The following is a 56,585-nucleotide window of genomic DNA, read 5'->3' on the forward strand; positions in this document are numbered from 1 at the left end:
CCACGTGCGCCTGGTGGACGTGGGGGCCGCGCTGCAGGCGCGGACCTACCAGGCGCCGGTGGACGTGGTGTTCGAGGTGGAGGACGCCTTCTGCCCCTGGAACGCGGGGCGCTGGCGGCTGTCGGGGGACGCCAAGGGGGCGTCCTGCGCGCGGACGTCGGACGCGGCGGACCTGGCCCTGTCGGCGCGTGAGCTGGCGGAGGCGTACCTCGGCGGCGTGAGCCTGGCGGCGCTGGGCGCGGCCGGGCGGGTGCGGGAGCTGCGGCAGGGGGCGCTGGCGGAGGCGTCGGTGGGGTTCGCGTCCACGGTGGCGCCCTGGCTGCCGCACGGGTTCTGACGCCGGGTCAGAAACCGGCCCGGGTCAGTCCTTCTGGCAGTCCGGGCACCAGAAGAGGTTGCGGGCGGCGAGACCGGCGGTGCGGATCTCGCCGCCGCAGACGTGGCAGGGCAGGTTCGCCCTGCGGTAGACGTACACCTCGCCGCCGTGGTCGTCGACGCGCGGCGGGCGGCCCATCGCCTCCGGGGTGTGTTCGGGGCGGACGGTGTCGATGCGGTTGTTCCGCACGCCCTCGCGCATCAGCTCGACGAGGTCGGCCCACAGGGCGTCCCACTCGGCGGGGGTGACGTCCCGGCCCGGGCGGTAGGGGTCGATGCGGTGCCGGAAGAGGACCTCCGCGCGGTAGACGTTGCCGACGCCGGCGATCACCTTCTGGTCCATCAGGAGCGCGGCGACGGGCGTGCGGCTGCGGCGGACGCGGGCGTAGGCGGCGTCCGGGTCGGCGTCCGGGCGGAGGGGGTCGGGGCCGAGGCGGGCGTGTATCGCCCGCTTCTCGGCGGGGGTGATCAGCGCGCAGGTGGTGGGGCCGCGCAGGTCGACGTAGGCCGTGTCGCCCGCGAGGCGGAGGCGGACGGTGTCCGCGGGCGGGGGCGCCGGGGGCGCGCCGAAGGCGACCTTGCCGAAGAGGCCGAGGTGGATGTGGACCCAGTCGGTGTGGTCGGGGGCGGGGTCGCGGAAGCCGAGGAAGAGGTGCTTGCCGTGGGCGTCGGCGGTGTGGAGGAGGGTGCGGTCCAGGAGGGCCGCGGCGTCGCCGAACTTGCCCTGGGGGCTGGTGACCCGGGGGGCCGTGCCGGCGAAGGCGGCGGCGTAGTCCTGGGCCAGCCGGTGGATCGTGTGCCCCTCAGGCACGGCGTCTCCTCTTCCCTTCCTCTTCCCGCGTGCTTCCGTGCGCTCCCGGGGACTACTGCTGCGGGTGGTGGGGCGGGATCGGGGGGAGGTCGCCGGTGGTCTCGTAGGCCGCCAGCATGTCGATGCGGCGGATGTGGCGCTCGTCGCCCGAGAACGGGGTGTTCAGGAACGTCTCCACGAACTTCGTCGCCTCGTCCTGCGTGTGCATGCGCGCGCCCACCGCGACCACGTTGGCGTTGTTGTGCTGCCGGCCGAGCGCCGCCGTCTCCTCGCTCCAGGCCAGGGCCGCGCGGACGCCCTTCACCTTGTTCGCGGCGATCTGCTCGCCGTTGCCGGAGCCGCCGATCACGATGCCGAGGGCGTCGGGGTCCGCGGCCGTCCGTTCGGCCGCGCGGAGGCAGAAGGGCGGGTAGTCGTCCTGGGCGTCGTAGATGTGGGGGCCGCAGTCGACGGGGTCGTGACCGGCCTCCTTCAGCCATTCGACGAGGTGGTTCTTCAGTTCGTAGCCGGCATGGTCCGAGCCGAGGTACACGCGCATGGTCCGAGTGTGACACGCCTGTATCCGGGCAGTCGCGCCGGGTGTCGGCCGCGGGAACGTGAGGCACGTTACAGAAGCTCAGGAAAACCTCAAGTAACAATCTGGATTCAAAGGTTCAAGAATCCCTTCACCTCGGATTCACTGGTCCGGCTCGTACGCCGCTCGTACGGGAAACAGCTCCCCCGGCGCAAAGGAAATCCGTTCCATGACTTCGCAGCCGACAACGAAGGTGGCCGGAAACGGTCCTGGAGGCCCCGCACAGACGGGGGCGCCCGGCGGGTCCGGGCTTCAGGCCGGGCTCAAGAACCGCCATCTGTCGATGATCGCCATCGGTGGTGTCATCGGGGCCGGTCTGTTCGTGGGTTCCAGCTCCGGCATCGCCACCGCGGGCCCCGGCATCCTCCTGTCGTACGCCCTCGTCGGCACCCTCGTGGTGCTGGTGATGCGGATGCTCGGCGAGATGTCCGCCGCCCATCCCTCGTCCGGGTCGTTCTCGGCCCACGCCGACCGGGCGCTCGGTCCCTGGGCCGGGTTCACCATCGGCTGGCTGTACTGGTTCTTCTGGGTGGTCGTGCTGGCGGTCGAGGCCACCGCGGGCGCCGTGATCCTCGAAGGGTGGATCCCCGCCGTACCGCAGTGGGGCTGGGCGCTGATCGTGATGGTCGTGCTCACCGCCACCAACCTGGTCTCCGTCGGCTCCTACGGCGAGTTCGAGTTCTGGTTCGCGGGGATCAAGGTCGTGGCGATCGCCGCGTTCATCGTCGTCGGCGGGCTGGCCGTGTTCGGGGTGCTGCCGGGGGTCGACAGCGAGCAGGCCGGGCTCTCCAACCTCACGGAGCACGGCGGCTTCCTGCCCAACGGGCCCGGCGCCATCCTCACCGGCGTGCTGCTGGTCGTCTTCTCCTTCATGGGCAGCGAGATCGCCACGCTGGCGGCCGGCGAGTCCGAGGACCCGCAGCGGGCCGTGACCAAGTCGACCAACAGCATCATCTGGCGGATCGCCGTCTTCTACCTCGGGTCGATCTTCGTCGTGGTGTCCCTGCTGCCGTGGGACAGCGAGTCGATCACCGAGAAGGGCTCCTACGTCGCCGCCCTGGACTCCCTCGGCATCGCGCACGCCGGCCAGATCATGAACTTCATCGTGCTGACCTCGGTGCTGTCCTGCCTCAACTCCGGGCTGTACACCGCCTCCCGGATGGCCTTCTCGCTCGGTGAGCGCGGGGACGCGCCGAAGGCGTTCGCCCGGACCACCTCGCGCGGTGTGCCGCGGACCGCGATCATCGCCTCGGTGGTGTTCGGTTTCGTCGCCGTCTTCTTCAACTACAAGTTCCCGGACTCCGTCTTCCTCTTCCTGGTCAACTCCAGCGGCGCGGTCGCGCTGTTCGTGTGGCTGGTGATCTGCTTCTCGCAGCTGCGGATGCGGAAGATCATCCAGGCGGAGGCGCCGGAGAAGCTGGTCGTGAAGATGTGGCTGTACCCGTACCTGACCTGGGCCACCGCCGCGCTGATCGTGTTCGTGCTGGGCTACATGCTGACCGACACCGAGCACGACGGGCGGCGGACCATGCTGCTGTCGCTGCTGGTCGCGGCGATCGTGCTCGGCATCGCCTTCGTCAGGGAGAGGGTCCGGGGCGGCCGGGCGGCCGCCGTGGCGGCGCCCGCCGCCGACGACGCCTCCGCCTCCGACGAGGTTCCGACCCGCTGACGCCGGCCGTCCCGGACGGCTCCGAGGGGCCCGCGGTGCACACCGCGGGCCCCCTCGCCGTGTTCACCGGGGCCCGGCCCGCCGGGGCCGTCGTGCCGGGAGCGGGCGAGGAGACCGGAGGGCGGTACGACGCGAAAACGCGGAAGAGGCTCGCGCAGGTCGAGTCCCGCTCGACCCGGCGAACCTCTTCCGCGGTGCCTCCGGCGTCAGCGCTTGTCGACGAACTTCCAGGCGGTGGGCAGCAGGCCCATCGCCAGGGCGGCCTTCAGGGCGTCGCCGACCAGGAACGGGGTCAGGCCGGCCGCGATCGCCGCGGACGCCGACATGCCGGTGGCCAGGGCCAGGTACGGCACGCCGAGGGCGTAGACGACCGCCTCGCCCAGCACCATCGTGCCCGCCGTGCGCCACACCGAGCGGTCGGCGCCGCGGCGGGCCAGGGCGCCCACGACGGTGGCCGCGAGGACCAGGCCGAGGACATATCCGAAGGAGGGCAGGCCGGCTCCGGAGCCCCCGTCCGCGAACCACGGCACGCCGGCGACGCCCGCCAGCGCGTACAGCGCGAGGGAGAGGAAGCCGCGGCCCGCGCCGAGGGCCGTGCCGACGAGCAGCGCGGCGAAGGTCTGACCGGTCACCGGCACCGGGGAGCCCGGCACGGGCACCGCGATCTGGGCCGCGAGGCCGGTGAGCGCGGCGCCGCCGAGCACGAGGGCGGCGTCCCGGACTCGGGAGGCGGGGAGGAGGTCGGCGAGGACCTGGCCGGTGCGGGCGGGGACAACGGCGGTGCTCATGAAGACTCCGCGAGTGGTCTGGGCAGAAGGGGACACGGTGACGCTATACCGGCGCCCGCGCGGCCAACACCGTCAGCGCTCGACAAAGGCGGGATCGCGACCGTGGTGGGCTCCGCACAAAGACCGCGCGTTACACCCGGCGCGACGTGATGCCGGTCACTGAGGCAGGGACGTTCCGGTCACACCGCCGTCCCCGGCCCGGACTGTAGAGTTCCACCAAACAAACCGCACAGCACCCGCGTCACCGGCCGCCCACCCCGACGGTGCGCGCGTCCGCATGGTGGGCCGTGCCTGGCCCGGCCCCGGCGCACCGCCCAGACTGTGTGGCGTTTTTGCCCCCTCTACGTACGGGACGAGCCGCTCCATGCCCAGTACCAACGTCGGAACGCCGCCTCCGGCGGACGACACCTCCCTCTCCCACGGCCTCAAGCAGCGCCACCTGTCGATGATCGCCCTCGGCGGCGTGATCGGCGCGGGCCTGTTCGTCGGGTCCGGCGCGGGCATCGCCGCCGCCGGGCCGTCGATCGTCCTCGCCTACGCCCTCTCCGGCCTCCTCGTGATGCTGGTGATGCGGATGCTGGGCGAGATGTCGGCCGCGTATCCCTCGTCGGGCTCGTTCTCCGCGCACGCGGAGCGGGCGATCGGGCCGTGGGCCGGTTTCACCGCGGGCTGGTCGTTCTGGGTGCTGCTGTGCACGGCCGTCGGGCTGGAGGGCATAGGCGCCGCCAAGATCGTCAGCGGCTGGCTGCCGGGGACGCCCGAGTGGGCGTGGGTGGCCCTGTTCATGGTGGTGTTCTGCGGCACCAACCTGACCGCCGTGAAGAACTTCGGCGAGTTCGAGTTCTGGTTCGCCGCGCTCAAGGTCGGCGCGATCACGCTGTTCCTGGTGCTCGGGGTGCTGGCGATCGCCGGCCTGCTGCCCGGCACGGACTCCCCGGGCGCCGCGCACCTCACCGACTTCCTGCCGAACGGCGGCGAGGGCCTGGTCGTCGGCCTGCTCGCGTCGGTCTTCGCCTACGGCGGCCTGGAGACGGTCACCATCGCCGCCGCCGAGTCCGAGGACCCGGTCAAGGGCGTGGCCGGCGCCGTCCGCACGGCGATGTGGCGGATCGCGCTGTTCTACATCGGCTCGATGGCGGTGATCGTCACCCTCGTCCCCTGGGACTCCGCGGCGGTGGTCGAGAAGGGCCCGTACGTCGCCGCCCTCGACGAGCTCGGCATCCCGGGCGCCGGGCAGCTGATGAACGTCGTCGTGCTGGTCGCCCTGCTGTCCGCCATGAACGCCAACGTCTACGGCGCCTCCCGCATCGCCTACTCGCTGGTGGAGCGCGGGCAGGGGCCGAGGGCGCTGGGCCGGGTGTCGGGCGGGGTGCCGCGGATCGCGGTGCTGGCCTCCTCGGTCTTCGGCTTCCTGTGCGTGCTGCTGAGCTACTGGCGGCCGGACGACGTCTTCTCCTGGCTGCTGAACATGATCGGCGCGGTGATCCTGGTCGTCTGGATCCTCATCGCCGTCTCGCAGCTGCGGCTGCGCCGCCGCCTGGAGCGGGAGGCGCCGGAGAGGCTGGCCGTGCGGATGTGGGCGTTCCCGTGGCTGACGTGGGTCGCGCTGGCCGGCATGGCGGCGGTCTTCGTCCTGATGGCCCGGGAGCCGGGCACCCGGGTGCAGCTGTACTCGACGGGCGGCATGGCCCTGTTCCTGGCGGCCGTCGGCTACGCCCGGCAGCGGGCGCGCGCCCGCGCCTAGCCGCACCGGCCCGCGGCAGCCGACGGGGGCCCTCGCACGGAGGACGGTTCCGTGCGGGGGCCCTCTCGCGTTCCCGGGCGCCTGCCCCTACCCTCTTGCTGCTAGCGTGCACTTGCAACCTTTTTGCAATAAGAGGCCGGAGGGGATCCGCCATGCCCGTCTACACGCTTCCCGAACTGTCGTACGACTACTCCGCGCTCGCTCCCGTGATCAGCCCCGAGATCATCGAGCTGCACCACGACAAGCACCACGCGGCCTATGTGAAGGGCGCCAACGACACGCTGGAGCAGCTCGCCGAGGCGCGGGACAAGGAGCAGTGGGGTGCGGTCAACGGTCTGGAGAAGAACCTGGCCTTCCACCTCTCCGGCCACATCCTGCACTCGATCTACTGGCAGAACATGACCGGCCCGAAGGACGGCGGCGGCGAGCCGCTGGCCGCCGACGGCGTGGGCGGGCTCGCGGACGCCCTCACCGAGTCCTTCGGTTCCTTCGCGCACTTCAAGGCCCAGTTGTCCAAGGCCGCCGCGACCACCCAGGGCTCGGGCTGGGGCGTGCTGGCGTACGAGCCGCTGAGCGGGCGGCTGATCGTCGAACAGGTCTACGACCACCAGGGCAACGTCGGCCAGGGATCGACGCCGATCCTGGTCTTCGACGCCTGGGAGCACGCCTTCTACCTGCAGTACCGCAACCAGAAGGCGGACTTCGTCGAGGCCATGTGGCAGGTGGTCGACTGGCAGGACGTGGCGCGGCGCTACGCGGCCGCGAGGTCCCGCGCCGACGTGCTGCTGCTCGCGCCCTGACGGCGCGCCGCGGAGCGTCCCGCCTCGTGATCGTCTTCTCACCCTTCACGCGGGCGGGCGGAAGGAAGGAAGCCCCTGCGGGGACAGGACTCGCGGGGGCTTCCCCGCGCCCCGGGGCCCGGCGGCCGGTGCCGCGGCGCGGCCTCTTCGCACGGCACGTTGAGCGAGAGCAGGGCGGCGGAGGTGCGCCCGTCCCACCGCACCTCGCTCACCGCCGCGTTGCGCAGCCGCGGGAAGACCCGGCGGTACTCGCTCAGCGGAATGGCCAGCAGCCGGCACAGGACCAGGCGGAACAGGGTGTTGTGGGCGACCACCAGGACCCGCCCGCCGGGGTGGGCGGCGGTGATGCGGCGCAGCGCGGCGGCGCCCCGGTCGGCCGCGGCGCGCGGATCCTCCGCTCCGGGGAAGGGCCGGGCCGCCGGGTCGGCGCGGAAGGCGGCGGCGCGCTCGGGGTCCTCGGCGGCGAACTCGGCGAGCGTACGGCCCTCCACCACGCCGAAGTCGCACTCCCTGAGGTCCGGCTCGCGGTGCGGGGTCAGGCCGAGGGCGCGGCAGGCGGGCTCGGCGGTGGCCACGGCCCGGGACAGCGGGGAGGTCCACACGGCGTCGACGGGGTGGGCGGCGGCCCACCGGCCGAGCGCCTCGGCCTGCGCGCGCCCGGTGTCGGTGAGGGCGACGTCGCTGGACCCGGCGTACCGGTTCTCGGCGTGCCAGACGGTCTGCCCGTGCCGGGCGAGCAACAGGGTGGTGGTCATCGGTCCGCGGTGTCCCGGTCCAGGCGGTGGAGTGCGTGGGCCGCGACCGGATCGGGCAGCCAGCCGCGGGCCCGCAGGGCGTCGACGAGGCGAGCGTACGGCCCGGCGTAACGGGCCGTGCGGGCGGGGCGGGGGCGGACGACGGTGCGGACGCGGACCATGCCGTCGGCCGCGTCGGGGAGCGTGGGCGCGGCGCCGGTGCCGTAGGCGGCCAGCGCCGCCATGCCCAGGGCCGGTTCGGGCTGTTCGGGGATGAGGGCCGGGCGGCCCAGGATGTCGGCGCGGAGCTGGTTCCAGTACGCGCTGCGCACGGCGCCCCCGGTGAAGGCGAGCGGCCCGTCCAGCGGGGCGCCCAGGTGGTGCAGGTAGTCCAGGCAGAGCCGTTCCGCGAGGCCGACGCCCTGGAGCAGCGCCGCCCACAGGTCGGCGTCCCCGGCGGGCTCGCCCAGCAGCAGGGCGGTGGCGTCCGGCGCCCGGAACGGGAACCGCTCCCCCGGCGACACCAGCGGGTAGGCGACCGCGCCGGACGGCTCGTGGGCGGCGGCCCGCGCGTCCATGGCGGCGGGGTCGGCCCCGGGGAAGCGCGCGGTGAGCGCCCCGGCGCCCACGCTGGACGCCCCGCCGGGCAGCCAGCTCCCGTCCGGGGCGCGGTGGTTGTAGACGACGCCGGCGGGGTCGCGGACGGGCTCCGGGGCGGCGCCCTTGAGGACCAGGGTCGTGCCGAGCACCGAGTTCCAGGCCCCGGGCCGCAGGGCTCCGGAGGCGATCTGGGCCGCGCAGCCGTCGGTCATGCCGGCGATCACCGGGGTTCCGGCGGGGATGCCGGTGGCGTCGGCGGCGGCCCGGCAGACCTCGCCGAGGCGGGTGCCGGGGCGGACCACGTCGGGCAGCGCGCCCTCGGGCAGCGGCAGCGCCTCGGGCCAGGCGTCCCGCTCCACGTCGTAGGCGGTCTTGAGGGCGTGGCTGGAGTCGGCCGGCACCGGGCGGCCGACCAGCCGGGCGGTGATCACGTCGGGCTGGTGGGCGACCCGCCCGGGGCCGTACGCCTCGACGAGCCACACCGCCTTCGGCAGCGCCCAGGTGTCCTGCACCGCCGGCCCCGCCGCCCGCACCCGCGCCGCCGCGCCGGCCGCCCGCCCGTCGTCGTACATCAGGGCCGGGCTCACCGGCCGCCCCGCCCCGTCCGTCAGCAGCACCGTCCCGGACGTCCCGCACACCGCGAGCCCGGCGATCCGCACCCCGGTCAGCCCGGCCAGCGCGGCCCGGGACGCCGTGCACACCCCTTCCCACCACCGCCGCGGGTCCTGCTCGTGCCGTCGGCCCGCCCGCCGCCCGTCCAGCGGGGCGGCGCCGCGGCCGAGGACCGCGCCGCCGGCGGTGACGGCCAGCACGCGGACGCCCTGCGTGCCCAGGTCGACGCCCAGCCACGCCTCGCCGTCCTCCGCCATCCGGGCCTCCCGCACGTCACGTCCCGGCCCGCGCACCGCGCGCCGCCCTTCGATAGTGGCCCGGATTTCCCACGCGTGCGAGGGATTGACGCCAAACGTCCGCTGTTCCACGCTCGGTTGGCGAGCCGGCCCGCCGGGCCGCCCCGGCCCGGCCCGCGGCGGGCGCGGTCCGCGGTCCGGGCCCGCCCCCGTCCTCGGCGCCGAGACGAAGGGCTCCCCGCATGACCGATGCCGTACGCGTGGTGGCCGCCGGCGACCACTTCGTCCTGCCGTCGCTGATCACCCGCGCGGTCGGCGACGAGCTGCGCGGGCAGCCGCACGAGGTGCGGGAGCTGACCCTCGGCTGGCCCCTCGAACCCTTCGGCCCGGTGGCCGAGGTGGAGGAGGCCTGCGACGCCGAGGACGAGCTGATCGAGGCGCTGGCCGGCGCCCGGGTGCTGGTCACCCAGATGGGCCCGGTCACCGGGCGGGTCCTGGCGGCCCGCCCCGGCCTGCGTCTGGTCGCGGTCTGCCGGGGCGGGCCGGTCAACGTCAACCTGGACGCGGCCCGGGCCCGTGGCGTGCGGGTGTGCTTCGCGCCCGGCCGCAACGCCGCCGCCACCGCCGAGTTCGCCGTGGGCCTGCTGCTGGCCGCCCTGCGCCGCATCCCCCAGGCCCACGACCTCCTCGCGCGGCGGGGCAGCTGGGAGGGCGCGGCGTACTACACGTACGAGCACGGCGGCCTGGAGCTGGAGGACCTGCCGGTCGGGCTGATCGGCTACGGGGCGGTCGGCAGCCGGGTGGCGCGGGCGCTGTGCGCGTTCGGGGCGCGGGTGATGGTGTACGACCCGTACATCCGCGGCGAGATCCACGGACTGCGGGTCGCCTCCCTGGACGACCTGCTGCGCCGCTCCCGGGTGGTCACCCTGCACGCCCGCCTCACCGCCGCGACCCGCGGCCTGATCGGCGCGCGCGAGCTGGCGCTGCTGCCGCACGGCGCGGTGGTGGTGAACGCGGCGCGCGGCCCGCTGCTCGACGAGGACGCGCTGTGCGACGCGCTGGAGAGCGGGCGGCTGTCGGCGGCGGCGCTGGACACGTACGCGCGGGAGCCGCTGCCGCCGGAGTCGCGGCTGCGGGCGCTCGCCGACCGGGTGGTGCTCACCCCCCACCTGGGGGGTGCTTCGCGCGCGGTGGCGGAGAAGGCGGCGCGGATCGCCGCGGCGGAGGTCGGGCGCTGGGTGCGCGGGGAGCCGCCGGCGCACTGCCTGACCTGACGGGACCCGAGGAGGTCGGCATGTACGTCGGTATCGATGTGGGCACGTCCCTGGTGAAGGCCGCCGCGTTCGACGCCGCGGGCCGGCAGCGGGCCGTGGCGGCCCGCCGGGTGGGTCTGGCGCTGCACGGCGGGGTCGTCGAGCAGGACATGGAGGAGGTGTACGCGGCGGTCGTCGCCGTCCTGGCGGAGCTGACCGCGCGGGTGCCGGAGCCGGTGGAGCTGGCCGGGCTGACCGGGCAGGGCGACGGGGTGTGGCTGGTGGACGCCGAGGGCCGCCCGGTGCGGCCGGCGGCGTCCTGGATGGACGGGCGGGCGCACGCGCTGCTCGGCCGGTGGCTGGCGGACGGCACCTTCGAGACGGTGTTCCGGCGCACCGGCGGTGCCATGTTCCCGGGCTGCCCGGGCCCGCTGCTGGCCTGGCTCGACCGGCACGAGCCGGCCTCCCTGGACGCGGCGGCCGCCGCCGTGTACTGCAAGGACATGGTGTTCCGGCGGCTGACCGGGGCGCCGGCGGCGACGGACGTGTCGGACGCGTCGATGCCGTTCCTCGACCCGCGCACCCGGGCCTACGACGACCGGGTGGTGGAGCTGCTGGGCCTGGCCCACCGCCGCCGGCTGCTCGCCCCGGTCAGCGACCCGATCGCGACGGCCGGGGCGCGCGGCGAGGGCCTGCCGCCCGGCACCCGGATCGCGAACGGCCCGTACGACCTGCCGGCCTGCGCGCTCGGCGCCGGGGTGACGGAGCCGGGCGACGGCCTGCTGATCGTCGGCACCTGTCTGGCCGCCCTGGTCGCCACGGCCGGGCTGGACCTGGACGGTGAACCGGCCGGCCTGCACATCTCCACCGACCGGCCCGGCCACTGGCTGCGCGCCATGCCGGCGATGGTGGGCACGGCGGCCCTGGACTGGGTGCTGGGGACGACGGGCGTGGCCCACGAGGAGGTCGACGGGCTGCTGGCGGGCACCCCGCCGGGCGCGCACGGGGTGCGGGTGCTGCCGTACTTCGCGCCGTCGGGCGAGCGGGCCCCGTTCGTCGAGCCGCGGCTGCGCGCCGAGCTGACCGGTGTCTCGCTGGAGTCGACCAGGGGCGACCTGGTCCGCGCGACCTGCGAGGGCATCGGCTACGCGGCCCGGCACTGCCTGGCCGCGGCGGGCCTGACGGGCGCGCTCGCGGTGTGCGGGGGCGGCACCCGCAGCCCCGCCTGGACGCGGCTGCTCGCCGACGTGCTGGGGCGGCCCCTGAGGGTCGTCGAGGGCGAGGTGGGCGCGCGGGGCGCGGTGCTCGCGGCGGCCGAGCGGTACGGGGTGGCGCTGGACGTGGCCGCGTGGACGGAGCCGACGGCGGTGGTCGAGCCGGACCCGGACCGGGCCGCGTACTACGCCGAGGGCTACGCGGAGCACCTGGCCCGCCTCGGCGCGGCGCGGGAGCGGGCCGCGCGGGCGGGCTCGCCGGCGGCGCCGCGCCCGGTGCCGGGCGCGGGCGCGGCGCCGGCGGCGGTCCTCCGGCCGGGGCGGTCTACAGGTTGCTGAAGTCCGGGCCCTTGGTGCGGGTGCGCTTGATCTCGTAGAAGCCGGGGACCGAGGCCACGGCGAGGGTGCCGTCCCACAGGCGGGCCGCCTCCTCGCCCTTGGGGGCCGGGGTGACGACCGGGCCGAAGAAGGCGATCTCCTCGCCGCCGGGGCCGGGGACGGCGATGACCGGGGTGCCGACCTCCTGGCCGACCTTGTCGATGCCCGCCTTGTGGGAGGCGCGCAGCTGGGCGTCGAACTCGAAGTCCTCCTGGTCGGCGTAGTCGATGAGGTCGGCGGGCAGCCCGGCCTCGTCCAGGGCGGCGGCGATGGCCTCGCGGGTCGCGCCCTCGCCCCGGTTGTGGAAGCGGGTGCCGAGCGCGGTGTAGAGCGGGCCGAGGACCTCGGCGCCGTGCTTCTGCCAGGCCGCGGTCACCACGCGCACCGGCTGCCAGGCCGTGGTGGCGAGCATCTCCCGGTACTCCTCGGGCAGCTCGTCCAGCTTGTCCTCGTTGAGCACGGCCAGGCTCATGATGTGCCAGCGCACCTCGATGTCGCGGACCTTCTCCACCTCCAGGACCCATCGGGACGTCATCCAGGCCCAGGGGCACAGCGGGTCGAACCAGAAGTCGACGGGGGTCCTGCCGGGCGCGGGGGTGGTCTCGGACATGCTTCTCCTAGGGACGCACGGGTCTTCGAACGGGCAACACCGATCGTCGCCCGGCGCATTCCCGCTGCTGCCGCTGGGGGGCGCATGGCAGGATCGGTGCTGTTCAGCCCTTCTACGGCAGCTGTTCAGCCCTGTCCACGACCTACGAGGGAGTGCCGCCCGTGCCCGGTGAGAACCTGACCCGCGACGAAGCCCGGGAGCGGGCCGCCCTGCTGTCCGTCGACGGGTACGAGGTGTCCCTCGACGTGCGCTCCGCGGTCGGCGGCGAGGGGGACGGGCCGCTCACCTTCCGCTCGGTGACCACGATCCGCTTCCGCTGCGCCGAGCCCGGCGCGTCGAGCTTCGCCGACCTGATCGCGCCGAGCGTGACCTCCCTCACCCTCAACGGGCGGGACCTGGACCCCGGCCAGGTCTTCGACGGCTCCCGGATCCTGCTGGAGGACCTCGCCGCCGACAACGAGCTGACCGTCGACGCCCAGTGCGCCTACTCCCGCACCGGCGAGGGCCTGCACCGCTTCGTCGATCCCGAGGACGGCGAGGTGTACCTGTACACCCAGTACGAGCCGGCCGACGCCCGGCGCGTCTTCGCGAACTTCGAGCAGCCCGACCTGAAGGCCCCGTTCCGCTTCGAGGTGCGGGCGCCGGAGGGGTGGACGGTGTGGAGCAACGGGGCGGGGGAACGCGCCGACGGGGTGTGGCGGTTCGCGGAGACCAAGCCGATCTCGACGTACATCACCTGCGTGGTGGCCGGCCCGTACCACTACGTCACGGACACCTACACGCGCGCCCTCGACGACGGGACGACGCTGCGGATCCCCCTCGGCGCGATGTGCCGCAAGGGGCTGGCCCCGCACTTCGACGCCGACGACGTGTTCCGGGTGACCAAGCAGGGCCTGGACTTCTTCCACGACCACTTCGACTACCCGTACCCGTTCGGGAAGTACGACCAGGCGTTCGTGCCCGAGTACAACCTGGGCGCGATGGAGAACCCGGGACTGGTGACCTTCCGGGAGGAGTACATCTTCCGCGGGAAGGTGACCCGGGCGTCGTACGAGGGCCGCGCCACCGTGATCCTGCACGAGATGGCCCACATGTGGTTCGGCGACCTGGTCACCATGGAGTGGTGGGACGACCTGTGGCTGAAGGAGTCCTTCGCCGACTTCATGGGCACCTTCTCGCTGGTCGGCGCGACCCGCTTCACCGACGGCTGGATCACCTTCGCCAACCGCCGCAAGGCGTGGGCCTACCGGGCCGACCAGCTGCCGTCCACCCACCCGATCACCGCGGACATCCGCGACCTGCAGGACGCCAAGCTGAACTTCGACGGCATCACCTACGCCAAGGGCGCCTCCGTCCTGAAGCAGCTGGTGGCCTACGTCGGCCGGGACGCGTTCCTGGAGGGCGCCCGGCGCTACTTCAAGCGGCACGCCTACGGCAACACCCGCCTCGGCGACCTGCTGTCGGTGCTGGAGGAGACCAGCGGGCGGGACGTGCGGGCCTGGGCGCGTTCCTGGCTCCAGACGGCCGGAGTCAACTCGCTCACCCCGCAGGTGCTGCTGGACGCCGAGGGCCGGGTCGAGGAGCTGGCGGTGGTGCAGGAGGCCCCCGAGTCGCACCCCGAGCTGCGTCCGCACCGGGTGGCGGTGGGCCTGTACCGGCGGGGTGACACGGGCGCGCTGGAGCGGTACGCGCGGGCCGAGGCGGACGTCGAGGGGCCGCGCACGGTGGTGGCGGAGCTGGCCGGCGCCGAGGCGCCGGAGCTGGTGCTGGTCAACGACGACGACCTGACGTACTGCAAGACCCGCCTCGACGCGACCTCGCTGGAGACGCTGCGGGCGGCGCTGGGCGACCTCACCGACCCCCTCGCCCGCGCCCTGTGCTGGTCCGCGCTGTGGAACATGACCCGGGACGCGCTGCTGCCGGCCCGGGACTTCGTGGACCTGGTGCTGCGGTTCGCGGGGCGCGAGTCCGACATCGGCGTCCTGCAGATGCTGCACGCCTGGGCGGACTCGGCGCTCGTGCACTACGCGGCGCCCGAGTGGCGCGAGACCGGCGGGCGGTTGCTGGCCGAGGGCGCGCTGCGCGAGCTGCGGGCCGCCGCCCCGGGCAGCGAGCAGCAGCTCGCCTGGGCCCGCTTCGTCGCGGCGACGGCCTCCGGCGAGGCGGAGCTGCGGCTGCTGCGGGGGCTGCTGGACGGCACGGAGAAGATCGACGGGCTGGAGGTGGACCAGGAGCTGCGCTGGGCGTTCCTGGAGCCGCTCGCCGCGCACGGCGCCGCCGACGAGGCCGTGCTCGCCGCCGAGCTCGCCCGCGACGACACCGCGTCCGGCAAGCGCCACCAGGTCCGCTGCCTGGCCGCCCGCCCGTCGGCGGCGGTGAAGGCGCAGGCCTGGGCGCAGGTGGTGGAGTCGGACGCGCTGTCCAACGCCCTGGTCGGCGCGACGATCGCGGGCTTCGCCCAGCCCTCGCAGCGGGAGCTGCTGGCGCCGTACGCGCGGAAGTACTTCGCGGCGATCGAGCGGGTGTGGAACGAGCGGTCGATCCAGATCGGGATGGACGTGGTCCAGGGCCTGTTCCCCTCGCTCCAGGCCTCCCGGGAGACGCTCGACGCGACGGACGCCTGGCTGTCCGCGCACGAGCAGGCCGCCCCCGCGCTGCGCCGCCTGGTGCTGGAGGCGCGGGACGACCTGGCCCGGGCGCTGCGCGCACAGGCGTGCGACGCGGCGGCGCGGTCCCGCTGACCCGCGGACGCTCCGGCCCGCGCCCCAGCGGTCCGCGATCGTTACGGAATCCGGGCAGAACGAGCCGTAACCCCTGGTCCACCCCGCGACGGACCAGGGGTTTCCGGCATTCGGACACCCGTTCCTCCGGGTGGCCCTGTCCGTATTCGTCGACGGGCTCGTAACAGCGGTTACCGGACGGATCGGGCGCGGGAAACCCCGAGGCATGAACCACGACACCCCGCTCTCTCCCCGCCCCCTGCGCCCGCTGTCCGACGACCCGCGTCGCGTCATGACGCTCGCCCGGCTGCGGGCGCACGGTGTGCCGGCCGCCGAGGCGAACGCGCGGTGCCGCCCCGGCGGCCCCTGGCAGCTGCTCCTGCCGGGCGTCGTCCTGCTCCACCCCGGCCCGCCGACCGGCGAGGAGCGGCTGCACGCGGTGCTGCTGTACGCGGCACGGGACCGGACCGCCGCGGTGCCCGCCCAGCCCGGCGCGGACGAGGCGGCGTCCGCCCGGCCGGAGGCGGTGATCACCGGCCTGGCCGCGCTGGCCCTGCACGGCTTCGCCGCCGCTCCCCCGCTGCCGTCGCTGGACGCCGTCGACGTCCTGGTGCCCCCCGTGCGCCGGCTGCGCTCGACGGGCTGCGCGCGGATCGCGCGCACGGCCGACCTGCCCGTCCCCGAGCAGATCTCGGGCCTGCCGGTGGCACCGGTCCCGCGGGCCCTGGCCGACGCGGTGGCGGGGCTCCAGGACGCGGACACGGCGCGCCGGCTGCTGGCGGAGGCGGTGCGCGGCGGGCACTGCGAACCGGCGGCCGTGGTCCGGGAGCTGAACCGGGCGCGGCTGCTGAGCCGGCCGCACGTGGTGGACGCGGTGGACTCCCTGCTGGCCGAGGGCCGGGCGCTCGCGGAGGACCGCCTGTACCGGATGGTGCGCGAGTACGGCCTGCCGGACCCGGTGTGGAACGTCGACCTGCGCCTGCCCGACGGCCCGCACCTCGGCGGTCTGGACGCCTACTGGCCGCGGCAGGCGGTGGCGGTGGACCTCGACACGCGCCCGCACCGGCAGGAGGGCGACGCGCTGTGGTCGGAGCACACGCGCAAGCGCGAGCGTCTGGAGCGGCTGGGGATCACGGTCGTCCACGTCACGCCGCGCAAGCTCCGGGACTCCCTGGAGCAGCAGGCCGTGGTGGTCCGTACGGCGCTGATGGCGTCGGGCGACCGGGAGCCGGCCGCGTACGTCGTGGTGCTGCCCCGGTAGCGCCGGGCCGGCCTCGGGAGGGGGGAGGCGGGGCCGCCGGGTCGTCCGGCGGCCCCGCCTGGGCACGACCGGGTGGTCAGCCCTTCCTCAGGACCAGCTCGGTGTTGCGGTCGCCCGGGTCGCCGGCCAGGTCGGTGCGTGCCCCGGGGGCGTTCAGGGACAGCTCGCGGTAGAGGGCCGCGAGGCCGGTCTGGGAGAGGTCGGAGAAGTCCGTGCGGTGCGGGGCCGAGGACTCCACGAGCGTGGTGAACACCGACAGGGTGCCGTCCTTGTTGTCGGTCAGCTCGATGACGCGGGCGAGCTGCGGGTGGTCGACGTGGGAGGCGGTGGAGATCTCCCAGAAGGAGCGGCCGTCGGGGCGGGCGTGCGGGGTGATGGCGTTGCGGTGGATGTGGCCGTTCACCCAGGCGAGCACGTTGCGGTGGCTGCCGAGGACGTTCAGCACGTCCCGCCCGGTGCGGCGGGCCTCGTCCGGGCGGGCCGGGTCGGGGCGGGTGTTGGTCATCGTCTTGCTGGTGTGGTGGCTGAAGACGACGGCGTGGGCGTCCTCGTTCTGCCGCAGGGTGCGGTCCAGCCAGCGCAGCTGGGCGTCGCCGACGGAGCCGTTGTAGTGGCCGCCGGGGTCGGTGGTGTCCAGGCTGATGCCGATCACGTCGTCGGCGATGCGGAAGGCGTAGTACTGGGTGCCCGCGTCGACGTTGGCGGTGGAGTAGCCGTGGCCGACCGGGCCGGGGCCGGTGTACGCGGGGTCGAGGTGGGCCTCCAGGTACTCGGCGGGGGTGAAGGGGGCGCGCCGCTCGTCCGGGGTGACGCCGCGCATGGCGCGGGCGTGGGCCTCGAGGAAGTCGCGGTAGAGGGCGCCCTTGGGGTCCCGGTCGTTCTTGAGGGCGTCCTGGAGCCTCTTCGCCTCGGCGGCGGACAGGCTCATCAGCTTCCGGCCGCCGACGGCGAGCTCGGCGAGGCGGGAGTCGCCGTGCGAGGCGTAGCAGCCCAGCGGCATGGCGTCGTGGTTGCCGACGGTGGAGTACCAGGGCAGGTTGAGGCCGGGGCTGCGCACCTCGCGGATCGCGGCGTCGAGGAAGCCGTCGAGCCGCGGGAAGCCGAGCTGCTTGTCGGCGTCGCGGACGGCCGCGCCGGGCTGCCAGTACAGCTTCAGGCCGCTGTTCTGCACGCCCTCGTAGTGCCGCGGGTCGCCGGTGTTGGGGGTGATCCGGCCGCCGCTCATGACCGTCAGGAACCACTCCAGCTCGGAGCGCGCGTTGTTGTCCGTGTTGTCGCCGGTGGTCATGGCGAAGTGCAGCGGGGCGCCGGTGACGGGGGCGCCCCGCAGCGCGTTGATCCGCTCCACCAGCGCGATCGCGCCGTGCACGGTCAGCGCCTCCTGCGGCCGCCAGGCGTGCACGTCGGTGGAGCGCAGGTACTCCAGCCGCAGCGGGTGCTGGACGTCGATCAGGTGCAGGTCGGTGAGCTGGACGAACGCGGCGAGCGCGGTACGGCGGTCGGCGCGGCCGGCGCGGGGCGCCGCCAGGTCGTCGCGCACCACGCGCGGCCAGCCGGCGCCGGTGCCGAGCCGGCGGTAGCCGGTGCGCCCGCGCGGGGTGGCGACGGCGGCGAGGGTGGTGCCCTTGGTGTACGGGGCGAGCGGCGCGGCCGGCGCCAGGCGGGAGGAGGCGATCGCGGCCTCGCCGGAGCCGGCCCCGGCCGCCGCGGCGGCGCCGGTGGCGGCCCGGCTGTCGCTGGGGCGCAGCGCGTAGCCGGCTCCCGCGGAGAGGGCGACCGCACCGGTGGCGGCGAGGACGGATCGGCGGTGGACCCCGAGAGCGGAGCCGGCGGCGGAACGTGTGCGCGACATGCGCTTCTCTCCCCGAGTGCGGACGCGTCGGCAGTGGTCGCGGGGGCTCGCTGCCGCGAGCGACCCGCTCGCACTGGATCGTTGGCACCAGGGGTGACCCGTGCGTGAACGCGGCGGCAACGCGCAGCGCCGATCACCGTACGTGGATCTTGGGCCGCCCCGCGCGTTCCGGGACGCTCGCCGGTCCGCCCGGGAGCGGTCACGCCGTGTTCATCTTTCCGGGTAGGGGGGCCGGTCCCCGCCGGGTTCCGTCCGGGGGCGCCCGGCCCCGCCGCCGGCCCGCCCGGGCGCCGGGCGCTCGCGCCACAGCCGCAGGCCGGTGTCGACGAGCGGGACCCGGGCGAGGGCGGGCACCTCGTCCAGGGGGTGCCAGGCGGCCATGTCGGTGGATCCGCCGATCTCGTGGCGGAGTTCCCCGCCGGTGACCCGGACCTCGTACAGGAGGCGCACGCCGTGGTGGTCGACGGCCCGGCCGAAGCGGCGGGGCAGGAGGCGGCGGGAGGAGTCCACGCCGAGCAGGGCGGTGACCTCGACGCGGTACCCGGTCTCCTCCGCCACCTCGCGCACCACGGTGTCGTACGGATCCTCGCCGTGCTCCGTCCCGCCGCCCGGCAGGACCCACTCCGGTGTGCCGTCGTCGGCCGGGGAGCGGGCGAGCAGCAGCTGTCCTCCGCGGACGCACAGGGCGTAGGCCGCCACCCTCAACTTCCTTCGCACGCGGGGACGTTACCCCGCGGGATCGGGATTGGCAGGCGAGTATTCGGGCGCGGACCAGCGCAGCGGCACCGCCGACGGGGTCTCGACGGCCTCCGTCACCGTGAAGCGGACCCGGCGCTCCCCGCCGGGGGCGAACTCCGTGCGGGCCTCGCCGGTGAGCTGGAGGACGGCGCCCGTCGTCCAGTCCAGGAAGAGCAGGCCGGCGCGCGGGTCGGCCGCGAGGTTGCCGAGGGTGAGGAACATGGCGTTGCCCGGGTAGTCCCGCCAGCTCAGCTCGCGGGGCGAGGCGGCGCGGACGAAACCGGGGTTGCCGCCGCGATGGCTGACGTCGGCGCCGCGGCCGTGGACCGTGGCCACGAAGAAGGTGTCGGCCGCTTCGACGAACTCCCGCTGGGCGGGGGTCAGTTCCCCGGTCCGGCGCCGCGGTCCGGGGGTGCGGGCGACCGTCTCGTACGACCGCCGCCGCTGGAGGTGCTTGGGGCAGTTGGAGAACACCTGGCCGGCCTCGACGGTGAAGCCGCGGGCGGTGGGCCGCAGCCGGCCGTTGAGGCGCATCCGGCGCCGGGTGCGCGGGTCGAGGGCGAGGGTGCCGACGTGGGTCCCCTCGGTGGCCAGGGCCGCCGCGAGGGGATCGGCGGGCTCCACGCCCGCGGCGACCGACAGCCGCCGCGGGCCCGTGGCGCGGGCGAAGCCGGGGGCGCCGGTGAGCGGGGAGGCCCACACCCGGCCCGTGGCCGGGTCGGCGGCGCCGAGCACCAGCAGCGGCTGGAGCTCCAGGAAGGCGGCGGCGACGGGCCTGATGGCCTGTCCGATCGAGCGGCCCACGTGATCGGCGAGATCGCGGACGCCGACGCGGTCCTGCACCGCGCGCGAGCCGGCGTGGTAGACGCCCATCTCTAGAAGAACCCGCAGGCCGGGGCGGTCCGGCTCGGCGCCGGGGCGCCCTCGGCGCCGCTCGGCACGGAGATCTCCAACCGGGTGCCGTCCGGGTCGTGGAAGAAGATCCCGCCGGAGGCCGCGCCCTCGTGGTGGGCGACCACGCCCTCGTACGCGAAGTCCGCGCCCCACGCGCGCAGCGCCCGCTCGTACTCCTCGACCCGCTCGACGGAGTCCGCCTCGAGGGCGAGGTGGTGCAGTCCGGCCCGCCCGCCGTCGTACGGCCGTTCCGCCTGCTGCCAGAGCGTGAGGACCAGGCTCTCGCCGTCACCGAGGAAGGCGTACCGCCTGCCCTCCTCCTCGCCCTCGCCGATCAGGGCGAAGCCGAGGACGTCCCGGTAGAAGGCGAGCGAGCGGTCGAGGTCGGTGACGTTCAGGCCGATGTGGCCGGTGCGCAAGGTCATGGCTGCCCCTTCGGTCGGTACACCCTGGTCGGTCTAACCGTTGTTCATGACGTTAGAGGTTAGAAACGGACGGCGTCAACCGGTCACGTACGCTTGAGTGGTTAGCACGGAAGGAGCCGTCCATGTCCGCCGCCCGCGACCCGCGTCCGCTCACCGGCGAGCCGCTCGCGCTCGACCTGCTCAACACGCGGTGGGTACAGGAGGGCGCCGTGCAGGACCTGCTCACCGACACCGACGGGCTGGCGGTGTGGCTCGGCGCCAACGGGCTCGACGGCCGGTTCGCCGCCGACGCGGCGACGCTGCGGCATCTGCTCCGGGCGCGGGACGCCCTGCGGGCGGCCGTCGACGGCTCCCCGGCCGAAGGGGCCGCGCGCGTCGACGCCGTGCTCGCGCACGGGCGGATCCGGGCCACCCTCACCGCCGACGGGCCCGGCGAGGTGCCCGAGTTCCGCGATCCCTCATGGGGGCCCGCCTGGCTCGCCGCCCGCGACTACCTCCGGCTGCTGGCCACCGCGCCCGACCGGATCCGCGCCTGCGCCCACGAGTCGTGCGTCCTGCACTTCTTCGACACCTCGCGCAACGGCACCCGGCGCTGGTGCTCCATGGCGGTGTGCGGCAACCGGGCGAAGGCGTCCCGGCACTACGCCCGCACGAAGGACGCCTGAGGGACGGACGGGCGCCGGACGCCACGGACGGGCGCCGGCGGACGGGCGCGCCCGACGGGCGAGCGGGCGGACGCCCGCCGACGCCACGGACGCGCCGCCCCGAGGACGTCACCCGTGGGCGACTTGTCCGCTTCGGGCCTCATCTCCCCCGGCCCCATAGCGGGTTTTCCCCATACATCTATTTCGATTCGGCCAACTATCCCCAAACATTCATCCCTTGCGTAAGGCTGAGCGATCGTCCGGGATCACTTTCTGAACCTTCGCGGCCAGGATTGATCGGACCGGTCGTTCACCGCTCGTTCCTTCCTTTCAAGGGATGCCGATGACCCTCACCTCCCAGCGCGACCCGATACCGGGCGCGAGACGCGTGGCCCGCACCGCCGTGGCCGCGGGCATCGTCGCCGCGCTCTGCGCGGCCGGGCCGATACCCGTGGCCCTCGCCGCCGACGCCCCGGCCGCCGCACCGGCCGACACCGACGTCAAGTCCGCGCACGCCAAGCTCGGCGCCGACGACGCGGACCTGCTCGCCGAGGCCAAGGCCGACGGCGACAAGAACGTCACGCTGATGATCGCCACCGCGCCCGGACAGACCGAACAGGTCGCCGAGCAGCTGGACGCGGTCCGGGGCGGCGCGGTGGGCCGCACCTACGACCGGCTCGGCTACGTCCGCGCCACCGTCCCCACCGCGAAGGCGGACGCGGCCATCGCCTCCGCCGTGAAGCTCTCCTCGGTGCACGGCATCGACCTGCGCGAGGAGATCCCGCTGGACGACCCGAGCGCCGACACCCCGAAGTCGGCCACGGGCTCCGCCGCCTACCCCGCCCCGGGCCGCAGGACCCCGGCCGAGAACCCGTACAACCCGTCCTTCGAGACGGGCGCCGTCGACTTCGTGAAGAAGAACCCGAAGGCGGACGGCCGCGGCGTCACCATCGGCATCCTCGACTCGGGCGTGGACCTCGGCCACCCGGCGCTGCAGAAGACCACCACCGGCGAGCGCAAGATCGTCGACTGGGTGACGGCGACCGACCCGATCGTCGACGGCGACCGCACCTGGCGGCCGATGGTCACCTCCGTCTCCGGGCCCGCCTTCACCTACGGCGGGAAGACCTGGACGGCGCCGGCGGGCTCGTACCAGATCAGCACCTTCCTGGAGTCGTACACCACCGGCGGCGACGCCGCCGGCGACGCCAACCGCGACGGCGACACCACCGACTCCTGGGGCGTCCTCTACGACGCGGCGGCCGGCACGGTCCGCGTCGACCTGAACAACAACTTCGACTTCGGTGACGACACCCCGATGAAGCCGTACAAGGACGGCTTCCAGATCGGGTACTTCGGCACCGACGACCCGGCCACCGACGTCGCCGAGCGCCAGCCGTTCGTCGTGCAGATCCGCGAGGACGTGCCGATGGACCCCTACGGCGGCGACTGGGTCGGCCGGACGGCCGACTTCGTCAACATCGGCGTCATCGAGTCCGAGCACGGCACGCACGTCGCCGGCATCACCGCCGCCAACGGCCTGTTCGGCGGGAAGATGAACGGCGCCGCCCCGGGCGCGAAGCTGGTCTCCTCCCGCGCCTGCACCTGGACCGGCGGCTGCACCAACGTCGCGCTCACCGAGGGCATGATCGACCTCGTCGTCAACCGCGGCGTCGACATCGTCAACATGTCGATCGGCGGCCTGCCGACGCTGAACGACGGCAACAACGCGCGCGCCGAGCTGTACACGCGGCTCATCGACACCTACGGCGTCCAGCTGGTGATCTCCGCGGGCAACTCCGGACCCGGCGCCAACACCATCGGCGACCCGGCCCTCGCCGACAAGGTGATCTCGGTCGGCGCGTCCATCTCCAAGGAGACCTGGGCCGCCAACTACGGCTCGGTCGTGGAGAAGAAGTACGCGATGATGCCGTTCTCCTCGCGCGGTCCGCGCGAGGACGGCGGGTTCGCCCCGACGCTCACCGCGCCCGGCGCCGCCGTCAACACCACCCAGACCTGGCTGCCGGGCGGCCCGGTCGCCGAGGCGGGCTACTCGCTGCCGGCCGGCTACTCGATGCTCCAGGGCACCTCCATGGCCTCCCCGCAGGCGGCCGGCGCCTCCGCGCTGCTGCTGTCCGCCGCGGAGCGCGAGGGCATCGAGCTCACCCCGGCCACCCTGCGCACGGCGCTCACCTCGACCGCCGACCACATCAAGGGCGTGCAGGCGTACGAGGAGGGCGCGGGCCTGATCGACGTCGTCGACGCCTGGGAGGCGATCGAGGACGGCGCCACGGCCCACACCTACACCGTCAAGGCCCCGGTCGACACCGCGCTCGACCAGCGGCTGAGGACCCCGGGCTACGGCACCGGCCTGTACGACCGCGAGGGCGGCCTGAAGGCCGGGCAGAAGAAGACGTACGAGATCACGATCACCCGTACGTCCGGCGCGGACAAGGCGCTCCGGCACGAGCTGCGCCTGGCGAACAACGCGGGCGGCACCTTCCGCATCGTCGGCTCCGACGAGGTGCGGCTGCCGCTGAACCGGCCGGTCACCGTCAAGGTGCAGGCCGCGCCGGGCTCCGCGGGCCTGAAGAGCGCCATCCTGGAGGTCGACGACCCGCGCACCGAGGGGACCGACAAGCAGATCCTGAACACGGTCGTGGTCGCGGCGCCGCTGGAGCACACCTTCTCCGCGTCGGGCTCGGTGCAGCGCAACAGCGTCCGGTCGTACTTCGTCACCGTGCCCGAGGGCGCGAAGACGCTGGAGGTGGCGATCGGCGGGCTGAAGGACAGGAGCCAGACCCGGTTCGTCGCCCTGCACCCCTACGGCGTCCCGGTCGACAACACCTCCACGCCGTACTGCTACAACAACTACCTCGACGGCAACGGCTGCCGGCCCGACGTGCGCGCCTACGCCGACCCGCAGCCCGGCGTCTGGGAGATCGAGGTCGAGTCGCGCCGCACCTCGCCGCTGCTCGACAACCCCTACCGGCTGGACGTCGCCGTCCTCGGCGCGGACTTCGACCCGGAGACCGTGACCGTCCCCGAGGCGAAGGCCGGCACGCCGGTCGCCGCCTCCTGGAAGGTGACGAACCGCTTCGCGGCCCTGGACGGCAAGCTGGCCGGCGGCCCGCTCGGCTCCGCGAAGAACACCCGTCCCACCATCGCCCACGGCGCCACGCAGACCACCACGATCGAGGTGCCCGAGGGCGCGACCTCGCTGGACGTCGCCATCGGCGGCGTCTCGGACGCGGCGGCCGACCTGGACCTGGCCGTGTACGACGCGGACGGCGACGAGGTCGGCAGCTCGGCCGACGGCGACTCGGAGGAGTCGGTCTCCGTGCCCGACCCGGCCGCCGGGACGTACACCGTCGAGGTCGTCGGCTACTCGGTGCCGTCCGGCTCCACCGCCTACGACTACCGGGACCTGTTCTACGCCGCCTCGCTCGGCACGGTCACGGTCGACGAGTCGGCGCCGGTGAAGCTCGGCACGGGCGGGTCGGCGTCGGTCTCCGGCAGCGTCACGGCGCTGGCCGCCGCGCCGGAGGGCCGGGAGTTCTTCGGCCAGGTGCGGCTGGTGAACGCGCGCGGCACGGTCGCGGGCACCGGCAGCGTGCTGATCGAGAAGGTCGTCCCGTAGTCCGGCACGGCACCGAAGGGGCGGGCGTCGGCGGACGCCCGCCCCTTTCTCATGCGCGCGTCGGAGCGCGGGACCCGGGCGAGGCGTACGTCACACCGGCGTGCGCGCCGGGGCGGGGCAGCACAGCTTGCGGCGCAGGGCCCGGTTCGGGCCAATTCCTGTGGTTCGGACCGGGTTGCGGCCGAAGGACCGCGGGCGGTGTCCGGGCCGGCGCGTCCCGCTCCCCGGACGGCGGGGGCAAAGAATTGGACAGGCGGGCCGGGGTGGGCCGCATGATGGAAGGGCCTCGGCCGAGCAACACGCACGTGAACGCACGCAGCCAAAGACGTAGAGGGAGTCGCCGTGAGGGTCGGAATCGTCGGAGCCACCGGTCAGGTCGGCACGGTCATGCGCAGGATCCTCACCGAGCGCGCCTTCCCGGTCGAGGAGCTGCGGCTGTTCGCCTCGGCCCGTTCCGCCGGCCGGGACCTGGACGGCGTGACGGTGGAGGACGCGGCGACCGCCGACTACACCGGCCTGGACATCGTGCTGTTCTCCGCGGGCGGCGCCACCTCCAGGGCGCTGGCCGAGAAGGTCGCCGCGCAGGGCGCGGTCGTGATCGACAACTCCTCGGCCTGGCGCCGCGACCCGGACGTGCCGCTGGTGGTCTCCGAGGTGAACCCGCACGCGATCGCGAACCGCCCCAAGGGCATCATCGCCAACCCGAACTGCACGACGATGGCGGCGATGCCCGTCCTGAAGCCGCTGCACGCGGAGGCGGGCCTGCAAGCCCTGGTCGTCGCCACCTACCAGGCGGTGTCCGGCTCGGGCCTCGCGGGCGTCGCCGAGCTGCACGGCCAGGTGCAGAAGGTGGTCGCCGACGCCGACCGGCTCACCCACGACGGCGAGGCCGTCGACTTCCCCGAGCCCGGCGTCTACAAGCGCCCCATCGCCTTCAACGTGCTGCCCTTCGCGGGCAACCTCGTCGACGACGGCCTGAACGAGACCGACGAGGAGCAGAAGCTGCGCCACGAGTCCCGCAAGATCCTGGAGATCCCCGAGCTGAAGGTGTCGGGCACCTGCGTGCGCGTCCCGGTCTTCTCCGGCCACTCCCTCCAGGTCAACGCCCGCTTCGCCCGGCCGATCAGCCCCGAGCGCGCGACCGAGCTGCTCGACGGCGCCCCCGGCGTCGTCCTCACCGACATCCCCACCCCGCTCCAGGCCGCCGGCAAGGACCCGTCCTACGTGGGCCGCATCCGCCGCGACGAGACGGTGGACAACGGCCTGGCGCTGTTCGTCTCCAACGACAACCTCCGCAAGGGCGCGGCGCTGAACGCGGTGCAGATCGCGGAGCTGGTGGCGCAGGAGCTCACCGCGAAGTGACCTGACCGGCACCCGTCCCCGGGGCGGCCGTCCGCGTGCGCGGGCGGCCGCCCCGGCGTCCGTGCGGGCGCCCGGGGTCAGTCCCGCCGTACCTCGTACAGGAAGCAGCCGTACTCCACGGCCCGGACGTGCACCAGCGCCACCCGGGGGTCGGCGAAGGCCTGCGCGAGGGCGGCCGGGAAGTCCTCCGGCCGCTCGGCCAGCCGGCCGCCCAGGATGCGGCCGTCGGCACCGTAGCGCCGCAGGACGCGGTGGCTGCTGGTGAAGGGGAGGTCCGCGCCGTCCGGTCCCGCGCACCGCTCCGCGTGGACGAAGACCGGCCCCTGCTCGTCGTACGGGCCGGGGTCGGCGCCCGTCTCCGCCGCCCAGCGGCGCAGGGGGGCGTAGGAGACCAGGGCGATGCGCTCGCCCGGTTCGCTGCGGCGCAGGCAGCAGCGCAGCGGGGCGCCGCCCTCGTCGTCGGTGACCGGGACCGGCGGGCGGCCCGCGTCGTCCAGGTCGCGCAGTTCCTCCAGCACGGCCGGCGGGATCGGGCGTGCGGTGCGGGGTGTCGCTGAGTCCGTCATGGCTTCAGACTCGCGCTCACCTGGTCGTGTCACCGGCGGGATCCGGACATCGCGTCGGCGCAGGTCCCGTGGAAGGATGACGCGACCGACACATGACGAGGAGATGACCGCGTGCCTGGCACAAACCTGACTCGCGAAGAGGCGCAGCAGCGGGCGAAGCTGCTCACCGTTGACTCGTACGAGATCGATCTCGACCTCTCCGGCGCGCAGGGTGGGGGCACCGCCCGCTCGGACGAAGCCGGGAGCGGCACCTTCCGGTCCGTGACCACCGTGCGCTTCGACGTCGCCGAGGACGGCGCCGAGTCCTTCATCGACCTGGTGGCCCCGGCCGTGCACGAGGTGACCCTCAACGGGGACTCCCTCGACCCCGCCGAGGTCTTCAAGGACTCCCGGATCGCCCTGCCCGGCCTGCTCCGGGGCCGCAACGTCCTCCGGGTGGTCGCCGACTGCGCCTACACCAACACCGGTGAGGGCCTGCACCGGTTCGTCGACCCGGTCGACGACCAGGTGTACCTCTACACCCAGTTCGAGGTGCCGGACGCCCGCCGGGTCTTCGCGAGCTTCGAGCAGCCGGACCTGAAGGCGACCTTCCAGTTCACCGTGCGGGCGCCCGAGGGCTGGACCGTCATCTCCAACTCGCCCACCCCCGAACCCCGGGACAACGTCTGGGTCTTCGCGCCGACGCCGCGCATCTCGACGTACGTCACGGCGCTGATCGTCGGCCCGTACCACAGCGTGCACAGCGTGTACGAGAAGGACGGCCGGTCCGTCCCGCTCGGCATCTACTGCCGGCCCTCGCTCGCCGAGCACCTCGACTCGGACGCGATCTTCGAGGTGACCCGGCAGGGCTTCGACTGGTTCCAGGAGAAGTTCGACTACCCGTACCCGTTCGAGAAGTACGACCAGCTGTTCGTGCCGGAGTTCAACGCGGGCGCGATGGAGAACGCGGGCGCGGTGACCATCCGCGACCAGTACGTGTTCCGGTCGAAGGTCACGGACGCGGCGTACGAGGTGCGGGCCGAGACCATCCTGCACGAGCTGGCCCACATGTGGTTCGGCGACCTGGTCACCATGGAGTGGTGGAACGACCTGTGGCTGAACGAGTCGTTCGCCACCTACACCTCCATCGCCTGCCAGGCCGCCGCGCCCGGCTCGAAGTGGCCGCACGCGTGGACCACGTTCGCCAACTCGATGAAGACCTGGGCGTACCGGCAGGACCAGCTGCCCTCCACGCACCCGATCATGGCGGACATCCGCGACCTGGACGACGTGCTGGTCAACTTCGACGGCATCACGTACGCCAAGGGCGCCTCCGTGCTCAAGCAGCTGGTCGCCTACGTCGGCGAGGACGCGTTCTTCCGCGGCGTGCAGGCCTACTTCAAGCGCCACGCGTACGGCAACACGCGCCTGTCCGACCTGCTGGGCGCCCTGGAGGAGACCTCCGGGCGCGACCTGAGGACCTGGTCGGGGAAGTGGCTGGAGACCGCGGGCATCAACGTCCTGCGCCCGCGGATCGAGACCGACGGGGACGGGACCATCACCTCCTTCGCCGTCCGCCAGGAGGCCCCGGCCCTGCCCGCCGGCGCCAAGGGCGAGCCGACGCTGCGCCCGCACCGCATCGCGATCGGCCTGTACGACCTGGACGGGGCGAGCGGCCGGCTGGTGCGGCGCGAGCGGATCGAGCTGGACGTCGACGGCGAGCTGACCGCCGTGCCGCAGCTGACCGGGCGGCGCCGCCCGGACGTGGTGCTGCTCAACGACGACGACCTGTCGTACGCGAAGGTCCGCCTGGACGAGCGGTCCCTGGCCTTCGTCACCGAGCACCTCGGCGACTTCGAGTCCTCCCTGCCCCGCGCGCTGTGCTGGGCGTCGGCCTGGGACATGACCCGCGACGCCGAGCTGGCCACCCGCGACTACCTCTCGCTGGTCCTGTCGGGCATCGGCAAGGAGTCCGACATCGGTGTCGTGCAGTCGCTGCAGCGCCAGGTGAAGCTGGCGGTCGACCTGTACGCCGACCCCGCCGCCCGCGAGAGCCTGCTCGCCCGCTGGACGGACGCCGCGCTGGACCACCTGCGGACCGCCGAGCCGGGCGGCGACCACCAGCTGGCGTGGGCGCGGGCGTTCGCGGCCACGGCCCGCACGCCGGACCAGCTCCAGCTGCTGGAGGGCCTGCTGGACGGCTCGCAGTCCCTCGAGGGCCTGGCCGTGGACACGGAGCTGCGCTGGGCGTTCGTGCAGCGGCTCGCGGCGGTGGGCCGGTTCGGCGAGGCGGAGATCGCCGCCGAGTACGAGCGGGACCGGACGGCGGCGGGCGAGCGCCACGCGGCCACGGCCCGCGCGGCCCGGCCCACCCCGGAGGCCAAGGCCCGGGCGTGGGCGTCGGTCGTGGAGTCCGACCAGCTGCCCAACGCCGTGCAGGAGGCGGTCATCGCGGGCTTCGTCCAGACCGACCAGCGGGAGCTGCTGGCCCCGTACACCGACCGGTACTTCGAGGTGGTCAAGGACATCTGGGAGTCCCGCTCGCACGAGATGGCCCAGCAGATCGCCGTCGGCCTGTACCCGTCGATCCAGGTCTCCGAGGAGACCCTGGCCAAGACGGACGCCTGGCTGGCCTCGGCCGAGCCGAACGCGGCCCTGCGCCGCCTGGTCTCGGAGTCCCGCGCGGGCGTGGAACGCGCCCTGCGGGCCCAGGCGGCGGACGCGGCGGCCGGGTAGGCGGCCCGTACCGCGGCGGGGGCGGCCGGCGCGGCGCCGGGCGCCCCCGTATCGGGCGCCGGTCCCGGCGCGCCGCGCCGGACGCCCTCGGCGAAGCCCCGCCTGCCGCACCACAAGCGCATCAGGTCGGCGGCGCGGGAGCCGAGGCGGTGGCGGGCGGACGGCCGGCGCCCGCGTGACGGGGCGGACCGGGCGGCGCCGGTGCGTGCCGTCCGGCGGAACGCGGGTTCATCCCCCCACGTGCGCCGCGACCGCCCGCTCGACCGCCGCCGGGCCGGCGGCGTCGGCCGCCCAGGCCACGTAGCCGTCGGGCCGCACCAGCACGGTCGTACGGCGGCCGCTCGCCCAGCGCTCCACGGCCAGCCGGTCCCCGCGGCCGTCGCCGCCCCGGTACGCCTCCGGAGTGATCAGGACGAAGCGGCCGCCGCGCAGGGCCTCGTACAGGCGTTTGCCCGCGAGGGCGACGTCGGGGACGCGGGTGCCGGTGAGGCGGTGGGCGCCGCGGGGAGCGGGATACCGGTAGCCGACGCCGGTGATCCGGGCGACCACCGCGCGGTGGGCCGGGCCGACGTGGTTGAGGACGGTGGTGAGCGCCGCCCGCAGCGCCCGCGTCCAGGGGCGCCCGGCCATGGCGAGGCGGACGATGGCGCCGCTGCTGCGCAGGACGGACCGGCCCACGGGGTGGCGCTCGGCCTGGTAGGTGTCGAGCAGCTCCGGGCGCGCGTGCCCGCGGAGGACGGCCGCCAGCTTCCAGCTCAGGTTCGCCGCGTCCTGCAGTCCGGTGTTCATGCCCTGTCCGCCGGCCGGGGTGTGCACGTGCGCGGCGTCGCCGGCGAGGAAGACCCGGCCCGCGCGGTAGGCGGGCGCCTGCCGCTCGTCGCTGTGGAAGCGGGACGTCCAGCGGGCGTCGTGCATCCCGAAGTCGCGGCCGAGGGCGAGCCGGGCGATCTCCCTGACCTCGTCCAGGTCCACGGGCCGGTCGTCGGGGACGTCGCGCTCGCGGTGCCAGGCGATCACCCGGTGGTAGCCGTCGCCGAAGGGCGCGAGGAAGGCGAAGGCGTCCCCGGCGGCGTCGGCGGTGAGCAGGTCCTCGGGCTCCTCGGCGAGCCGCACGTCCGCGAGGACGACGGACCGGATGACGGACCGGCCGGGGAAGGGCAGCCCGACGGCCCGCCGCACGGTGCTGCGCATGCCGTCGGCGCCGACCGCGTACGCCGCGCGCAGCGTCCCCGGCGCGCCGTCCGGTCCGCGCACCTCGACGGTCACGCCGTCCGCGTCCTGGGTCAGGCCGGTCACCTCGGTCTCGTGGCGGAAGACGGCGCCCGCCTCGACGGCCCGCCGCTCCAGGATCCTCTCCACCTCGTACTGCGGGACGACGAGCAGGTGGCGGAAGCGGGAGGGGAGGCCGGCCAGGTCGACGGTGAGCCGCCCGAAGAGGCGGAGCCGGTCCAGGGGGCGGCCGACGGCCTCCAGCGCGTCGGCGAGGCCGCGGGAGTCGAGCTGTTCGAGGGTGCGGGCGTGCACGACGAAGGCCCGGGAGAGGTTGCTGATCCGGTGCGGGCGCTTTTCGAGGACGGTGACCGGGACGCCGGCGGCGGCGAGGTCACCGGCCAGGAGGAGCCCGGTGGGGCCGGAGCCGACGACGATCACGGAGGACGGGGTGCCGTTCATTGCGGCCTCCTCTTGCCGACGATCATTGGCCAACACTCGTTGGCCAACGCTTGTTGTCCAGCGTAGGAGCGGCCGCGAATGGAGTCAACGGGTGTTGGCCAACTGACGTTGACTTCCGGTCGGCGGGCCAACACTGGTTGGCCCACACGTGTGGGCCTACGCTCGTCGCCATGAACCGCCCCCACACCGGCACCCCCGGCACCAGCGACACCGGCACCCCCGCCCCCCGCCGCCGCTCCGCGGCCACCCGCGACGCGATCCTCGCCGCGGCCCGCGAGCGCTTCGCCGCGGACGGCTACGAGCGGGCCACCATCCGCGCCATCGCCGGGGACGCCGGCATCGACCCGTCGATGGTGATGCGCTACTACGGCAGCAAGGAGGGCCTGTTCGCGGCGGCCGTCGCCGTCGACCTGAAACTGCCCGACCTGGGCGCGCTGCCCCGCGCCGAGGTCGGCCACGCGCTCGTGACGCACTTCCTCACCCTGTGGGAGCAGAACGAGGTGCTCACGGCCCTGCTGCGGGTCGGCGCCGCCGGCGGGGCCGGGGCCGAGCGCATGCAGGGCGTCTTCCGGGACCAGCTGCTGCCGGTGGCCCGGCAGGTGTGCCCGGACCCGGAGCAGGTCCCGGTGCGGGCCGCGCTCGTCGCGGCGCAGCTGCTCGGGGTGGCGCTCACCCGGTACGTCCTGCGCATCCCGCCGGCCGTCGCGCTGGCCCGCGAGGACCTCGTGGCCTGGCTGGCCCCCACGCTCCAGCGCTACCTCACGGCGCCGGGTCCGTGATCCGCCGCCGGAACGCCCCCGAGGACGCGCCGAGGGCGCCGGCCGCGCCCACGTACGGCGGATGCGCGTACGTGCGGCGGGGCCGGCGCCCTCGGGGAGCGTGCGGGAGGAGCCCGGCGCGGGCGGTCCCGGTCAGGCCTTGACGTCGGCCTTGGTCGCGACGTTCCGGCTGGTCACCCGGTGCTTCTCGTGGGACTTGTCCAGGACCAGCACCAGGCCGGCGATGACCGCGAACAGCACGATCGGGGCCACGACGAACTGACCCAGCGTCTCGATGACGCTCAGGCCCGTGCCGGGGTCGTCGCCGTCGTCGCGGGTGAGCGCGAGCGCGGGGGACGACATGAGCAGCATCATCAGCGTCGTACCGGCGGCCAGGGCGCCGGCGCGCAGGGCGTTCTTCTTGTCCACGGTGTCAAACGTAGCGAACGCCGATTCCGGGTGCGCGTCCGGGGTGCCGTACGGGTCCGCTACGGCGCCGGGCCGTCCCCGGCGGGATCGCCGCCGGGGCGGCCGGCGGCCGCCCGCACCGCCTCCATCAGCGCCCGCAGCCTCGGCGAGTCCGCCAGCTCCTCCAGTGTCATCGGCCGTCCCCCGGCGTCGGCGACCGGCAGCCGCCAGTTCGGGTACTGGTCCCAGGTCCCCGGCAGGTTCTGCGGGCGGCGGTCGCCCACGCCGTCGGGGAGCCAGACGCCGACCATGCGGGCCGGGGTGCGCAGCAGGAAGCGGTGGACGGCCTGGATCCCGGCCTCCTCGGAGGAGGTGCCGGCGCCGCCCGGGCCGTGCAGCAGGCCGAGCCGGGCGAGGAGTTCCAGCCACTCCGCCGTGTCCGCCGCCGCCTCGGCCCGCTCCTCCCGGAGCGGGCGGGTGAGCAGGCCGAGGCCGTGCCGGAGCTCGACGTGCTCGCCGGTGAGGCGGGCCGCGGTGGGCGGCAGGTCGTGGGTGGTGGCGGTGGCCAGGCAGTCGGCGCGCCAGCGGTCGGGGGGCAGGGGACGGCCGTCGCCCTCCCAGTCCCGTTCGAACCACAGCACCGAGGTGCCGAGCACCCCGCGTTCGCGCAGCCGCTCGCGCACGCCGGGCTCGACGGTGCCCAGGTCCTCGCCGATCACCACGGCGCCGGCCCGGGAGGCCTCCAGCACCAGCACGGCGAGCATGGCCTCGGCGTCGTAGCGGACGTAGGTGCCCTCGGTCGGGGGGTGGCCCTGCGGGACCCACCACAGCCGGAACAGGCCCATCACGTGGTCGATGCGCAGCGCGCCGGCGTAGCGGAACAGGGCGCGCAGCAGGCTGCGGAACGGGGCGTAGCCGGACGCGGCGAGCCGGTCCGGGCGCCACGGCGGCAGGCCCCAGTCCTGGCCGCGGGCGTTGAAGGCGTCCGGGGGCGCGCCCACCGACATCCCGGCCGCGAAGAACTCCTGCTGGGCCCAGGCGTCGGCGCCGCCGGGGTGCACCCCGACCGCCAGGTCGTGCACCACCCCGACCGGCATCCCGGCCTCGCGCGCGGCGCGCTGGGCGGCGGTGAGCTGGGCGTCGGTCAGCCAGGCGAGCCGGCGGTGGAAGTCCACCCGGTGCGCCAGCTCGGACCGGGCGCGGGCCACCTCCTCCGAGCGCGGATCGCGCAGGCCCCCGGGCCACCGGTGCCAGTCCGGGCCGTGCGCCTCGGCGAGCGCGCACCAGGTGGCGTGGTCCTCCAGGGCCTGGCCCTGCTCGGCGAGGAAGTCGCGGTAGGCGGCGCGCCGGCCGGGCCCGAGCGGCACCTCGGCGACCGTCTCCAGCGCCTGGCGCTTCAGCTCCCACACCGCGTCCCGGTCGATCAGCTCCCCCTTCTCCAGCACCGCCGCGCGCAGCCGCCCGGCCCGCTCCAGCAGGGAGCGGACGCGGTCGGGGTCCGTGACGTACGCGAACTCGGGGACGTCCTCGATCCGCAGGTGCACCGGGTCGGGGAAGCGGCGGGAGGAGGGCCGGTACGGGGAGGGGTCGGTGGGCGTGCCGGGCACGGCCGCGTGCAACGGGTTGACCTGTACGAACCCGGCGCCGAGGGCCCGCCCGGCCCACGCGGTCAGCTCACCGAGGTCACCGAGGTCGCCCATGCCCCAGGAGCGCCGTGACAGCAGGGAGTAGAGCTGGACGAGCAGGCCGTACGAGCGGCCCCGCAGGGCGGGCAGCCGGGGCGGGGCGGCGATCAGGTGGGCGGCGGCCGTGCGTCCGTCGGGGGCGGTGGCGGTCAGGCGGTGCACGCCGGGCGGGAGTCCGCGGGCGTCGGCGCGGACCTCGCCCTGCTCGGTCTCGACGCGCAGCCGGGTGCCCGCGGGCAGCGCGGCCAGCGCCCCGGGCGTGCCGCCGCCCCAGCACACCACCGTCGGCGGCAGCAGCCGCTCGCGCAGTTCCCGCTCCCGGGCGGCGAGCGCGGCGCGCACGGCGCCGGGGCCGCCCGCGTCGACGCCGAGGGCGGCGAGGGCGCGGACGACGGCGGTGGCCGAGGCCGCGACCGTACGGTCCGGGGACGGCTGGTAGGAGGTGGCCACGCCGTGCAGTTCGGCGAGCCGGGACAGGTCCTCGGCGGGGGGCTCGGCCGGTCCGGTCATCTACGGCCTCGTGAAGTCCGCGGCGGCCGCGGCGGGCTCGCTGGTCAGCGGCACGGCGTCGGCGAGCGGCGGCTCGCTGGTCAGGGGCTCGGCGTCGGGCAGGGGCGGCTCGCTGGTCAGCGGGGCCTCGGCGCCGAGGACGCACGGCCGGGGGCGGCCGGGGGCGGCGGACGGCTCCGCCCCGGGTTCGGGCGGGGCGGGGAGCGGGAAATGCGCGGGTGCAGCCACGGGGGCCTCCTCGTCGGGCACGGCGGCGGGGTCCCCCCGCCCGGCCGGCGCCGGGAGCGGAGGGAGGGTTACCGCAGCCCTACCCAGCGGGCGCGGCGGCAGACGCGCGAAAAAAGAATCAGGCACCCCTTCGTCACATTCCGCCCGCCCGGACGCTCCCCGGATTCCGGCAATTCCGCCACTTGGGCCACGGCCGTTGACATGTTCCTCGCACCAGTGGTGGGCTCGATGCCGCTGTGAGAGCCGGACACGGACATCGACCGACGGGGAGGGGGCCTGTGCAGCCACGGCGTGGGAGGAGGGCGGCCGCCCTCGCGTTCGCCGTCGTCGCCGGCACCCTGGGCGCCGCCCCCGCCTCCGTCGCGGCCCCGCCGCCCCCCGGTACGGCCCCGGCCCCCTCCGGTGCGGCCGCGGCGGCCCCCGAGGCGGCCGGCGCGGGGACCTCCGTCTGGCCCCGCCCGCAGTCCCTGCGCCCGAACGGCGCCCCGGTCCCGGTCACCGGCGAGGTCGCGCTGCTCGCGGACCCGGCCGCCGACCCGTACGCCCTGGACGCCCTGCGGGCGCTGCTGCGGCGGGCGGGGGCGCACCGGATCACCCCGCTCGCCGCCGGCGGTCCGCCGCCCGCGGGCGCGCTGGTGGTGCGCGCCCGGACCGAACCGCCCCGGCGGGACACCCGCCGCGGCCTGCCGTCCGGCGGCTACCGGCTGACCGTCGCCCCCGGCGCCGTGACCCTCGTCGGCAGCGGCCCGGACGGCCTGTTCCACGCCGTGCAGACGCTGCGCCGGCTCGTCCGCCCCGACGGCAGGATCACCGCCGTCGACGTCCGCGACTGGCCCGGCACCGCCGTGCGCGGCATCACCGAGGGCTTCTACGGCACCCCGTGGACCCACCGGCAGCGGCTCGCCCAGCTGGACTTCATGGGCCGCACCAAGCAGAACCGCTACCTGTACGCCCCCGGCGACGACCTCCACCGGCAGGCCCGCTGGCGCGAGCCGTACCCCGCCGGGCAGCGCGCGCGGTTCCGGGAGCTGGCCGAGCGGGCCCGCCGCAACCATGTGACGCTCGGCTGGGCGGTGGCCCCGGGCCAGGCGATGTGCTTCGCCTCGGACGCCGACGTACGGGCGCTGACGCGCAAGCTCGACGCGATGTGGGCGCTGGGCTTCCGCGCCTTCCAGCTGCAGTTCCAGGACGTCAGCTACAGCGAGTGGCACTGCGCCGCGGACGCGGACCGCTTCGGCTCCGGGCCCGCGGCGGCGGCGCGGGCGCAGGCGCGCGTGGCGAACGCGGTCGCCCGGCACCTGGCGGAACGCCGTCCCGGCGCGGCGGCCCTGTCGCTGATGCCGACCGAGTTCTACGAGGACGGGCCGACCGCGTACCGGCGGGCGCTGGCGCACGCCCTGGACGAGGACGTCGAGGTGGCCTGGACCGGGGTGGGCGTCGTGCCGCGGACCATCACCGGGAGCGAACTGGCCGGGCTGCGGTCGGTGTTCGCCGGCCACCCGCTGGTCACCATGGACAACTACCCCGTCAACGACTACGCGCCCGGCCGGGTCTTCCTCGGCCCCTACCAGGGCCGCGAACCGGCCGTCGCCACCGGCTCGGCCGCCGTGCTGGCCAACGCGATGGTGCAGGCCGAGGCCTCCCGCATCCCCCTGTTCACCGCCGCCGACTACGCCTGGAACCCGCGCGCCTACCGCCCCGAGGAGTCCTGGCGCGCCGCGATCGACGACCTGGCGGGCGGCGACGCGCACCGCGAGGAGGCGCTGACCGCGCTGGCGGGCAACGACGCCTCGTCGGTCCTCGACCCCGAGGAGTCGGCGTATCTGCGCCCGCTGCTGGAGGCGTTCTGGCGCGGCCGGGCGGGGGCGGCGCGGGGGACGGCCGAGGGGAGCGGGGCGCGGCGGCTGCGGGAGGCGTTCGCCGTCCTGCGCGCGGTGCCGGACCGGCTCGCGGGCAGCGGGCTCGGCGCCGAGGTCGCCCCCTGGTCCGAGCAGCTGGCCCGCTACGGCGAGGCGGGCACCGCCGCGCTCGACATGCTGCGCGCGCAGGACGCCGGGGACGCGGCGGCGGCCTGGACGGCGTACCGCACGCTCGGCCGGCTGCGCGCCCGGCTCGCGGACGCGCCGGTGACCGTCGGCAAGGGCGTGCTGGACCCCTTCCTGCGGCGGGCGCAGCGGGCGTACCAGGCGTGGGCGGGAGCCGACCGCGCGCCGGCCGTGACCGCCGGCGGCGCGGACGGCGGCCGCGCGGTCCGCTTCCCGCACGCCCGCCCCCTGGCCGCCGTGACGGTCCTGGCCGACCCCGGCACCGAGGGCGAGGTGGAGGCCCGTGTCCCCGGCGAGGGCTGGGTCCGCGTCGGCGCCCTCTCCGCGGCGGACGGCGCCACCGAGCTCACGCCCCGCCGCCCCGCCGACGGCCCCGCCGCCGGTCTGCGGGCCGACGCCCTCCGGGTCACCGGCCCGGACCCCGCCGGCGTGCGGCACCTCGTCCCGTGGTTCGGCGACTCCCCGGACGCCTCCCTGGAGCCGGCCCGCGAGCGGCTGGACGCCGAGATCGGGAGCACGCTGCGGACGACGGCCCGGCTGCGGTCGCTGCGGCCCGCCGACGTCCGCGGCAGGCTCACCGTCCAGGCGCCCGAGGGCGTCCGGGTGCGCGTCCCGGCGGCCCCGCTGACGCTCCCGCGCGGCACGGCGGTGGAGGTCCCCGTCGAGGTGACCGTCGCGCCGGGCACGCCGGTACGGCCGTACGACGTCCGGCTCTCGTTCGGGGGGAGCACCCGCACGCTGACGGTCCGGGCCTTCCCCCGCACCGCCGGGCCCGACCTGGCCCGCACCGGCACCGCGCGTTCCTCGGCCGACGAGACCCCCGGCTTCCCGGCCGCGGCGGCCAACGACGGCGACCCCGGCACCCGCTGGTCCTCCCCCGTCGACGACGGCGCCTGGTGGCAGGTGGAGCTGGCCCGCCCGGCCCGCCTCGGCCGCGTCGTGCTGCGCTGGCAGGACGCGCACCCGTCCGCGTACCGCGTCCAGGTCTCCGCCGACGGCCGCCGCTGGCGCACGGCGGCCGCGGTGCGGGACGGCCGCGGCGGCCGGGAGGAGCTGCGCATGGACGAGCGGGACGTGCGGTTCCTGCGGATGCAGGGCGAGAGGCGGGCCACGCCGTACGGCTACTCGCTGTGGTCGGTGGAGGCGTACGCCGTCGCGGAGTGAGCGCGGCCGCCGCCCGCTCCCGCGGGTTTCTCCGGCCGACTATTCACTCAGTACATGTACTCAGTGCATAATGATCGCCATGAGCACCCGCCACATCCTGCTGGGGCTGCTCGCCTCCGGGCCGAGCCACGGCTACGACCTGAAGCGGCGCCACGACGAGCGTTTCCCGCAGGCGCGCCCCCTGGCCTACGGGCAGGTCTACACGACCCTGCAGCGCCTGGTCCGCGACGGCCTCGCCGAGATCGAGGGCACCGACTCGGACGGCGGCCCGGAGCGGACGACGTACCGCACCACGGACGAGGGGACGCGCGAGCTGGCCCGGTGGGCCGGCGAGATCGCCCCGCCGGCGCCGTTCGTGACGAACGAGATCTTCGCCAAGGTCGTCGTCTCCATCCTGGCCGGCGGCGACCCGGCCGCCTACCTGCGGGCCCAGCGCGCCGCCCACATGGCGCGGATGCGGGAGCTCACGGCCGTGAAGTCGGCCCGGGGCGCGGACCTGGCGACCGTGCTCTCGGCGGACTACGCCCTCAACCACCTCGACGCCGACCTCCGCTGGATGACCACGACGGCGGCCCGGCTGACCACCCTGACCGCGGAGGTCGACGCGACATGAGCACACCGGAGAGACCGGACGGGGCGGCGCCGCTGCTGGCGGCCCGCGACCTCGCCAAGGCGTACGGCGGGACCCGGGCCCTGCGCGGCGCCTCGGTCGAGCTGCGCGCCGGCGAGATCCTCGCCGTCACCGGCGCCAGCGGCAGCGGGAAGTCGACGCTGCTGCACTGCCTGGCCGGGATCGTCCGCCCGGACTCCGGGTCGGTGACGTACCGCGGGGAGCGGCTGGACCGGCTGCCGGAGAGGCGGCTGAGCGAGCTGCGCCGCACCGACTTCGGCGTGGTGTTCCAGTTCGGGCAACTGATCCCCGAGCTGACGGCCCTCGACAACGTCGCCCTGCCGCTGATGCTGGCCGGCACCGCCCGGGCCACGGCCCGGGCGCGGGCCGGTGAGTGGCTGGAGCGGTTCGGGGTGCGCGGGCAGGGGGAGCTGCGGCCGGGCGAGATGAGCGGCGGCCAGGCACAGCGCGCCGCGCTGGCCCGGGCCCTGGTCACCGGCGCCCGGGTGGTCTTCGCCGACGAGCCGACCGGCGCGCTGGACTCCCTGGCGGGCGAGCAGGTGATGGCGGCCCTGGCGCACACGGCCCGCGAGTCGTCCACGGCGGTGCTGCTCGTCACGCACGACGCCCGGGTGGCGGCCTACGCCGACCGCGAGGTGCAGCTGCGGGACGGCTCCGTGGCGCCGCTGGAGGTGCCCGCGTGAGACCCGGCACCCCCACGGCCCCGGCGGCACGCCCCGGCGGCGGCCGCGCGAACCCGTGCGCGCCCACCGCCCCGCGTCCCGCCCCGGAGGTCACCGCATGATGTCCGACCTGCGCCTCGCCTGGGCGCTCACCCGCGGTTCCGACCGCCGGGAGTGGTGGCGGATCCTCCTCACGGCGGCCGGCGCGGCGCTCGCCACCGGGTGCGCGCTCGCGGCCGCCGTCCTCGCCTCCCTCCGGGGCGTCTACCGCGTCTCCGTCGGCCACGGCCTGCTGGACCAGCCCGGTACCCGCGCCGGGGTGATCACCGGCCTGCTGCTCCTGCTGGTTCCGGTGCTGGGCTTCCTCGGCCAGTGCGCCCGGATCGGCGCCGTGCACCGCGACCGGCGGCTGGCCGGGCTGCGGCTGGCCGGGGCGACGCCCCGGCAGGTGCGGCGGATCGCCGCGCTGGAGACCGGTCTGGCCTGCCTGCTCGGCTCGGCGGTCACGGCCGCCGTCTGCGTGCCGCTCCTGCTGCGCCTGTGGGACCGGCCGGCCGCGTCCGCGTGGGCGGGGATCGCGCTGGTGGCCGTCGGCGTGCCGGTGCTGGGCGCGGCGGCGGGCGCGCTGGCGCTGCGCCGGGTGGTGGCCTCGCCGCTCGGCCGGGTGCGCCGGACGCGTCCGCGCCCGGGGCGGGGGCCCGCGCCGGCGTTCCTGGCGGGGGCGCTGCTGGTGGGCGTGGCGGCGCTGCTCACGGTGGCCGCCACGTCCGCGGGCCCGGCCGGCCGGCCCGGCGGGAGGCCGGCGCTGGCGCTGCTGGGGGTGCTCCTCGCGGGCGGCGCGGGCGCGGTCTGGCTCTCGGGGGCCGCGGCGCGGCTCACCGGTCGGCTGCTCGCGGCCCGGGCCCGGTCGGCGGCGACGCTGATCGCGGCGGAACGACTGCGCGACGATCCCTGGGCGGCGGCCCGCACGCACGCGGCGGTGCTGCTGGTGACGCTGGCCGGCACCGCGTTCGTGGGCGTCCGGCACGCGTTCCTGGAGGCGCTGCGCTCGAACCGGCACCTGGCCGGGGACCCCTCGTACTACACCACCGGTTTCGACCTGACGGCCGCGGCCGTCACGGCCGGCCTGCTGATCGCCCTGTCCGGTCTCGCCGTCGGCACCGCCGAGTCCCTGGCCGCCCGCCGCCGGGTCCTGGCCGCGCAGGCCGCCGCCGGGGTGCCGCGCGCGGTGCTCGGCCGGGCGCTGCTGCTGGAGACCGCGCTCCCGCTGGCCCCGGCGGTGCTGCTCGCGGGCGTCGCGGGCGCGGCGGTCGGCACGGGGTACGCCGTCCTCACCGGCGACGGCGGCCGGCCGGTGCCGTGGACGTCGCTGTTCGTGCCCCTCGCCGTCTACGCCGCCTGCCTGGCGGCAGCGGCCACCGCGCTGCCCCTGCTGCGCCGCTCGCTGCGCCCGGCGGAGCTGCGCCACGCATGACCGCCGGCCCCGGGGCACGGGGGTCCCCGGGGCCGGAGGCGGCCGTGCGCGGCAAGACGAAGGCCCGGATCGTCGTCAGGCGGAAACGCCGTCGATCCGGGCCAGGACGTCGTCCGCGCCGTACGGCTGCAAGTACGGCAGCCAGCGCGGGTCCCTGTGCCCGGTCCCGATGATGCGCCAGGCCAGGCCGGTGGGAGGGGCGGGTTTGTGCCGCAGCCGCCAGCCCAGTTCGAACAGGTGGCGGTCGGCCTTGACGTGGTTGCAGCGGCGGCAGGAGGCCACCACGTTGTCCCAGACGTGCTTGCCCCCGCGGCTGCGCGGGATGACGTGGTCGACGCTGGTTGCGACGCCACCGCAGTACATGCACCGGCCCCCGTCGCGGGCGAACAGCGCCCGGCGGGTCAGGGGGACGGGTCCCCGATAGGGAACCCGGACGAATCGCTTGAGCCGGACCACGCTGGGTGCGGGGACTGTGACGGTCGCGCTGTGCAGGTAGGCGCCGGACTCCTCGAGGCACACGGCCTTGTTTTCCAGGACGAGGACGAGCGCGCGGCGGAGCGGTACGACGCCGAGGGGCTCGTACGACGCGTTGAGGACCAGGACATGCGGCACGGATGCCTCCTTGTACGCCGGCGGCGCGTGGCTCGCGCCGGGACGATGCGTAGTCAGTCTCCCCTCATGCCAGGCGGAAACGCCACCACGTCCGGGGAACGGGCCGGGAGTGTTTTCGACCACACCCGATGCATCCCCGGAATCCGGGCGGGTTCATCCCACCAGTTCGTTTCGAGGATGCGCGCGGTCCCTCCTTCGAACTTCGCGCGAATCCACACACACTGCCCCGTTAGTGTGGTGGAGCCGCCCGTCCGGTGACCTTTCCGTGATCTTTCCGTTAGCGACCCCTGTTCCGGAGGGCGGCCCGCTGCACCTGGAGGTACCTGCCGTGTCCTTGCCCGCCGTCCTGCTGGCCGCCACGTCCCCGCCCTCGCCGTCCCCGTCGGAGACGGTCCCGGCCGTGCCGACGCTCCAGGACGCCCAGGAGAGCGCGACGAACGCCGCCAGCTGGGTCGAGGAGAACTGGTCCACGTGGCTCGCGATCGGGCTCAGGGTCCTGCTGATCCTGGTGATCGCGACGGTGCTGAGGGTGGCCGTGCGGCGGGCCATCACCAAGCTGATAGACCGTATGAACCGCACCGTGCAGGCGGTCGACGGGACGGCGCTGGGCGGCCTGCTGGTCAACGCCGAGCGCCGCCGCCAGCGCTCGCAGGCCATCGGCTCGGTGCTGCGCTCGGTCGCGTCCTTCCTGATCATGGGGACGGCCGCGCTGATGGTGCTGGCCACGTTCCAGATCAACCTGGCGCCGCTGCTGGCGTCCGCCGGCGTCGCCGGCGTCGCCATCGGTTTCGGCGCCCGCAACCTGGTCACGGACTTCCTCTCCGGCGTCTTCATGATCCTGGAGGACCAGTACGGCGTCGGCGACACCATCGACGCGGGCGTGGCCTCCGGCGAGGTCATCGAGGTCGGCCTGCGCGTGACCAAGCTGCGCGGCGAGAACGGCGAGATCTGGTACGTCCGCAACGGCGAGGTCAAGCGGATCGGCAACCTCTCGCAGGGCTGGTCGACGGCCGGGGTGGACGTGACGGTCCGCGCCGACGAGGACCTCGACAGGGTGCGGGCCACCCTCGACGCGGTCGCCGAGCGGATGAGCGGGCAGGAGCCCTGGAACGAGCTCCTGTGGGGCCCGATCGAGGTGCTGGGCCTGGAGAGCGTGCTCCTGGACTCGATGGTGGTCCGCGTCTCCGCCAAGACCATGCCGGGCAAGTCCCTGCCGGTGGAACGCGAGCTGCGCTGGCGCATCAAGCGCGCCTTCGACGCCGCCGACATCCCGATCGTGGGCGGCGCCACGGCCACGGTCCCGGAGGAGCCCCCCGCCGACCCGACGGCGGGCATGGCGCCCCCGTCGGCGTACGCCAACACCTCGTCCCCGCAGGCCCAGGCGGCCACGCCGCTGACGCCGCCGAGCGTGTCGAAGTAGGACCGCGGCCCCGCCCGCCGGAGGCGCCTCCGGGGGGGGGGCGGCCACGGCCCGGTCGCGGACCGCCGCGGGCGTCCGCTCCCGCCCGCCGGAGGCGCCCGCGGGCGCACGCCCCGGCGCCCACCCGCCCGTTCCCCCGCCCGCTCCCCGGGAACCGAACCGGTTCCACCGGCGTGTCCATGGGCGGGGGGTGGTGCGAGACGCCGCGATGCGACCAGGATCCGGCCGAGGCCGGTGCGGATGTCGGTCCCGCCAGCGATACTTGCGGCGACGGACGACCACGGGGGAGGTCAGCAGTGACTCGGCAGCCGAGGGGCAACGCGGCGCCGCACCCCGGCCCGTCCACGCCGCCGGCCGTACCGTCCCGGTCCGCCGGCGCCGCGCCCGGCGCCGGAGCGGGCGCCCTCGTTCCCGGCCCGCCCCGCCGCACCGCCTTCGCCGAGGGCGCGGACCGTCTGCGCGCGGCCGCCACCACCGAACCCGGCCGCCTCCGCCTCATCGGCGCCCTCCTCGCCCTCCTCGTCGTCTCGTTCGGCGCCGTCGCCGCCTGGCAGACCACCACCCGCGCCGCCGCGGCCGGCGACGTCCTCGACGGCAGCCAGCCCCTCAGTTCCGACGCGGCCGACGTCTACCGCTCGCTCGCCGACGCCAACACCGCCGCCTCCAGCGGCTTCCTCGTCGGCGGCCAGGGGGCCAGGGCCTTCGACGACCGGTACGAGGAGGACCTGCGCACGGCCGCCGCCAAACTCGTCAAGGCCGCCGCCGGCTCCGATCCCGGCTCCCCCTCCGCCGAGACGATCACCAGGCTCAACCGCCTGCTGCTGGAGTACAAGGGCCTGGTGGAGCGCGCCCGCACCTACAACCGCCAGGGCTTCCCCGTCGGCGGCGCCTACCTCCGCTACGCCGACGAGACCATGCGCAAGAGCATGCTCCCGGCGGCGGAGGACCTCTACCGGAGGGAGAACCAGCGCCTGCGCGCCGACTACGCCGACGCCACCGCCCCTCCGCGGGCCGCCCTCGCCCTCGGCGTCCTCGCCCTGGCGGCCCTGGCCTGGGCCCAGCACCGCACCTACCGGCGCACCAACCGCGTCCTGAACCCCGGCCTGGCCGCGGCGACGGCGGCGACGGCGGCGGCCCTGCTGTGGCTCGCCGCCGGCCACGGCGTCGCCCGCGCCGGCCTCGACGACTCGTACGACCACGCCGTCCGCTCCCTGGACGTCCTGCACGACGCCCGCGTCGCCTCCCTCAGGGCCCGCGGCAACGAGAACCTGACCCTCGTGGCCCGCGGCGCGGAGACGGTGAAGGTGGGCGGCGAGACCGTCGACGCGTACGACCACGAGTTCCGCAAGGACATGGACGCCCTCGGCAGGGGTCTGGCCCGGGCCCGGGAACTGGCCGACGACCAGGCCGGCGAACAGCCGGTCGCACGGGCCCTCGGCGATGTGACGGAGTGGCGAGAACGTCATGCGTCGGCCCGCGCGGAGGACGAGAACGGCAACTACCAGCAGGCCCTGGGCAGGGTGATCGGCGCCGAGGGGACCACGGGCGAGTGCTTCGACAGGGTCGACGGCCGTCTCGCCCGGGCCCTGGACCACGAGGAGAACGAGTTCGAGCAGGCGGCCGGCGACGGCCGGGACGCGATGGCGGGACTGCCGGCCGGCGTCGCCGTCCTCACCGTCCTGGGCGCGGCCGGCGCGGTGCTGGGCATCGGACGCAGGCTGTCGGAGTACCGGTGAGACCGGCGTACCGGAGGCGGGGATGCCGGTGGGAGGGGGCGTGACGATGCGTGCGCGGCGTCTGCGGGCCGGCCTCAGGGGCTGGGGCGGTGTGGGTGCGATGGCGGTCCTCTGCGCCCTGGCGGCGCTCCTGGCGCTGCTGCTGCCGGCGGCCCGCTCGCACCACGACGGCAGCCCGGGCGGCCGGGGCGCCGCCCGGGGCGGCCAGGCACGGGCCGGGGAGGAGTGCGCGGACCCGGAGAAGCAGACCCTGTCCCCGTCCGGCGCCGACGGCCCCGCGATCGAGGCGATCAGGAACCGCGAGGGCGGGAAGCGCAAACTGGTCGTCGGCGTCGACCAGAACAGCTACCGCTGGGGCTACCGCGACCCCAACGGCGGCACCAGCGGGAAGCTGGAGGGCTTCGACATCGACCTGGTGCACCGGATCGCCGAGGACATCCTCGGCGACCCGGACGCGGTGCAGTTCAAGGCGATCCCCACCGACCAGCGCATCCCGGCGATCCGGCAGGGCCGGGTCGACATGGTCGTGCGCACGATGACGATCAGCTGCGACCGCCTGCGGGACGTCGCCTTCTCCGCACCGTACTTCCGGACGGGCCAGCAGGTCCTCGCCCCCAAGTCCTCGCCCGTCACGGGCTACGACGGCACCCTCGCCGGCAAGAGGGTCTGCACGGCGGAGGGTTCCACGGCGAACGCCGTGCTGACCGCCGCCAGGAAGGCGAACGAGCTGCCCGCCTCCACCGACATCTCCACCACCGTCCCCAACCAGCTCGACTGCCTGGTGCGGCTGCAGCTCGGCCGGGTCGACGCGGTGGTCACCGACGGCGCGCTCGCGGCGAGCCAGGCCGCGCAGGACCCGACGGTCGAACTCAAGGGAGAGCCCTTCACCACCGATTTCTACGGTGTGGCGATGCGGAAGGACGCCGACGACCTGGTCCGCCGGGTCAACCGGATCCTGGTGGACTACCACGAGGACACCGCGAACGGCTGGCAGAGGTCGTACGGCAGGTGGCTGTCGGCGACACTGGGCAGGGACCCGGCGGCCTCGAAACCGCCGACGCCCCGTTACCTGCGCCAGAACTGACCATCCGTCAAGGACGCCGCCGGGAAACACGACCGGGACCCGGCCGGGACCCGGCACCCGGCGGACCACCCGACGACCCCCGGAGAGGACCAGCCGACAGCCCCCTGGAGAAGACCACCGGGCACCCCTTCGGAAGACCACCGAACCGAATCCGCACCCGCACCCACCCCCTACACAACACGCAGCGAGAGGTGATCGATGGGCGTCACGGGGCCCGCCGGGCCGGTGATGGACCGGGACGAGGTGGACCGTGCGCTGGCGCGGCTCGGCGCGGAGCACGAGGCGATCGAGACCTCGCTCCTCGCGCTGCAGGACCACGCGGGCCGCAGGCTCCTGGAGGGCGCCGGGCTCACGGGCGTCACCGAGGAACGCTGGGCGGCCGCGGAGGCGTCCATCACGCTGCTGTGGACGTACTTCGACGCCTACACGCAGACCCTGCGCACCGCCCGCCGGATCCGCGCCCGCCGCCGCTGGTCCAGCCACGAGGACCTGGTGGAGCTGACGGAGCTGCTGCGCGGCGAGTCCGTCACGGTGGCCGGCTCCGCGCACGCGGGCGCGCCCGCCCTGAGCGCCGTCCCGGGCAGACCGAGCGAGCGTTTCTCGCTCACCGCCCTCGTCGACCGGATGAACGAGCTGTACGCGTCGTCGCTCGACGTGGTCGTCGCCGCCGACGCGGTCTGGTCGGCGCTGCCCGCCCGCATCGATCTGCTCGCCGCCGAGCTCCAGCGCACCCGCCGGCTCGCGCACTCCGTCGGCGTGCGCCCCGGCGAGCACCCGGCGGGCGACGACCTGGAGCGGATCACCCGCACGCTGACCCGGCTGCGCGAGCAGGTGGTGTCCGACCCGCTGGCGTTCTGGATCCCGGCCGAGGGCAGCGCGGCCCCGGGCGGCGGCAGGCCGGACACCACGGTGTACGACCGTGAGGCGCGCGCCCTGGAGGACGTGCGCCGGGAGATCGACGCCGTCCTCGCCGTCCGCAAGGACGCCGAGCAGCGGATCGTCCGGCTGCGGGACGTCCTCAACCGCGCGGACCGCACCCTGGCCGAGGCGCGGACCGCGCGCGGCGAGGTGCTGGCGAAGATCGCCGCGACGGAGGTGCCGGTGGTCAGCGGGCCGCCGACCGCGCTGCAGGAGCAGCTGGCGACGGCCGCCGAGTACCGCCGGCAGGCCCAGTGGCACCGCCTGTCGCCGCTCCTGGAGTCCCTGGAGCAGAAGGCGGAGGACGAGCTGATGCGCGCCCGCGAGTCGCTGACCGCGGTCACCGCGCCCCTGGCGATCCGCGCCGAACTGCGCGGCCGGCTCGACGCGTACCGGGCGAAGGTGGCCCGGCACGGCCTGGCGGAGGATCCCGAACTGGTCGAGAGGTACGAGAAGGCGCGGCGGATGCTGTGGAGCGCGCCCTGCGACCTGCGCGTCGCCGAACAGGCCGTGCTGCGCTACCAGCGGGCGGCGGCCGAGCTGCTGGGCCCCGCTCCGGGGGCGCCGGGACCGGGCGGCGGCCCCGGGGACCGCAGGGAGGCCGGCGCGTGAGCGACGAGGGGGAGGCGGCCTCATGAGCCAGGCGGAGAGTCCCGCGCGGCACACCTGTCAGCGGCCCGGCTGCGCGGGGACCTACGAGGACGTGGGCGACGGCGGGCTGTACTGCGACACCTGCGGTCTCGCCCCGGTCGTGTCGGCGCGGGGCCTGGCCGGCCCGGCGCCGACCGGCGCGGCGGGCGGCGGCAGGGGCTCGGCGGGCAGCGGCGGTTCCCGTTCCGGCAGCCGCGGCGCGCGTACGTCGTCGCAGTCGTCGAGGTCGCGGCGCTCGGTGTCGGGACGGCTGTCGCGCTCGCTGTCGGGCCGGTCCGCGGGCCGCTCGGTGTCGGTGCGCAGCTCGGGTTCCGCCGCCGGCTCCCCCGGCCGCGGCCGGCTCGGCGCCGGCCTGGTGGAGGTGCCCCCGGTCCCGCGGCCCGACCCGCGCGCGATGGTGCTGCGGAACCCGCAGGTGCCGGAGCGGAAGCGGTTCTGCTCGCGGTCGGGCTGCGGGGCGCCGGTGGGCCGCGCCCGCAGCGGCCGGCCGGGGCGCACGGAGGGTTTCTGCACCACGTGCGGGCACCCGTACTCGTTCGTGCCGAAGCTGAGGGCCGGCGACGTGGTGCACGGCCAGTACGAGGTGGCCGGCTGCCTGGCGCACGGCGGCCTGGGCTGGATCTACCTCGCCGTGGACCGGGCGGTCTCCGACCGCTGGGTGGTGCTCAAGGGCCTGCTGGACACCGGCGACCAGGACGCGATGGCCGCCGCGATCTCCGAGCGGCGCTTCCTCGCGGAGATCGAGCACGCCAACATCGTGCGGATCTACAACTTCGTCGAGCACCTCGACCAGCGCACCGGCTCCCTCGACGGCTACATCGTCATGGAGTACGTCGGCGGCAGGTCGCTGAAGGAGATCGCCGACGCCCGCCGCGCCCCGGACGGCCGGCGGGACCCGCTGCCGGTGGAGCAGGCGTGCGCGTACGGCATCGAGGCGCTGGAGGCGCTCGGCCACCTGCACAGCCGCAACCTGCTGTACTGCGACTTCAAGGTCGACAACGCCATCCAGACCGAGGACCGGCTCAAGCTGATCGACATGGGCGCGGTGCGCCGGATGGACGACGAGGAGTCGGCCGTCTACGGCACCATCGGCTACCAGGCGCCGGAGGTCGCCGGGGCCGGCCCGTCGGTGGCGAGCGACCTGTACACGGTCGGCCGGACGCTCGCGGTGCTGACCTTCGACTTCCAGGGCTACACCAACGTCCACGCCGACTCGCTGCCCGACCCCGACGCCGTCGAGGTGTTCCGCCGGTACGAGTCGTTCTACCGTCTGCTGGTCCGCGCCACCGATCCGGACCCGGCCCGCCGGTTCGCCTCCGCGCAGGAGATGAGCGAACAGCTGACGGGCGTGCTGCGCGAGGTGGTGTCGCTGCGGACGGGCCGCGCCCGGCCCGCCCTGTCCACGCTGTTCGGGCCCGAACTCCGGGTGCCGGACACGGAGTTGTTCCCGGAACCGGACGGCGAGGTGTCGCGGCTGGGCGCGCGGACGGCGCCGCCGGGGCGGTGGCGCCGCAGGGCCGCCGCCACCCCGCCGTCCCCCGCCGCCTCCCCGGCGCTCCCCGCGGGCGCCGGGCGGCCGCACGCGCCCGCCGGCCCGCCGGGCCCGGTCCGGCCCGTCCCCACCCCCGCGGCCGCGCTCGCCCTGCCCGTCCCGCACGTCGACCCGGCCGACCCCCACGCCGGTTTCCTCGCGGGCCTGCTGACGTCCGCGCCGGGGGAGCTGCTCGGGGCGCTGGCCGCCGTTCCGGCGCCGTCGGCCGAGACCCGGCTGCGGCAGATCCGGGCCCTGCTGGAGAGCGGCGACCCGCCCGCCGCGCTGCGGATCCTGGAGACGGTGGAGGCGCGGCAGCCCGACGACTGGCGGGTCGTGTGGTACCGGGGCGTGGCCGCGCTGGTCACCGGCGACCACGAGGGCGCGGCGCTCGCCTTCGACGCGGTCTACGACGCCTTCCCCGGCGAGATCGCCCCCAAGCTGGCGCTCGGGCTGTGCGCGGAGGTGCTGGGGCAGCTCGACAACGCCGCCGAGTACTACCGGCTGGTGTGGTCGACCGACCCGAGCCATGTGAGCGCCGCGTTCGGGCTGGCCCGTGTCCAGCTGGCGGCCGGGGACCGGCACGGCGCGGTGCGCACGCTGGAGTCGGTTCCGGAGTCGTCCGTCCACTGCACGGCCGCGCGGGTGGCGGCCGTGCGGGCCCGGCTGAGGCAGCGCGCGGCCGCCGCGGCCGACCCCCTGTTCCTGGACGACCTGACCGCCGCCGCCCGGCAGGTCGAGGCGCTGGAGGCGTACGGTCTCGATCCGGCGCGCCGCGAGCAGTTGTCCGCCGAAGTCCTCGGCTGCGCCCTGGACTGGGTACTCTCCGGGGGCCGGGGTTTCGTCCCTCACGCCTCCGGGGGACGGACGCTGCTCGGCAGCGGACTGGACGAACGGGGCCTGCGGTTCGGCCTGGAGCGTTCGTACCGCACGCTGGCCCGGCTGGCGCGGGGCGGCGAGGAGAGGATCGATCTGGTGGAACGTGCCAACCGTTACCGCCCTCGGACATGGGTGTGATTGATGTCGCAGATGCCCCGGCTGTCCGCCTGCCCGAGCTGCGAGGAACCCCTCGAGTCGGGTGACCGTTTCTGCGGAGCGTGCGGATACGACCTGTCCGCCGTGCCCGCCCGGCCGAAGGGCGACCCGACGGTCGCCCCGAACGGCTCGGTGCCCGCGCCGGCGGCGGAGTGTCCCGCCCCCGCGGCGCCGCCCGTCGGCGCGGGCGGCCTCACTCTGCCGCCGCAGCCGTCGCCGCCGCCGCAGCCGCCCTTGCCGCCGCAGCCGCCTCGGGCCCCGGCCTCGGAAAGCCCCGCGGTCCCCGAGGCCGCCGCCTCCGGTGTCCGCTTCGACCGTCCCGCGGAGCCCGACGAGTACCTCCTGCAGGCGCCCGACCCGCGTGTGGCCGCCGACCTGGCGGCACCGGCCGCGGGCGCCCGGGTGTGCGTGGCCTGCCGCGCGGGCCGGGTCGACGGCGACGGCTACTGCGAGCACTGCGGGCACGCCCAGCCCCGCGAACGCGACCACCTGGAGCAGGAGTCCGGCCCGGTCGCCGCGGTCAGCGACCGGGGTCTGCGCCACCACCGCAACGAGGACGCCTTCGCCGTCGGCCACACGGTCCTGCCCGACGGCTCCCCCGCGGCCGTGGCGGTCGTCTGCGACGGCGTGTCCTCCGCGACCCGCCCGGACGACGCCTCGCTCGCGGCGTCGAGGGCGGCGAGCGCGACGCTGCTCGCCGCCCTCCCGCGGGGCGCCCACCCGCAGCAGGCCATGCACGACGCGATCGTCGCCGCCGCACGGGCCGTCGACGCGCTGGCGGACGAACCCGCCACGGCCCGCGAGCGCGCCCCGCACCAGAACGCCCCGGCCTGCACGCTGGTCGGCGCGGTGGTGACCAGCGGCCTGCTGGTCGTCGGCTGGGTCGGCGACAGCCGCGCCTACTGGATCCCGGTGGACCGGAGCGCGCCCCCGGCCCGGCTCACCGAGGACGACTCGTGGGCGGCGCAGATGGTCGCCGCGGGCCTGATGAGCGAGGCCGAGGCGTACGCCGACGAACGCGCCCACGCGATCACCGGCTGGCTCGGCGCGGACGCCTACGAACTGGAGCCGCACACCGCCTCCTTCAAGCCGGACCGGCCGGGTGTGGTGGTGGTGTGCACGGACGGCCTGTGGAACTACGCCGAGGCGGCCGAGGAGATGGCCGGGGTCGTGCCCCTCGACGCCGCGGTGCGCCCGCTGCACAGCGCCCGGGTCCTGGTCGGCCACGCCCTGGACGGCGGGGGCCACGACAACGTAACAGTGGCCGTCCTGCCGTTCCCCGCCCCGCCGCAGGGGGCAGGATCGGCCTGAGGCCGCGTGCGGGGAGGCCTCGACGGACCGCAGGGGGCGGTCCGCAGGGGGGCCGTCCCGGCACCGGGCGGTCCGCGCCGTCGTCTCCTCACCTCGTGAGGACGCCAAGGGGGATCGATCGGGCATGGCCAATTTCTCGAAGCCGAACGTGCCGCAGTTCTCGGTGGACGTGTACCAGAACGAGTACCTGCCGGAGGGCGGCCGCGAGGTCGACGCCGTCGTCACCGTGACCGCGACCGGGGGCGGCACGATCGGGAGCGCGGTCGCGGCGCCCCACCCGTACGCGTCGGGCCGGGGCCCGTCCGCCGCCGTGGCGGTCATGGTGGACTGCTCGGGGTCGATGGACCACCCGCCGGCCAAGATGCGCAACGCCCGCGACGCGACGGCCGCCGCGATCGACACCCTGCGCGACGGCGTGCACTTCGCGGTGATCGGCGGGACGCACGTGGCCCAGGAGGTCTACCCGGGCGGCGGCCGCCTCGCGGTCGCCGACGCCATCACCCGCGACCAGGCCAAGCGGGCCCTGCGCAGGCTCGGCGCGGGCGGCGGCACGGCCATCGGCACCTGGCTCAGGCTCGCCGACCGCCTGCTGTCCTCCGCGGACGTCGCCATCCGGCACGGCATCCTGCTCACCGACGGCCGCGACGAGCACGAGTCGCCCGAGGACCTGAAGGCCTCCCTCGACGCCTGCGCCGGGCGCTTCACCTGCGACGCCCGCGGCGTGGGCACCGACTGGGAAGTGAAAGAAGTCACAGGGATCGCCTCCGCCCTGCTCGGCACCGCCGACATCGTCGCCGACCCGGCCGGCCTCGCCGCGGACTTCACTCGGATGATGGAGACGGCGATGGGCAAGGAGGTCGCGGACGTCGCCCTGCGCCTGTGGACCCCCGTCGGCGCCACGGTGAAGTCCGTCAAGCAGGTCGCGCCCACCGTCGAGGACCTGACCGGCCGCCGCACCGGGGCGGGCCCGCGCGTCGGCGACTACCCCACCGGTTCCTGGGGCGACGAGTCCCGTGACTACCACATCCGCGTGGAGGTGCCGCCCGCGGACATCGGCCGGGAGATGCTGGCCGCCCGGATCTCCCTGGTGATCCCGCGGCCCGGGGACGCCGCCCGCCCGGGCCCGGCCGAGAGCGGGGCGGGCAGCGCGCGGAACCTCGGCGCCCAGGGCCTCGTACGGGCCGTGTGGACCGACGACGTCGCCGCCTCCACCTCGATCAACCCCCAGGTCGCCCACTACACCGGGCAGGCCGAACTGGCCCAGGCCATCCGGCAAGGGCTCGATCTGCGCAAAGCGGGCGACATCGAGGGGGCAACGGCCAAACTGGGCCGGGCCGTTCAGCTCGCCGGCGCCTCCGGGAACGCGGATACTGCGAAACTGCTTGCGAAGGTGGTGGACGTGGTCGACGCCGCGACAGGTACTGTGCGACTGAAGGCGAAGGTCGAGGAGGCCGACGAGATGACGCTGGAGACTCGGTCGACGAAGACCGTTCGTGTAAAGAAGTGACCTGGGCACGACCCGCACGACCCACCGCACAACACTCTGACAGACAGCGAGCCTGACCCCTTGGGGTTGGAGAAATCCGGCCGGAACGGCCGGAAAAGGAAAGGGGGAAGCGCCGACATGCCGACCTGCCCGAACGGACACCAGTCGGATTCCGACGACTGGTGCGAGGTCTGCGGTCACCGCATGGCCGGTGCCGTGCCGCCGCCCCCGCCCCCGCCGCCCCCCGTCGGCGGGTACGGCTTCCCGCCGCCCGGCGGTCCCGGCGGCTCCGGCGGTCCCGGTGGGCGCCCGCATCCGTCCGCCGCTCCGGAGCCGGAGCTGTGCCCGCAGTGCCGCACGCCGCGCGAGGGCGGCGCGCCGTTCTGCGAGGAGTGCCGGTGGAACTTCCTGACCAACACGGCGACCTCGTACACCCCGGCCGCCCCGCGCCCGCCCGCGCCCGGCCCGGGCGTCCGCTTCCCGCAGCCGCCCGGACCGTCGTACGGCGGTGACGCGTACGAGTACCAGAGCTCGCGCCCGTCGCAGGTGAACCGGCCCGCCGAACCGATTCCGCCGAACCCGTCCTTCGGCGGCGAACCGTCCGGCCCGCCGAGCCCGCCCGGCTTCGGCGCCGCCCCCTCGCGGCCGGTTCCGCCGCCGCCCGGCCCCACCCCGCCCGGTCCCGGCGCGCCGGGGGGCGCCCCGCAGGCGTTCCGGCAGTCCGGCCCGCCGGCCCCGCCCGCGTTCCCGCAGGAGAGGGACCGGCCGCAGCCGGGCGGCCCGTCCTCCGGCGGCGACGACGACTGGGTGATCTCCCCGCCGTCGGCGGGCCCCGGCGGCCCCGGCGGCCGGCACGAGGGCTACGGCCCTCCGCAGTCCGGCGGAACCCAGGCTCCGCCTCCGCCCGCCCCCGGCTTCCCGCAGTCGCCGCAGCAGCCCCGGACGCCGCGGCAGCCTGCGACCTGGACGGCGACCATCGGCCCGGACCGCGAGTACTTCATGGCGATGATGCAGCGCTCCGGCCCGGAGGCCGCGGGCCTGAACCTGCCCGCGTACTCGCCGGAGCAGCAGCGCACCCTCACCGGCAGCCAGGTCACGATCGGGCGCCGCCGGCACTCCACCGGCGACACCCCCGACATCGACCTGTCGGTGCCGCCGGAGGACCCGGGCGTCTCGCACCAGCACGCGGTGCTGGTCCAGCAGCCGGACGGCGGCTGGGCGATCGTCGATCAGAACTCGACGAACGGCACCACGGTCAACGGCTCGGAGGAGCCGATCCAGCCGTTCGTGCCGGTGCCGCTGCAGGACGGGGACCGGGTGCACGTCGGCGCCTGGACCACGATCACGATCCGCCGGGGCTGAGGCCGGAGCGGGATCAGGACGGCAGGGGCCAGGCGTACGGCCCCTCCGGATCGTCCAGCCACGCCCACTCGCGCCCGTCGCTGACGGTGATGCCGTACCGCTCGCGCCCGGGCCTGCCCTCGCGCTCCCACAGCGCGTACGCCTCCTCGGGGTCGAGGCGGCCGCGGGTCAGGGCCAGCAGGAACCGGAACAGCTCGTGCTCCCTGACCCGCTGCGGCACCCCGCCCAGCGGCACCGGCCCGGCCGCGGGACCGCCCTGGCCGCGCAGCGGCACGAAGTAGGCGGGCGTGCCCAGGAACCGCCCCTCGGCGTGCCCGGCGTCGCGCACCTCCAGGACGACCAGGCCGGTGGCGAGCGGGGTGAGGATCCGGCCGCCGGGGCGGGTCTGGGCGAGCCAGGCGGGCGGGATCGAGGGCAGGGCGCAGGTCGCGATGATCCGGTCGAAGGGGGCGCGTTGCGGCACGCCGCGCGTCCCGTCCCCGGTGACGACGGCCGGGTGGTACCCGGCGGCGGCCAGGTGCCGGCGGGCCGACTCGGTGATCTCCGGATCCAGGTCGATGGTGGTGACCAGGTCGTCGTCGCCGAGCCGGTGGGCGAGCAGGGCCGCGTTGTAGCCGCTGCCGGCGCCGATCTCCAGGACCCGGTCGCCGTCCTCGACCCCCAGCTCGGCCAGCATCGTCGCCATCAGCGAGGGCTGACTGGAGGAGGAGACCAGCTCGCCGTCGCGCAGCCGGGTGGCCAGCGGGGCGTCGGCGTAGGCGCCGCGCAGCCAGCGCTCGCGGGCCACCGGGTCGGGGTGCTCGCCCCAGCGGCGTTCGTGGCCGCCGAGGACGCCGACGTAGTAGTACGGCACGAAGAGGTGGCGCGGGACCGCCGCGAAGGACTCCCGCCACACCGGGTCGGCCGCCCAGGCCCCGCTCAGCTCGATCTCCCGCACCAGCGCGGCACGCGCCGCCGCGGCTGCCTCGTCGAGACCGCCGCCGTTGCCTTCGTCACTTTTGCCGTCCTTGTACAGGAAGCGCCCGCCCATGGGTCCAGGGTGCTGCGGCCGGGGCCGCGAGGCGAGTACCCCGGCCCGCGGGAGCCGGGTCGTACGTCCCGAGTCCTCCGTCCCCCGGTCTGAGACCATGGAGGGCGTACTGCGTTTCCCGGGGACCATCCCCGGGCCCCCGGCCGAACAGCCTCGGGGCGGACCGGCATGAGATTGGTGAGGCAGACCCACGTGACGGAGATTCGGCGCGGCACGCTTCAGGAGCAGTCCTTCTACGAGCAGGTCGGCGGGGAGGAGACCTTCCGCCGGCTCGTGCACCGCTTCTACCAGGGCGTCGCCGAGGACCCGCTCCTGCGGCCCATGTACCCGGAGGAGGACCTGGGACCGGCGGAGGAGCGGCTGACGCTGTTCCTGATCCAGTACTGGGGCGGCCCGACCACGTACAGCGCCAACCGCGGCCACCCCCGGCTGCGCATGCGCCACGCCCCGTTCCAGGTCGACCGGGCGGCGCACGACGCCTGGCTGAAGCACATGCGGGCCGCCGTCGACGAGCTCGGCCTGTCCGAGGAGCACGAGCGGACCCTGTGGAACTACCTGACGTACGCGGCGGCCTCGATGGTGAACACCCCGGGCTGACAGCCCGCTCAGCCCCCTCGGGTCGGTCCGCCGCCGGCGGCGTCGCCCGCGCCCGCCCGCCGTACCGGACCGCGCGGGCCGTCTCCGGCCCCCCGCCGGGCGGACCCGGGCTGGGCCTCAGCGCACGCTGAGGCCCAGCGCTCCGACGCCGCCCTGCCGGACCGCCACCGACCCGTACGGCGTGCGCAGCCGCAGCCACGCCCCCGAGGAGAACAGCCCGATCTCCCGCTCACCGGGCCGCAGGAACCCCAGCGACTGCGCCGCGTGCACGGCCCGCACCGGAAGCCGGGTCTCCCCGACCGTCCGGGACCAGATCTCCCGGCCGATCCGGTCCAGCTCGGCCCGTGTGCGCCCCTCGGGCGGCAGTTCCTGCGTCCGGGACCGGAACTCGCCGACCGCGGCGGCGACCAGCGTCCGCAGCGCGTCCGGCGCCGGCAGCCCCGGCTCGGCCCGCCAGCCGCCCCGCGGCGGCAGCAGGCCCGCCCACGGCGGGCCGGTCACCGAGGCCGGCACGGCCGCGGTGGCCGCCGCCTCGTCCACCGTCTCCAGCAGCTCACCGGCGGACACGGTCACGTCCAGCGTGACGTCGAGCCCGTTCTCGTACGGCTTCGCCAGCCGTACCGCGCGGATCGCCAGCACCTCGAAGGACGGCGGCCGCCCGAAGACGGCGAGCGCCGTGCCGGCCGCCTGCAGGCGCACCGCGGCCGAACGGTCGTAGTGGAGCAGCCGGGAGAGGAAGGCCGCGAGATCCGCCGCCTCCCCCTCGTCGGCGAGGTGGAGCACCGTCATGCGGCGACGGCCCCCTGCTCCGAGGCGTCGTCCAGGTACTCCTTGAGGAACGCGCGCTCCTCGTCGGTGATCCGGCGCGGCCGCTGCTGCTCGAAGTCGAACGGCACGATGACGGTCTTCGCGCGGACGTAGACCAGGTCGCCGTCCTTCACCTCGTAGGCGAGGGTGAAGGACGCCGCCCGGATCTCCGTGACCCACAGTTCGATGTCCACGGGCGCGTGCCGGTGGACGAGCTGCCGCTTGTAGTCGATCTCGTGGCGCGCCACCACGGACCCCTGCTGGAAGTCCTTGTCCGGGCGGAACAGGAAGTCGATACGGGCCTCCTCCAGGTAGCGGAGGAACACCACGTTGTTGACGTGGCCGTACGCGTCCATGTCCGCCCAGCGCAGCGGGCAGCGGTAGAGGTGCCGCAAGATCAGCCCCGGGTCAGCTTCTTGTAGGTGGCGCGGTGCGGACGCGCCGCGTCCGGGCCGAGCCGCTCGATCTTGTTCTTCTCGTACGACTCGAAGTTGCCCTCGAACCAGAACCACTTGGAGTCGCCCTCGTAGGCGAGGATGTGCGTGGCGACGCGG

The 56,585-nt window shown here is 75.3% G+C and carries 46 protein-coding genes (2 of these 46 only partly in view); 26 read left to right on the plus strand and 20 right to left on the minus strand.

The window, feature by feature from the left end; translation table 11 throughout:
- Positions 1-337, plus strand: partial view of a GNAT family N-acetyltransferase gene (locus tag ACIBAI_RS01655; protein WP_399030401.1) — the 3' end only. It extends 905 nt beyond the left edge of the window; the window shows 337 of its 1,242 coding nt (coding positions 906-1,242); its start codon lies off the left edge, out of view; its stop codon occupies positions 335-337.
- Positions 338-361: 24 nt separating this feature from the next.
- On the opposite strand, the gene ACIBAI_RS01660 is transcribed toward ACIBAI_RS01655, so the two are convergent.
- Positions 362-1,186, minus strand: a complete 825-nt coding sequence (locus ACIBAI_RS01660; RefSeq protein WP_399030403.1) for an Fpg/Nei family DNA glycosylase — start codon at positions 1,184-1,186, stop codon at positions 362-364.
- Between the two features lie 52 nt (positions 1,187-1,238).
- On the minus strand, positions 1,239-1,724 hold the full coding sequence (locus tag ACIBAI_RS01665) for a ribose-5-phosphate isomerase (protein WP_399030404.1): 486 nt from the start codon (positions 1,722-1,724) through the stop codon (positions 1,239-1,241).
- A 205-nt stretch (positions 1,725-1,929) separates the two neighbouring features.
- Between ACIBAI_RS01665 and ACIBAI_RS01670 the strand changes: the two genes are divergently transcribed.
- Positions 1,930-3,429 carry an amino acid permease gene (locus tag ACIBAI_RS01670; protein WP_399030405.1) on the plus strand — a complete coding sequence of 500 codons (1,500 nt, stop codon included), beginning with the start codon at positions 1,930-1,932 and terminating at the stop codon, positions 3,427-3,429.
- A 206-nt stretch (positions 3,430-3,635) separates the two neighbouring features.
- Here the strand turns inward: ACIBAI_RS01670 and ACIBAI_RS01675 are convergent, their stop codons facing one another.
- A complete protein-coding gene (locus ACIBAI_RS01675) occupies positions 3,636-4,217 on the minus strand; it encodes a biotin transporter BioY (RefSeq protein WP_399030406.1) in 582 nt (193 codons plus the stop codon).
- Positions 4,218-4,581: 364 nt separating this feature from the next.
- Between ACIBAI_RS01675 and ACIBAI_RS01680 the strand changes: the two genes are divergently transcribed.
- Both ACIBAI_RS01680 and ACIBAI_RS01685 read left to right on the plus strand, forming a co-directional pair.
- A complete protein-coding gene (locus ACIBAI_RS01680; RefSeq protein ID WP_399030408.1) occupies positions 4,582-5,961 on the plus strand; it encodes an amino acid permease in 1,380 nt (459 codons plus the stop codon).
- Between the two features lie 152 nt (positions 5,962-6,113).
- Positions 6,114-6,761, plus strand: a complete 648-nt coding sequence (locus ACIBAI_RS01685) for a superoxide dismutase (protein WP_399030409.1) — start codon at positions 6,114-6,116, stop codon at positions 6,759-6,761.
- Positions 6,762-6,799: 38 nt separating this feature from the next.
- Here ACIBAI_RS01685 and ACIBAI_RS01690 read toward each other — a convergent pair whose 3' ends face one another.
- Together ACIBAI_RS01690 and ACIBAI_RS01695 are read right to left on the minus strand one after the other, a co-directional pair.
- Positions 6,800-7,516 carry a histidine phosphatase family protein gene (locus tag ACIBAI_RS01690; protein ID WP_399030410.1) on the minus strand — a complete coding sequence of 239 codons (717 nt, stop codon included), beginning with the start codon at positions 7,514-7,516 and terminating at the stop codon, positions 6,800-6,802.
- A complete protein-coding gene (locus ACIBAI_RS01695; protein WP_399030411.1) occupies positions 7,513-8,964 on the minus strand; it encodes an FGGY-family carbohydrate kinase in 1,452 nt (483 codons plus the stop codon). Before ACIBAI_RS01695 ends, ACIBAI_RS01690 begins: the two co-directional genes overlap by 4 nt.
- 221 nt (positions 8,965-9,185) lie before the next feature.
- Here ACIBAI_RS01695 and ACIBAI_RS01700 point away from each other — a divergent pair, with 221 nt between their 5' ends.
- Together ACIBAI_RS01700 and ACIBAI_RS01705 are read left to right on the plus strand one after the other, a co-directional pair.
- Complete coding sequence (locus ACIBAI_RS01700) at positions 9,186-10,217, plus strand: 2-hydroxyacid dehydrogenase (protein WP_399030412.1); 1,032 nt, start codon at positions 9,186-9,188, stop codon at positions 10,215-10,217.
- A gap of 20 nt (positions 10,218-10,237) precedes the next feature.
- Positions 10,238-11,749, plus strand: a complete 1,512-nt coding sequence (locus ACIBAI_RS01705) for an FGGY family carbohydrate kinase (RefSeq protein WP_399030413.1) — start codon at positions 10,238-10,240, stop codon at positions 11,747-11,749.
- On the opposite strand, the gene ACIBAI_RS01710 is transcribed toward ACIBAI_RS01705, so the two are convergent.
- Positions 11,736-12,398 (minus strand): DsbA family protein, encoded by a 663-nt coding sequence (locus ACIBAI_RS01710; protein ID WP_399030414.1) that lies wholly within the window; start codon positions 12,396-12,398, stop codon positions 11,736-11,738. The two genes, ACIBAI_RS01705 and ACIBAI_RS01710, sit on opposite strands and share 14 nt — an antisense overlap.
- Positions 12,399-12,559: 161 nt before the next feature.
- On the opposite strand from ACIBAI_RS01710, the gene pepN (ACIBAI_RS01715) reads away from it, so the two are divergent.
- Positions 12,560-15,139: an aminopeptidase N gene (pepN, locus tag ACIBAI_RS01715; protein ID WP_399030415.1), complete on the plus strand. Its 2,580-nt coding sequence runs from the start codon at positions 12,560-12,562 to the stop codon at positions 15,137-15,139.
- A 205-nt stretch (positions 15,140-15,344) separates the two neighbouring features.
- Positions 15,345-16,379 (plus strand): hypothetical protein, encoded by a 1,035-nt coding sequence (locus ACIBAI_RS01720; protein WP_399030416.1) that lies wholly within the window; start codon positions 15,345-15,347, stop codon positions 16,377-16,379.
- Between the two features lie 76 nt (positions 16,380-16,455).
- Here the strand turns inward: ACIBAI_RS01720 and ACIBAI_RS01725 are convergent, their stop codons facing one another.
- The 4 genes from ACIBAI_RS01725 to ACIBAI_RS01740 form a co-directional block, all read right to left on the minus strand.
- Positions 16,456-18,231 (minus strand): TIGR03767 family metallophosphoesterase, encoded by a 1,776-nt coding sequence (locus ACIBAI_RS01725; RefSeq protein ID WP_399030417.1) that lies wholly within the window; start codon positions 18,229-18,231, stop codon positions 16,456-16,458.
- A 210-nt stretch (positions 18,232-18,441) separates the two neighbouring features.
- Positions 18,442-18,948, minus strand: a complete 507-nt coding sequence (locus ACIBAI_RS01730; protein ID WP_399030418.1) for an NUDIX hydrolase — start codon at positions 18,946-18,948, stop codon at positions 18,442-18,444.
- 9 nt (positions 18,949-18,957) lie between these two features.
- Positions 18,958-19,842, minus strand: coding sequence for a pyridoxamine 5'-phosphate oxidase family protein (locus ACIBAI_RS01735; RefSeq protein ID WP_399030419.1), 885 nt, complete (start codon positions 19,840-19,842; stop codon positions 18,958-18,960).
- A gap of 2 nt (positions 19,843-19,844) precedes the next feature.
- On the minus strand, positions 19,845-20,288 hold the full coding sequence (locus tag ACIBAI_RS01740) for a VOC family protein (RefSeq protein ID WP_399030420.1): 444 nt from the start codon (positions 20,286-20,288) through the stop codon (positions 19,845-19,847).
- Positions 20,289-20,410: 122 nt separating this feature from the next.
- On the opposite strand from ACIBAI_RS01740, the gene ACIBAI_RS01745 reads away from it, so the two are divergent.
- The 3 genes from ACIBAI_RS01745 to ACIBAI_RS01755 all read left to right on the plus strand — a co-directional run bounded on the left by ACIBAI_RS01745 (position 20,411) and on the right by ACIBAI_RS01755 (position 25,934).
- Complete coding sequence (locus ACIBAI_RS01745) at positions 20,411-20,953, plus strand: CGNR zinc finger domain-containing protein (RefSeq protein WP_399030421.1); 543 nt, start codon at positions 20,411-20,413, stop codon at positions 20,951-20,953.
- Positions 20,954-21,275: 322 nt separating this feature from the next.
- Positions 21,276-24,572 (plus strand): S8 family serine peptidase, encoded by a 3,297-nt coding sequence (locus tag ACIBAI_RS01750; protein ID WP_399030422.1) that lies wholly within the window; start codon positions 21,276-21,278, stop codon positions 24,570-24,572.
- A 342-nt stretch (positions 24,573-24,914) separates the two neighbouring features.
- Positions 24,915-25,934: an aspartate-semialdehyde dehydrogenase gene (locus ACIBAI_RS01755; RefSeq protein WP_399030423.1), complete on the plus strand. Its 1,020-nt coding sequence runs from the start codon at positions 24,915-24,917 to the stop codon at positions 25,932-25,934.
- A 77-nt stretch (positions 25,935-26,011) separates the two neighbouring features.
- Here the strand turns inward: ACIBAI_RS01755 and ACIBAI_RS01760 are convergent, their stop codons facing one another.
- On the minus strand, positions 26,012-26,500 hold the full coding sequence (locus ACIBAI_RS01760) for a DUF1203 domain-containing protein (RefSeq protein WP_399030424.1): 489 nt from the start codon (positions 26,498-26,500) through the stop codon (positions 26,012-26,014).
- Positions 26,501-26,611: 111 nt separating this feature from the next.
- Between ACIBAI_RS01760 and pepN (ACIBAI_RS01765) the strand changes: the two genes are divergently transcribed.
- The gene (gene pepN, locus ACIBAI_RS01765; protein WP_399030425.1) at positions 26,612-29,215 is read left to right on the plus strand and encodes an aminopeptidase N; all 2,604 of its coding nucleotides are present in this window, start codon (positions 26,612-26,614) and stop codon (positions 29,213-29,215) included.
- Between the two features lie 228 nt (positions 29,216-29,443).
- Here pepN (ACIBAI_RS01765) and ACIBAI_RS01770 read toward each other — a convergent pair whose 3' ends face one another.
- Positions 29,444-30,886, minus strand: a complete 1,443-nt coding sequence (locus tag ACIBAI_RS01770; RefSeq protein WP_399030426.1) for an FAD-dependent monooxygenase — start codon at positions 30,884-30,886, stop codon at positions 29,444-29,446.
- Positions 30,887-31,056: 170 nt separating this feature from the next.
- On the opposite strand from ACIBAI_RS01770, the gene ACIBAI_RS01775 reads away from it, so the two are divergent.
- Entirely contained in the window at positions 31,057-31,665 is a 609-nt protein-coding gene (locus ACIBAI_RS01775; RefSeq protein WP_399030427.1) for a TetR family transcriptional regulator, read from the plus strand.
- 132 nt (positions 31,666-31,797) lie between these two features.
- Here the strand turns inward: ACIBAI_RS01775 and ACIBAI_RS01780 are convergent, their stop codons facing one another.
- Genes ACIBAI_RS01780 through ACIBAI_RS01790 form a run of 3 tightly spaced genes read right to left on the minus strand, consistent with a single transcriptional unit; the run spans position 31,798 to position 34,475 of the window.
- Positions 31,798-32,073 carry a hypothetical protein gene (locus ACIBAI_RS01780; protein WP_399030428.1) on the minus strand — a complete coding sequence of 92 codons (276 nt, stop codon included), beginning with the start codon at positions 32,071-32,073 and terminating at the stop codon, positions 31,798-31,800.
- A 59-nt stretch (positions 32,074-32,132) separates the two neighbouring features.
- Positions 32,133-34,247 carry a 4-alpha-glucanotransferase gene (malQ, locus tag ACIBAI_RS01785; RefSeq protein WP_399030429.1) on the minus strand — a complete coding sequence of 705 codons (2,115 nt, stop codon included), beginning with the start codon at positions 34,245-34,247 and terminating at the stop codon, positions 32,133-32,135.
- Positions 34,248-34,475 (minus strand): hypothetical protein, encoded by a 228-nt coding sequence (locus ACIBAI_RS01790; protein ID WP_399030430.1) that lies wholly within the window; start codon positions 34,473-34,475, stop codon positions 34,248-34,250.
- A 278-nt stretch (positions 34,476-34,753) separates the two neighbouring features.
- Between ACIBAI_RS01790 and ACIBAI_RS01795 the strand changes: the two genes are divergently transcribed.
- The 4 genes from ACIBAI_RS01795 to ACIBAI_RS01810 all read left to right on the plus strand — a co-directional run bounded on the left by ACIBAI_RS01795 (position 34,754) and on the right by ACIBAI_RS01810 (position 40,451).
- Positions 34,754-37,684 (plus strand): beta-N-acetylglucosaminidase domain-containing protein, encoded by a 2,931-nt coding sequence (locus ACIBAI_RS01795; protein WP_399030431.1) that lies wholly within the window; start codon positions 34,754-34,756, stop codon positions 37,682-37,684.
- A gap of 79 nt (positions 37,685-37,763) precedes the next feature.
- Positions 37,764-38,297, plus strand: coding sequence for a PadR family transcriptional regulator (locus tag ACIBAI_RS01800; RefSeq protein WP_399030432.1), 534 nt, complete (start codon positions 37,764-37,766; stop codon positions 38,295-38,297).
- On the plus strand, positions 38,294-38,998 hold the full coding sequence (locus ACIBAI_RS01805; protein WP_399030433.1) for an ABC transporter ATP-binding protein: 705 nt from the start codon (positions 38,294-38,296) through the stop codon (positions 38,996-38,998). Before ACIBAI_RS01800 ends, ACIBAI_RS01805 begins: the two co-directional genes overlap by 4 nt.
- Positions 38,999-39,095: 97 nt before the next feature.
- Complete coding sequence (locus tag ACIBAI_RS01810) at positions 39,096-40,451, plus strand: ABC transporter permease (RefSeq protein ID WP_399030434.1); 1,356 nt, start codon at positions 39,096-39,098, stop codon at positions 40,449-40,451.
- Between the two features lie 75 nt (positions 40,452-40,526).
- Here ACIBAI_RS01810 and ACIBAI_RS01815 read toward each other — a convergent pair whose 3' ends face one another.
- Positions 40,527-41,063, minus strand: coding sequence for an HNH endonuclease (locus tag ACIBAI_RS01815; protein ID WP_399030435.1), 537 nt, complete (start codon positions 41,061-41,063; stop codon positions 40,527-40,529).
- A gap of 328 nt (positions 41,064-41,391) precedes the next feature.
- On the opposite strand from ACIBAI_RS01815, the gene ACIBAI_RS01820 reads away from it, so the two are divergent.
- From ACIBAI_RS01820 to ACIBAI_RS01855, 8 genes are all read left to right on the plus strand, one after another.
- Entirely contained in the window at positions 41,392-42,483 is a 1,092-nt protein-coding gene (locus ACIBAI_RS01820) for a mechanosensitive ion channel family protein (RefSeq protein ID WP_399030436.1), read from the plus strand.
- Positions 42,484-42,779: 296 nt separating this feature from the next.
- Positions 42,780-44,219: a hypothetical protein gene (locus ACIBAI_RS01825; RefSeq protein ID WP_399030437.1), complete on the plus strand. Its 1,440-nt coding sequence runs from the start codon at positions 42,780-42,782 to the stop codon at positions 44,217-44,219.
- Between the two features lie 46 nt (positions 44,220-44,265).
- Positions 44,266-45,303, plus strand: coding sequence for a glutamate ABC transporter substrate-binding protein (locus ACIBAI_RS01830; RefSeq protein ID WP_399030719.1), 1,038 nt, complete (start codon positions 44,266-44,268; stop codon positions 45,301-45,303).
- A 198-nt stretch (positions 45,304-45,501) separates the two neighbouring features.
- On the plus strand, positions 45,502-46,833 hold the full coding sequence (locus tag ACIBAI_RS01835; protein ID WP_399030438.1) for a hypothetical protein: 1,332 nt from the start codon (positions 45,502-45,504) through the stop codon (positions 46,831-46,833).
- 22 nt (positions 46,834-46,855) lie between these two features.
- Positions 46,856-49,420 (plus strand): tetratricopeptide repeat protein, encoded by a 2,565-nt coding sequence (locus ACIBAI_RS01840; protein WP_399030439.1) that lies wholly within the window; start codon positions 46,856-46,858, stop codon positions 49,418-49,420.
- Between the two features lie 3 nt (positions 49,421-49,423).
- Positions 49,424-50,749, plus strand: coding sequence for a PP2C family serine/threonine-protein phosphatase (locus ACIBAI_RS01845; protein WP_399030440.1), 1,326 nt, complete (start codon positions 49,424-49,426; stop codon positions 50,747-50,749).
- A gap of 124 nt (positions 50,750-50,873) precedes the next feature.
- Positions 50,874-52,256, plus strand: coding sequence for a VWA domain-containing protein (locus ACIBAI_RS01850; RefSeq protein WP_399030441.1), 1,383 nt, complete (start codon positions 50,874-50,876; stop codon positions 52,254-52,256).
- 117 nt (positions 52,257-52,373) lie between these two features.
- Positions 52,374-53,597 carry an FHA domain-containing protein gene (locus ACIBAI_RS01855; protein WP_399030442.1) on the plus strand — a complete coding sequence of 408 codons (1,224 nt, stop codon included), beginning with the start codon at positions 52,374-52,376 and terminating at the stop codon, positions 53,595-53,597.
- A gap of 13 nt (positions 53,598-53,610) precedes the next feature.
- Here the strand turns inward: ACIBAI_RS01855 and ACIBAI_RS01860 are convergent, their stop codons facing one another.
- Complete coding sequence (locus ACIBAI_RS01860) at positions 53,611-54,627, minus strand: methyltransferase domain-containing protein (protein ID WP_399030443.1); 1,017 nt, start codon at positions 54,625-54,627, stop codon at positions 53,611-53,613.
- A gap of 168 nt (positions 54,628-54,795) precedes the next feature.
- Here ACIBAI_RS01860 and ACIBAI_RS01865 point away from each other — a divergent pair, with 168 nt between their 5' ends.
- Positions 54,796-55,224, plus strand: coding sequence for a globin (locus ACIBAI_RS01865; RefSeq protein WP_399030444.1), 429 nt, complete (start codon positions 54,796-54,798; stop codon positions 55,222-55,224).
- A 117-nt stretch (positions 55,225-55,341) separates the two neighbouring features.
- On the opposite strand, the gene ACIBAI_RS01870 is transcribed toward ACIBAI_RS01865, so the two are convergent.
- The 3 genes in view from ACIBAI_RS01870 to ettA are tightly spaced (at most 2 nt apart) and all read right to left on the minus strand, a layout consistent with a single transcriptional unit that may run on beyond the window.
- Positions 55,342-56,013: a hypothetical protein gene (locus tag ACIBAI_RS01870; protein ID WP_399030445.1), complete on the minus strand. Its 672-nt coding sequence runs from the start codon at positions 56,011-56,013 to the stop codon at positions 55,342-55,344.
- Positions 56,010-56,426: an acyl-CoA thioesterase gene (locus ACIBAI_RS01875; RefSeq protein ID WP_399030446.1), complete on the minus strand. Its 417-nt coding sequence runs from the start codon at positions 56,424-56,426 to the stop codon at positions 56,010-56,012. The genes ACIBAI_RS01870 and ACIBAI_RS01875 overlap by 4 nt, the downstream gene beginning before the upstream one ends.
- 2 nt (positions 56,427-56,428) lie before the next feature.
- Positions 56,429-56,585: the 3' portion of an energy-dependent translational throttle protein EttA gene (gene ettA, locus ACIBAI_RS01880; protein WP_399030447.1), read on the minus strand. 1,508 nt of this gene lie beyond the right edge of the window; the window shows 157 of its 1,665 coding nt (coding positions 1,509-1,665); the start codon falls outside the window, past its right edge — the gene reads right to left on this strand; its stop codon occupies positions 56,429-56,431.

The organism is Streptomyces sp. NPDC051041, assembly GCF_044456065.1.
GTDB classification, from domain to species: Bacteria; Actinomycetota; Actinomycetes; order Streptomycetales; family Streptomycetaceae; genus Streptomyces; species Streptomyces glaucus.

Excerpts from the sequence above, each read along its gene's own strand:
- ACIBAI_RS01665 (WP_399030404.1), bottom strand. The coding sequence starts at position 1,724 with ATGCGCGTGTACCTCGGCTCGGACCATGCCGGCTACGAACTGAAGAAC.
- ACIBAI_RS01670 (WP_399030405.1), top strand. The coding sequence starts at position 1,930 with ATGACTTCGCAGCCGACAACGAAGGTGGCCGGAAACGGTCCTGGAGGC.
- ACIBAI_RS01675 (WP_399030406.1), bottom strand. The coding sequence starts at position 4,217 with ATGAGCACCGCCGTTGTCCCCGCCCGCACCGGCCAGGTCCTCGCCGAC.
- ACIBAI_RS01680 (WP_399030408.1), top strand. The coding sequence starts at position 4,582 with ATGCCCAGTACCAACGTCGGAACGCCGCCTCCGGCGGACGACACCTCC.
- ACIBAI_RS01685 (WP_399030409.1), top strand. The coding sequence starts at position 6,114 with ATGCCCGTCTACACGCTTCCCGAACTGTCGTACGACTACTCCGCGCTC.
- ACIBAI_RS01690 (WP_399030410.1), bottom strand. The coding sequence starts at position 7,516 with ATGACCACCACCCTGTTGCTCGCCCGGCACGGGCAGACCGTCTGGCAC.
- ACIBAI_RS01695 (WP_399030411.1), bottom strand. The coding sequence starts at position 8,964 with ATGGCGGAGGACGGCGAGGCGTGGCTGGGCGTCGACCTGGGCACGCAG.
- ACIBAI_RS01700 (WP_399030412.1), top strand. The coding sequence starts at position 9,186 with ATGACCGATGCCGTACGCGTGGTGGCCGCCGGCGACCACTTCGTCCTG.
- ACIBAI_RS01705 (WP_399030413.1), top strand. The coding sequence starts at position 10,238 with ATGTACGTCGGTATCGATGTGGGCACGTCCCTGGTGAAGGCCGCCGCG.
- ACIBAI_RS01710 (WP_399030414.1), bottom strand. The coding sequence starts at position 12,398 with ATGTCCGAGACCACCCCCGCGCCCGGCAGGACCCCCGTCGACTTCTGG.
- ACIBAI_RS01720 (WP_399030416.1), top strand. The coding sequence starts at position 15,345 with ATGAACCACGACACCCCGCTCTCTCCCCGCCCCCTGCGCCCGCTGTCC.
- ACIBAI_RS01725 (WP_399030417.1), bottom strand. The coding sequence starts at position 18,231 with ATGTCGCGCACACGTTCCGCCGCCGGCTCCGCTCTCGGGGTCCACCGC.
- ACIBAI_RS01735 (WP_399030419.1), bottom strand. The coding sequence starts at position 19,842 with ATGGGCGTCTACCACGCCGGCTCGCGCGCGGTGCAGGACCGCGTCGGC.
- ACIBAI_RS01740 (WP_399030420.1), bottom strand. The coding sequence starts at position 20,288 with ATGACCTTGCGCACCGGCCACATCGGCCTGAACGTCACCGACCTCGAC.
- ACIBAI_RS01745 (WP_399030421.1), top strand. The coding sequence starts at position 20,411 with ATGTCCGCCGCCCGCGACCCGCGTCCGCTCACCGGCGAGCCGCTCGCG.
- ACIBAI_RS01750 (WP_399030422.1), top strand. The coding sequence starts at position 21,276 with ATGACCCTCACCTCCCAGCGCGACCCGATACCGGGCGCGAGACGCGTG.
- ACIBAI_RS01760 (WP_399030424.1), bottom strand. The coding sequence starts at position 26,500 with ATGACGGACTCAGCGACACCCCGCACCGCACGCCCGATCCCGCCGGCC.
- ACIBAI_RS01770 (WP_399030426.1), bottom strand. The coding sequence starts at position 30,886 with ATGAACGGCACCCCGTCCTCCGTGATCGTCGTCGGCTCCGGCCCCACC.
- ACIBAI_RS01775 (WP_399030427.1), top strand. The coding sequence starts at position 31,057 with ATGAACCGCCCCCACACCGGCACCCCCGGCACCAGCGACACCGGCACC.
- malQ (WP_399030429.1), bottom strand. The coding sequence starts at position 34,247 with ATGACCGGACCGGCCGAGCCCCCCGCCGAGGACCTGTCCCGGCTCGCC.
- ACIBAI_RS01800 (WP_399030432.1), top strand. The coding sequence starts at position 37,764 with ATGAGCACCCGCCACATCCTGCTGGGGCTGCTCGCCTCCGGGCCGAGC.
- ACIBAI_RS01805 (WP_399030433.1), top strand. The coding sequence starts at position 38,294 with ATGAGCACACCGGAGAGACCGGACGGGGCGGCGCCGCTGCTGGCGGCC.
- ACIBAI_RS01810 (WP_399030434.1), top strand. The coding sequence starts at position 39,096 with ATGATGTCCGACCTGCGCCTCGCCTGGGCGCTCACCCGCGGTTCCGAC.
- ACIBAI_RS01830 (WP_399030719.1), top strand. The coding sequence starts at position 44,266 with ATGCGTGCGCGGCGTCTGCGGGCCGGCCTCAGGGGCTGGGGCGGTGTG.
- ACIBAI_RS01835 (WP_399030438.1), top strand. The coding sequence starts at position 45,502 with ATGGGCGTCACGGGGCCCGCCGGGCCGGTGATGGACCGGGACGAGGTG.
- ACIBAI_RS01840 (WP_399030439.1), top strand. The coding sequence starts at position 46,856 with ATGAGCCAGGCGGAGAGTCCCGCGCGGCACACCTGTCAGCGGCCCGGC.
- ACIBAI_RS01845 (WP_399030440.1), top strand. The coding sequence starts at position 49,424 with ATGTCGCAGATGCCCCGGCTGTCCGCCTGCCCGAGCTGCGAGGAACCC.
- ACIBAI_RS01850 (WP_399030441.1), top strand. The coding sequence starts at position 50,874 with ATGGCCAATTTCTCGAAGCCGAACGTGCCGCAGTTCTCGGTGGACGTG.
- ACIBAI_RS01855 (WP_399030442.1), top strand. The coding sequence starts at position 52,374 with ATGCCGACCTGCCCGAACGGACACCAGTCGGATTCCGACGACTGGTGC.
- ACIBAI_RS01860 (WP_399030443.1), bottom strand. The coding sequence starts at position 54,627 with ATGGGCGGGCGCTTCCTGTACAAGGACGGCAAAAGTGACGAAGGCAAC.
- ACIBAI_RS01865 (WP_399030444.1), top strand. The coding sequence starts at position 54,796 with ATGAGATTGGTGAGGCAGACCCACGTGACGGAGATTCGGCGCGGCACG.
- ACIBAI_RS01870 (WP_399030445.1), bottom strand. The coding sequence starts at position 56,013 with ATGACGGTGCTCCACCTCGCCGACGAGGGGGAGGCGGCGGATCTCGCG.